Annotated in this window: 57 protein-coding genes, 6 tRNA genes and 1 pseudogene (1 of these 64 running past the window's edge); 41 read left to right on the top strand and 23 right to left on the bottom strand. The window is 63.0% G+C overall.

Going from position 1 to position 56,000, the window contains the following annotated elements; translation table 11 throughout:
• From hemE to M1L53_RS29575, 7 genes are all read left to right on the top strand, one after another.
• A protein-coding gene (hemE, locus tag M1L53_RS29605; protein ID WP_030536874.1) for a uroporphyrinogen decarboxylase crosses the window boundary here: on the top strand, window positions 1-18 show its final stretch. The gene continues 1,080 nt to the left of window position 1, outside the view; only the last 18 of its 1,098 coding nucleotides appear in the window; its start codon lies off the left edge, out of view; its stop codon occupies window positions 16-18.
• Window positions 15-1,376, top strand: a complete 1,362-nt coding sequence (locus M1L53_RS29600) for a protoporphyrinogen oxidase (protein WP_007732889.1) — start codon at window positions 15-17, stop codon at window positions 1,374-1,376. The genes hemE and M1L53_RS29600 overlap by 4 nt, the downstream gene beginning before the upstream one ends.
• Window positions 1,377-1,380: 4 nt before the next feature.
• A complete protein-coding gene (gene hemQ / locus M1L53_RS29595; RefSeq protein WP_054188506.1) occupies window positions 1,381-2,076 on the top strand; it encodes a hydrogen peroxide-dependent heme synthase in 696 nt (231 codons plus the stop codon).
• Between the two features lie 54 nt (window positions 2,077-2,130).
• Window positions 2,131-4,407: a molybdopterin guanine dinucleotide-containing S/N-oxide reductase gene (locus M1L53_RS29590; protein ID WP_054188505.1), complete on the top strand. Its 2,277-nt coding sequence runs from the start codon at window positions 2,131-2,133 to the stop codon at window positions 4,405-4,407.
• Between the two features lie 82 nt (window positions 4,408-4,489).
• A complete protein-coding gene (locus M1L53_RS29585; RefSeq protein WP_223304570.1) occupies window positions 4,490-4,963 on the top strand; it encodes a YbaB/EbfC family nucleoid-associated protein in 474 nt (157 codons plus the stop codon).
• Window positions 4,956-5,267 carry a hypothetical protein gene (locus M1L53_RS29580; protein ID WP_003942588.1) on the top strand — a complete coding sequence of 104 codons (312 nt, stop codon included), beginning with the start codon at window positions 4,956-4,958 and terminating at the stop codon, window positions 5,265-5,267. Before M1L53_RS29585 ends, M1L53_RS29580 begins: the two co-directional genes overlap by 8 nt.
• Window positions 5,267-6,187: a hypothetical protein gene (locus tag M1L53_RS29575; protein ID WP_007732900.1), complete on the top strand. Its 921-nt coding sequence runs from the start codon at window positions 5,267-5,269 to the stop codon at window positions 6,185-6,187. Before M1L53_RS29580 ends, M1L53_RS29575 begins: the two co-directional genes overlap by 1 nt.
• 54 nt (window positions 6,188-6,241) lie before the next feature.
• Here the strand turns inward: M1L53_RS29575 and msrB are convergent, their stop codons facing one another.
• From msrB to M1L53_RS29555, 4 genes are read right to left on the bottom strand one after another with little or no spacing between them, the layout of a single operon-like run.
• Complete coding sequence (gene msrB / locus M1L53_RS29570; protein WP_003942631.1) at window positions 6,242-6,673, bottom strand: peptide-methionine (R)-S-oxide reductase MsrB; 432 nt, start codon at window positions 6,671-6,673, stop codon at window positions 6,242-6,244.
• Between the two features lie 9 nt (window positions 6,674-6,682).
• Entirely contained in the window at window positions 6,683-7,966 is a 1,284-nt protein-coding gene (locus tag M1L53_RS29565; protein WP_007732903.1) for a glycosyltransferase family 87 protein, read from the bottom strand.
• Between the two features lie 60 nt (window positions 7,967-8,026).
• Window positions 8,027-9,580, bottom strand: coding sequence for an alpha/beta hydrolase (locus M1L53_RS29560; protein ID WP_054188504.1), 1,554 nt, complete (start codon window positions 9,578-9,580; stop codon window positions 8,027-8,029).
• A 19-nt stretch (window positions 9,581-9,599) separates the two neighbouring features.
• Window positions 9,600-10,349 (bottom strand): pyrimidine reductase family protein, encoded by a 750-nt coding sequence (locus M1L53_RS29555; RefSeq protein ID WP_007732907.1) that lies wholly within the window; start codon window positions 10,347-10,349, stop codon window positions 9,600-9,602.
• A gap of 43 nt (window positions 10,350-10,392) precedes the next feature.
• Here M1L53_RS29555 and zapE point away from each other — a divergent pair, with 43 nt between their 5' ends.
• Complete coding sequence (zapE, locus tag M1L53_RS29550) at window positions 10,393-11,409, top strand: cell division protein ZapE (protein ID WP_003942629.1); 1,017 nt, start codon at window positions 10,393-10,395, stop codon at window positions 11,407-11,409.
• A gap of 12 nt (window positions 11,410-11,421) precedes the next feature.
• Here the strand turns inward: zapE and M1L53_RS29545 are convergent, their stop codons facing one another.
• On the bottom strand, window positions 11,422-11,955 hold the full coding sequence (locus M1L53_RS29545) for an N-acetyltransferase (protein ID WP_007732909.1): 534 nt from the start codon (window positions 11,953-11,955) through the stop codon (window positions 11,422-11,424).
• Window positions 11,956-12,022: 67 nt separating this feature from the next.
• On the bottom strand, window positions 12,023-13,222 hold the full coding sequence (locus tag M1L53_RS29540; RefSeq protein WP_261949405.1) for an MFS transporter: 1,200 nt from the start codon (window positions 13,220-13,222) through the stop codon (window positions 12,023-12,025).
• A gap of 116 nt (window positions 13,223-13,338) precedes the next feature.
• Here M1L53_RS29540 and M1L53_RS29535 point away from each other — a divergent pair, with 116 nt between their 5' ends.
• Together M1L53_RS29535 and M1L53_RS29530 are read left to right on the top strand one after the other, a co-directional pair.
• Window positions 13,339-14,724, top strand: coding sequence for a GH1 family beta-glucosidase (locus tag M1L53_RS29535; RefSeq protein ID WP_030536869.1), 1,386 nt, complete (start codon window positions 13,339-13,341; stop codon window positions 14,722-14,724).
• A 174-nt stretch (window positions 14,725-14,898) separates the two neighbouring features.
• Entirely contained in the window at window positions 14,899-15,375 is a 477-nt protein-coding gene (locus M1L53_RS29530) for an alpha-isopropylmalate synthase regulatory domain-containing protein (RefSeq protein WP_003942597.1), read from the top strand.
• A 146-nt stretch (window positions 15,376-15,521) separates the two neighbouring features.
• On the opposite strand, the gene M1L53_RS29525 is transcribed toward M1L53_RS29530, so the two are convergent.
• From M1L53_RS29525 to M1L53_RS29505, 5 genes are all read right to left on the bottom strand, one after another.
• Window positions 15,522-15,596 (bottom strand) — tRNA-Val (locus M1L53_RS29525).
• 16 nt (window positions 15,597-15,612) lie between these two features.
• A tRNA-Gly gene (locus M1L53_RS29520) sits at window positions 15,613-15,688 on the bottom strand.
• Window positions 15,689-15,780: 92 nt separating this feature from the next.
• A tRNA-Val gene (locus M1L53_RS29515) sits at window positions 15,781-15,855 on the bottom strand.
• Between the two features lies 1 nt (window position 15,856).
• Window positions 15,857-15,927, bottom strand: a tRNA-Cys gene (locus tag M1L53_RS29510).
• 25 nt (window positions 15,928-15,952) lie between these two features.
• A tRNA-Gly gene (locus M1L53_RS29505) sits at window positions 15,953-16,025 on the bottom strand.
• 293 nt (window positions 16,026-16,318) lie between these two features.
• Here M1L53_RS29505 and M1L53_RS29500 point away from each other — a divergent pair.
• The 9 genes from M1L53_RS29500 to pdxS all read left to right on the top strand — a co-directional run bounded on the left by M1L53_RS29500 (window position 16,319) and on the right by pdxS (window position 24,653).
• Window positions 16,319-16,390: transfer RNA gene (locus tag M1L53_RS29500), tRNA-Val, on the top strand.
• A 187-nt stretch (window positions 16,391-16,577) separates the two neighbouring features.
• Window positions 16,578-17,030, top strand: coding sequence for a TIGR02611 family protein (locus M1L53_RS29495; RefSeq protein WP_030536868.1), 453 nt, complete (start codon window positions 16,578-16,580; stop codon window positions 17,028-17,030).
• A gap of 133 nt (window positions 17,031-17,163) precedes the next feature.
• Window positions 17,164-19,221, top strand: coding sequence for a threonine--tRNA ligase (gene thrS, locus M1L53_RS29490; RefSeq protein WP_007732914.1), 2,058 nt, complete (start codon window positions 17,164-17,166; stop codon window positions 19,219-19,221).
• Entirely contained in the window at window positions 19,218-19,772 is a 555-nt protein-coding gene (locus tag M1L53_RS29485; protein ID WP_003943307.1) for an HIT domain-containing protein, read from the top strand. Before thrS ends, M1L53_RS29485 begins: the two co-directional genes overlap by 4 nt.
• Window positions 19,773-19,853: 81 nt before the next feature.
• Complete coding sequence (gene pgsA / locus M1L53_RS29480) at window positions 19,854-20,531, top strand: phosphatidylinositol phosphate synthase (protein WP_007732918.1); 678 nt, start codon at window positions 19,854-19,856, stop codon at window positions 20,529-20,531.
• Window positions 20,528-21,430 (top strand): phosphatidylinositol mannoside acyltransferase, encoded by a 903-nt coding sequence (locus M1L53_RS29475; protein WP_042919909.1) that lies wholly within the window; start codon window positions 20,528-20,530, stop codon window positions 21,428-21,430. Before pgsA ends, M1L53_RS29475 begins: the two co-directional genes overlap by 4 nt.
• Complete coding sequence (locus M1L53_RS29470) at window positions 21,427-22,554, top strand: glycosyltransferase family 4 protein (RefSeq protein WP_054188503.1); 1,128 nt, start codon at window positions 21,427-21,429, stop codon at window positions 22,552-22,554. The genes M1L53_RS29475 and M1L53_RS29470 overlap by 4 nt, the downstream gene beginning before the upstream one ends.
• Window positions 22,551-23,573 (top strand): NUDIX domain-containing protein, encoded by a 1,023-nt coding sequence (locus M1L53_RS29465; RefSeq protein ID WP_042449941.1) that lies wholly within the window; start codon window positions 22,551-22,553, stop codon window positions 23,571-23,573. Before M1L53_RS29470 ends, M1L53_RS29465 begins: the two co-directional genes overlap by 4 nt.
• A gap of 171 nt (window positions 23,574-23,744) precedes the next feature.
• Window positions 23,745-24,653, top strand: a complete 909-nt coding sequence (pdxS, locus tag M1L53_RS29460; RefSeq protein WP_003943338.1) for a pyridoxal 5'-phosphate synthase lyase subunit PdxS — start codon at window positions 23,745-23,747, stop codon at window positions 24,651-24,653.
• A gap of 101 nt (window positions 24,654-24,754) precedes the next feature.
• Here pdxS and M1L53_RS29455 read toward each other — a convergent pair whose 3' ends face one another.
• Window positions 24,755-25,231, bottom strand: a complete 477-nt coding sequence (locus M1L53_RS29455; RefSeq protein WP_050656607.1) for a RidA family protein — start codon at window positions 25,229-25,231, stop codon at window positions 24,755-24,757.
• 162 nt (window positions 25,232-25,393) lie between these two features.
• Between M1L53_RS29455 and M1L53_RS29450 the strand changes: the two genes are divergently transcribed.
• The 3 genes from M1L53_RS29450 (at window position 25,394) to M1L53_RS29440 (ending at window position 28,392) form a co-directional block, all read left to right on the top strand.
• Window positions 25,394-25,816 (top strand): NUDIX domain-containing protein, encoded by a 423-nt coding sequence (locus tag M1L53_RS29450; RefSeq protein WP_030536863.1) that lies wholly within the window; start codon window positions 25,394-25,396, stop codon window positions 25,814-25,816.
• Between the two features lie 128 nt (window positions 25,817-25,944).
• On the top strand, window positions 25,945-27,456 hold the full coding sequence (locus M1L53_RS29445; RefSeq protein ID WP_054188502.1) for an HNH endonuclease signature motif containing protein: 1,512 nt from the start codon (window positions 25,945-25,947) through the stop codon (window positions 27,454-27,456).
• A 114-nt stretch (window positions 27,457-27,570) separates the two neighbouring features.
• On the top strand, window positions 27,571-28,392 hold the full coding sequence (locus M1L53_RS29440) for an acyl-CoA thioesterase II (protein ID WP_003943337.1): 822 nt from the start codon (window positions 27,571-27,573) through the stop codon (window positions 28,390-28,392).
• A 35-nt stretch (window positions 28,393-28,427) separates the two neighbouring features.
• Here M1L53_RS29440 and M1L53_RS29435 read toward each other — a convergent pair whose 3' ends face one another.
• On the bottom strand, window positions 28,428-29,093 hold the full coding sequence (locus M1L53_RS29435; RefSeq protein ID WP_261949404.1) for a hypothetical protein: 666 nt from the start codon (window positions 29,091-29,093) through the stop codon (window positions 28,428-28,430).
• A gap of 37 nt (window positions 29,094-29,130) precedes the next feature.
• Between M1L53_RS29435 and tesB the strand changes: the two genes are divergently transcribed.
• Window positions 29,131-30,000: an acyl-CoA thioesterase II gene (tesB, locus tag M1L53_RS29430; protein ID WP_007732935.1), complete on the top strand. Its 870-nt coding sequence runs from the start codon at window positions 29,131-29,133 to the stop codon at window positions 29,998-30,000.
• The gene (pdxT, locus tag M1L53_RS29425) at window positions 30,000-30,605 is read left to right on the top strand and encodes a pyridoxal 5'-phosphate synthase glutaminase subunit PdxT (protein ID WP_054188501.1); all 606 of its coding nucleotides are present in this window, start codon (window positions 30,000-30,002) and stop codon (window positions 30,603-30,605) included. Before tesB ends, pdxT begins: the two co-directional genes overlap by 1 nt.
• A 25-nt stretch (window positions 30,606-30,630) precedes the next feature.
• Here pdxT and M1L53_RS29420 read toward each other — a convergent pair whose 3' ends face one another.
• Together M1L53_RS29420 and M1L53_RS29415 are read right to left on the bottom strand one after the other, a co-directional pair.
• Complete coding sequence (locus M1L53_RS29420) at window positions 30,631-31,308, bottom strand: response regulator transcription factor (protein WP_046378508.1); 678 nt, start codon at window positions 31,306-31,308, stop codon at window positions 30,631-30,633.
• Window positions 31,263-32,477 carry a sensor histidine kinase gene (locus M1L53_RS29415; protein WP_232319095.1) on the bottom strand — a complete coding sequence of 405 codons (1,215 nt, stop codon included), beginning with the start codon at window positions 32,475-32,477 and terminating at the stop codon, window positions 31,263-31,265. Before M1L53_RS29415 ends, M1L53_RS29420 begins: the two co-directional genes overlap by 46 nt.
• A gap of 111 nt (window positions 32,478-32,588) precedes the next feature.
• Between M1L53_RS29415 and M1L53_RS29410 the strand changes: the two genes are divergently transcribed.
• Together M1L53_RS29410 and M1L53_RS29405 are read left to right on the top strand one after the other, a co-directional pair.
• A complete protein-coding gene (locus M1L53_RS29410) occupies window positions 32,589-32,789 on the top strand; it encodes a hypothetical protein (RefSeq protein WP_003943331.1) in 201 nt (66 codons plus the stop codon).
• 1 nt (window position 32,790) lies between these two features.
• The gene (locus M1L53_RS29405) at window positions 32,791-33,492 is read left to right on the top strand and encodes a GAP family protein (RefSeq protein ID WP_054188499.1); all 702 of its coding nucleotides are present in this window, start codon (window positions 32,791-32,793) and stop codon (window positions 33,490-33,492) included.
• A gap of 13 nt (window positions 33,493-33,505) precedes the next feature.
• On the opposite strand, the gene M1L53_RS29400 is transcribed toward M1L53_RS29405, so the two are convergent.
• On the bottom strand, window positions 33,506-34,426 hold the full coding sequence (locus M1L53_RS29400) for a hypothetical protein (RefSeq protein WP_007732948.1): 921 nt from the start codon (window positions 34,424-34,426) through the stop codon (window positions 33,506-33,508).
• Complete coding sequence (locus tag M1L53_RS29395; protein ID WP_003943322.1) at window positions 34,423-34,779, bottom strand: GntR family transcriptional regulator; 357 nt, start codon at window positions 34,777-34,779, stop codon at window positions 34,423-34,425. Before M1L53_RS29395 ends, M1L53_RS29400 begins: the two co-directional genes overlap by 4 nt.
• 145 nt (window positions 34,780-34,924) lie before the next feature.
• Here M1L53_RS29395 and M1L53_RS29390 point away from each other — a divergent pair, with 145 nt between their 5' ends.
• The 10 genes from M1L53_RS29390 (at window position 34,925) to M1L53_RS29345 (ending at window position 46,504) form a co-directional block, all read left to right on the top strand.
• Window positions 34,925-35,677 (top strand): YebC/PmpR family DNA-binding transcriptional regulator, encoded by a 753-nt coding sequence (locus M1L53_RS29390; RefSeq protein ID WP_007732951.1) that lies wholly within the window; start codon window positions 34,925-34,927, stop codon window positions 35,675-35,677.
• Between the two features lie 124 nt (window positions 35,678-35,801).
• Entirely contained in the window at window positions 35,802-36,371 is a 570-nt protein-coding gene (gene ruvC, locus M1L53_RS29385; RefSeq protein WP_003943325.1) for a crossover junction endodeoxyribonuclease RuvC, read from the top strand.
• Complete coding sequence (gene ruvA, locus M1L53_RS29380; protein ID WP_007732953.1) at window positions 36,368-36,967, top strand: Holliday junction branch migration protein RuvA; 600 nt, start codon at window positions 36,368-36,370, stop codon at window positions 36,965-36,967. The genes ruvC and ruvA overlap by 4 nt, the downstream gene beginning before the upstream one ends.
• Window positions 36,964-38,061, top strand: coding sequence for a Holliday junction branch migration DNA helicase RuvB (ruvB, locus tag M1L53_RS29375; protein WP_003943304.1), 1,098 nt, complete (start codon window positions 36,964-36,966; stop codon window positions 38,059-38,061). Before ruvA ends, ruvB begins: the two co-directional genes overlap by 4 nt.
• Window positions 38,062-38,199: 138 nt before the next feature.
• A complete protein-coding gene (gene yajC / locus M1L53_RS29370) occupies window positions 38,200-38,547 on the top strand; it encodes a preprotein translocase subunit YajC (protein WP_003943339.1) in 348 nt (115 codons plus the stop codon).
• Window positions 38,548-38,744: 197 nt separating this feature from the next.
• Entirely contained in the window at window positions 38,745-40,466 is a 1,722-nt protein-coding gene (secD, locus tag M1L53_RS29365) for a protein translocase subunit SecD (protein ID WP_007732956.1), read from the top strand.
• Window positions 40,463-41,686: a protein translocase subunit SecF gene (gene secF / locus M1L53_RS29360; RefSeq protein ID WP_007732958.1), complete on the top strand. Its 1,224-nt coding sequence runs from the start codon at window positions 40,463-40,465 to the stop codon at window positions 41,684-41,686. The genes secD and secF overlap by 4 nt, the downstream gene beginning before the upstream one ends.
• A gap of 2 nt (window positions 41,687-41,688) precedes the next feature.
• Window positions 41,689-43,419 (top strand): ABC transporter substrate-binding protein, encoded by a 1,731-nt coding sequence (locus M1L53_RS29355; protein WP_054188498.1) that lies wholly within the window; start codon window positions 41,689-41,691, stop codon window positions 43,417-43,419.
• Window positions 43,416-43,994 (top strand): adenine phosphoribosyltransferase, encoded by a 579-nt coding sequence (locus tag M1L53_RS29350; protein WP_007732962.1) that lies wholly within the window; start codon window positions 43,416-43,418, stop codon window positions 43,992-43,994. Before M1L53_RS29355 ends, M1L53_RS29350 begins: the two co-directional genes overlap by 4 nt.
• A 98-nt stretch (window positions 43,995-44,092) precedes the next feature.
• Complete coding sequence (locus M1L53_RS29345; protein WP_003943344.1) at window positions 44,093-46,504, top strand: bifunctional (p)ppGpp synthetase/guanosine-3',5'-bis(diphosphate) 3'-pyrophosphohydrolase; 2,412 nt, start codon at window positions 44,093-44,095, stop codon at window positions 46,502-46,504.
• Window positions 46,505-46,556: 52 nt separating this feature from the next.
• On the opposite strand, the gene M1L53_RS29340 is transcribed toward M1L53_RS29345, so the two are convergent.
• Together M1L53_RS29340 and M1L53_RS29335 are read right to left on the bottom strand one after the other, a co-directional pair.
• On the bottom strand, window positions 46,557-47,369 hold the full coding sequence (locus tag M1L53_RS29340) for a peptidylprolyl isomerase (RefSeq protein ID WP_371747840.1): 813 nt from the start codon (window positions 47,367-47,369) through the stop codon (window positions 46,557-46,559).
• Window positions 47,369-48,250 (bottom strand): peptidylprolyl isomerase, encoded by an 882-nt coding sequence (locus M1L53_RS29335; protein WP_003943303.1) that lies wholly within the window; start codon window positions 48,248-48,250, stop codon window positions 47,369-47,371. The genes M1L53_RS29340 and M1L53_RS29335 overlap by 1 nt, the downstream gene beginning before the upstream one ends.
• 195 nt (window positions 48,251-48,445) lie before the next feature.
• On the opposite strand from M1L53_RS29335, the gene M1L53_RS29330 reads away from it, so the two are divergent.
• The 4 genes from M1L53_RS29330 to M1L53_RS29315 all read left to right on the top strand — a co-directional run bounded on the left by M1L53_RS29330 (window position 48,446) and on the right by M1L53_RS29315 (window position 52,088).
• A complete protein-coding gene (locus tag M1L53_RS29330; RefSeq protein WP_007732970.1) occupies window positions 48,446-49,126 on the top strand; it encodes an MBL fold metallo-hydrolase in 681 nt (226 codons plus the stop codon).
• A gap of 15 nt (window positions 49,127-49,141) precedes the next feature.
• A complete protein-coding gene (hisS, locus tag M1L53_RS29325) occupies window positions 49,142-50,413 on the top strand; it encodes a histidine--tRNA ligase (RefSeq protein WP_054188496.1) in 1,272 nt (423 codons plus the stop codon).
• Window positions 50,403-51,032, top strand: coding sequence for a hypothetical protein (locus M1L53_RS29320; protein WP_007732974.1), 630 nt, complete (start codon window positions 50,403-50,405; stop codon window positions 51,030-51,032). The genes hisS and M1L53_RS29320 overlap by 11 nt, the downstream gene beginning before the upstream one ends.
• Window positions 51,033-51,098: 66 nt before the next feature.
• Entirely contained in the window at window positions 51,099-52,088 is a 990-nt protein-coding gene (locus M1L53_RS29315; protein ID WP_042452093.1) for a malate dehydrogenase, read from the top strand.
• Between the two features lie 12 nt (window positions 52,089-52,100).
• Here M1L53_RS29315 and M1L53_RS29310 read toward each other — a convergent pair whose 3' ends face one another.
• Both M1L53_RS29310 and M1L53_RS29305 read right to left on the bottom strand, forming a co-directional pair.
• Window positions 52,101-53,324, bottom strand: coding sequence for a hypothetical protein (locus tag M1L53_RS29310; RefSeq protein WP_231783339.1), 1,224 nt, complete (start codon window positions 53,322-53,324; stop codon window positions 52,101-52,103).
• Window positions 53,321-53,650: a type VII secretion target gene (locus tag M1L53_RS29305; protein ID WP_037130770.1), complete on the bottom strand. Its 330-nt coding sequence runs from the start codon at window positions 53,648-53,650 to the stop codon at window positions 53,321-53,323. The genes M1L53_RS29310 and M1L53_RS29305 overlap by 4 nt, the downstream gene beginning before the upstream one ends.
• 173 nt (window positions 53,651-53,823) lie before the next feature.
• Here M1L53_RS29305 and otsB point away from each other — a divergent pair, with 173 nt between their 5' ends.
• Window positions 53,824-54,612 carry a trehalose-phosphatase gene (gene otsB, locus M1L53_RS29300; protein ID WP_228232714.1) on the top strand — a complete coding sequence of 263 codons (789 nt, stop codon included), beginning with the start codon at window positions 53,824-53,826 and terminating at the stop codon, window positions 54,610-54,612.
• Between the two features lie 199 nt (window positions 54,613-54,811).
• Here the strand turns inward: otsB and M1L53_RS29295 are convergent, their stop codons facing one another.
• Both M1L53_RS29295 and M1L53_RS29290 read right to left on the bottom strand, forming a co-directional pair.
• The gene (locus tag M1L53_RS29295; RefSeq protein ID WP_054188495.1) at window positions 54,812-55,603 is read right to left on the bottom strand and encodes an ABC transporter permease subunit; all 792 of its coding nucleotides are present in this window, start codon (window positions 55,601-55,603) and stop codon (window positions 54,812-54,814) included.
• Window positions 55,603-56,000, bottom strand: a pseudogene (locus M1L53_RS29290) (ABC transporter ATP-binding protein); the annotation flags it as partial. The gene M1L53_RS29295 and the pseudogene M1L53_RS29290, both read right to left, overlap by 1 nt.

The following is a 56,000-nucleotide window of genomic DNA, read 5'->3' as shown; positions in this document are numbered from 1 at the left end:
CTGGTGCACTCGCTGTGACAACGACTCGGCCGTCGGTCGCGGTGATCGGAGGAGGAATCTCCGGTCTGGTTGCCGCGTACCGGCTTCGGCGCAGTCTGGGCTCCGAAGCCGACATCACGATCGTCGACGACTCACCGCGACTGGGCGGGAAGCTGCGAACGATTGATCTGGGCGGTGGCCCGATCGACATCGGTGCCGAGGCTTTCATCGCCCGTCGGCCGGAAGTTCCTGCGCTTCTCGCCGAGCTGGGACTGACCGATCAGATCGTCTATCCCGCGGGCCTGAGTCCGTTGATCTGGTCTCAGGGCTCACTGAATCGGTTGCCGACCGGAACCCTGATGGGAATCCCGGCTTCGGCGGAGTCGGTTCGAGATCTTGTCGACGAGCAGACCCTGGCGCGCATAGCGGCCGAGGCCGGCGTCCCGCTGGAGTGGACCCGCGGTTCCGATTGCAGTGTTGCCGAACTGGTTTCGCAGCGATTCGGTGATCAGGTGGTCAGCCGATCGGTGGATCCGCTTCTCGGTGGGGTGTACTCGGGGCTGGCGGAGACCATCGGCGTGCGTGCAGCTTTGCCGACACTCGCTGCGGCCCTCGATGCGGGCTCTCGGAGCCTCACGGATGCAGTCGCAGCCGCATTGCCGACGCCTGCACCGGGGCCGGTGTTCGGAGCGCTCAGAGACGGGTACGGCATCCTGCTCGATGCGCTGCAGCAGGCCGCCGACGCGACCTTCGTCCGTGGCGAGGCTTCTGGGTTGCGCAGCGACGGGGCTGGTTGGAACGTCGATCCGCTCGGAAGCGTCGACGCGGTGATTCTGGCCGTCCCGGCGCCGCGCGCGGCGGCGCTGTTGGCCGGAGTCGATGCGGATGTTGCGAGTACCGTCGCTCGGATCGAACTGGCGTCGTCCGCGGTGGTGGCGCTCCGGTTGTCCGGGCAGGTCGAACTTCCGCAGAATTCAGGGATCCTGGTAGCCACCGACGCCGACCTGACCGCCAAGGCGTTCACGCTGTCGAGCCGAAAGTGGACACACCTCGCTGATCGCGGTGAGCACCTCGTTCGGGTGTCGTTCGGTCGATTCGGTGCATCGGAGATCGTCGACCGGCCGGATGGTGAGTTGATCGACTTCGCGCGCGCCGATCTCGAGACCGTGACCGGAATCACCGAGGAGCCAGGCGCGACCTTCGTACAGCGGTGGCACGGAGGTCTTCCCCAATACGCCCCAGGTCACACGGAAATCGTGGCTGAAATCGAGTCCGGGATGACGCAGTTCGACGGCCTCGCCCTGGCCGGGTCGTGGCTGCACGGCGTCGGGGTTCCGGCGTGTGTCGCAGTCGGCACGACGGCGGCTACACGGATATTCGAGCGAGTGGCACGATAGACCCATGGCACGCCTTGATTTCGACAAACTGAACTCTGAAATCCGTTACCTCATGTTCTCCGTGTTCCAGGTGGAACCCGGTGTGCTGGGCGATGATCGGGAAGCTGCGGTCAAGGACGCCCGCTTGTTCTTCGAGGGTCTCGAAGACAAGGGCGTCGTGGTTCGCGGGATCTACGACGTCGCCGGCCTGCGCGCCGACGCGGACTTCATGATCTGGACCCACGCGGCCAGCATCGAGGAACTGCAGGCCGCGTACGCGGATTTTCGTCGCACCACCGTCCTCGGACAGGCCAGTGCTCCCATCTGGAGCAACTCGGCGGTGCACCGCCCCGCGGAGTTCAACAAGAGCCACGTGCCCTCGTTCATCGCGGGTGAGGAACCGGGCGACTACATCTGCGTTTACCCGTTCGTCCGCTCGTACGAGTGGTACCTGCTCCCCGACGAGGAGCGTCGTAAGATGCTCGCCGATCACGGTATGGCTGCTCGCTCGTACAAGGACGTTCGCGCCAACACGGTCCCGGCCTTCGCTCTGGGGGACTACGAGTGGATTCTCGCGTTCGAAGCACCCGAGCTCATTCGTATCGTCGATCTGATGCGCGATCTGCGTGCCACCGAGGCTCGCTTGCACGTTCGCGAAGAGGTGCCGTTCTTCACCGGCCCGCGCGTGGACATCGAGAAGCTGGTCCTTTCCCTTCCCTGATCTGCTTCGAAAGTGGTTCCTGTGACAACTGCACCGAACCGGCGTCGTCAACACATGTCCCATTGGGGAATGTTCACCGCCGAATCGGTCGCCGGTGAGGTGACCGCCGTGCATCCGTACGAGGGTGATGCGAATCCTTCGCCGATGCTCGGGAACCTCGCCGGTTCGGTGCGCAGTCGGGCTCGTGTTTCGGGCCCGGCGGTGCGTCGGGGTTGGCTCGAGAACGGGCCGGGTCCCAGCGACCGACGTGGAGCCGACGAATTCGTCTCGGTCTCCTGGGACGAACTGACCGAACTCCTCTCGCGTGAACTGCGTCGCGTGGTCGACGCGCACGGAAACAACGCGATCTTCGGCGGCTCGTACGGCTGGGCCAGCGCCGGCCGATTCCATCACGCGCAGAGCCAAGTTCACCGATTTCTGAATCAGCTGGGTGGATACACCAAGTCAGTTCACAGCTACTCGCTCGGTGCCACCGGTGTCATCATGCCGCGTGTGGTCGGAACGCACTGGAAGTTGTTCGCGCGCTCCACGTCGTGGGATGTCATCGCGAAGCACTCCGATCTCCTCGTCTCGTTCGGGGGAGTGCCGATCAAGAACACCGGAGTCAATGCCGGTGGTACGAGCGATCATCCGACGCGCGGGGCGCTCGACGCGTTTCGTGCCCGCGGCGGAAAGATCGTCTCCTTCAGTCCGTTGCGTGACGACGTCGAGGGTGACTGCGAGTGGATCGCACCCGTTCCGGGAACCGACGTTGCAATCATGCTTGCCCTGGCGTTTGTCCTGGCGTCGGAGGACCTGCACGATCGCGATTTCCTGGGCCGTTTCTGCGTCGGTTACGAACGCTTCGAGGATTACCTGCTCGGACGTTCCGACGGTGTACAGAAGGATCCGCGCTGGGCGCAGAAGATCTCCGGTGTGTCGGCGGAGTTCATCACCGACCTGGCTCGGAGAATGGCGTCTGGCCGGACGCTGGTGACCGTCACGTGGTCGTTGCAACGCATCAAACACGGTGAACAGGCACCGTGGATGGGCGTGACACTCGCAGCGATGCTCGGCCAATTCGGGCTTCCGGGTGGAGGTTTCGGGCACGGCTACGGTTCGATGAACGAGCCGGGTCTGGCTCCGGTGCCGTATCCCTTGCCGACCTTCTCGCAAGGTGTGAATCCGGTGACGGATTTCATTCCGGTAGCCGCGATTTCCGACCTGCTGCTTTCGCCCGGGGAGGAGTTCGATTACGACGGCCGACGCTTGACCTATCCCGACATCCGGTTGGTCTACTGGGCCGGTGGCAATCCGTTTCACCACCATCAGGATCTCCCGAGGCTGCGACGGGCATTTGCGCGTCCGGACACGATCGTCGTTCACGATCCGTACTGGACGCCGATGGCCCGCAACGCCGACATCGTGGTCCCGTCGACCACCTCGCTCGAACGAAATGACCTGAGCTGCACTCGAAACGACCCGCTTCTGGTCGCGATGCAGCAGGTCGTTCCACCTTTCGAGAACTCGCGTGACGACTACGACACGTTTGCCGCTCTGGCTTCTGCGCTCGGATTCGGGGAACAGTTCACAGAGGGGCGATCCTCACAGGAGTGGATCGAGCATCTCTACGCTCAATGGCGGCCGTTCGTCGATGCAGACGGCGGCAACACACCGACGTTCGAGGACTTCTGGGCAGAAGGGCACTACCGGATGCGAACCGAAGACAACCTCGTGCTCTTCGGTGACTTCCGTGAGAATCCCGAGAAATATCCGCTCTCGACTCCGAGTGGGAAGATCGAGATCTTCTCCGAGACCATCGAGTCCTTCGGCTACGACGACTGCGCCGGCCATCCGCGCTGGTACGAGCCCGACGAGTGGCTGGGTGGACCGCGAGCCTCGCAATTCCCGCTTCACTTGATCGCCAATCAGCCCAAGACGCGTCTGCACAGCCAACTCGATCACGGCGCTGCGAGCCAGGCGTCGAAGATTCAGGGACGCGAGCCGATTCGTATGCACCCCGATGCAGCGGCCGCGCGCGGCGTCTCGGCAGGAGACGTGGTGCGGGTGTTCAACGATCGCGGAGCGTGCCTTGCTGGTGTGATCGTCGACTCGGACTTGCGGAGCGACGTCGTCCAACTTTCCACCGGTGCCTGGTACGACCCGCTCGATCCTGCAGATCCCGACTCTCTGTGCGTGCACGGCAATCCCAACGTTCTGACACCGGACATCGGTACGTCGTCACTCTCGCACGGGTGCACCGGCCAGCACGTTCTGGTGCAGATCGAGAAATTCGACGGGGCCCTGCCGCCGGTCAAGGCGTTCGATCCGCCCGTGCTTCGTTCACGCTGACGGAACCGATCGGCCACCTCTCGCGTCGAACCTCGTGAGCGCCTGAATCAGGTGTCACGATCTATCGAAGGTGGGGGCCATCGTGAGTGCAGCGGATGTTGGTTCGATGCGGGGGCAAGTCGAAGTACTTCGGGCCCAGATCGATTCGATGCAGCACGTTCTGTTGGAGCGGACTCGATCGCTGGCGGACTTGCAGGAGAGGATCGCTCGAGCGACGGCGAGCGCGCGTTCGAGTGACGGCAGCGTGGAAATCGTCGTCGACGCCTCGGGGGCGGTGGTGGGAGTCGATCTCTCGGGGAGTTCTTACGCCAAGCATTCGCCGGCAGCGTTGGGGAATCTGATCCTGGCTACGGCCGCGTCTGCGGCAGAAGACATACGCCGACAGGTTGCCGAGATGACGAAGCCGCTCACGGAGGCGGCCGGAATCGACTTGCCGGACCTGGTTCCGGGCGTGCTCGGATTGCGCGAGATTCTCGAACCTCGTCCGAGCTCCACACCGGCTTCCTGCGACGAGAACTGGGACCGCACCGTTCTGAGGAGCTCCGGCAATGTCTGAACTGGGCGTGAATGTGGCCGCGATGAAAAGTGCTGCACCAGCCTTCGCGGTGGTCGCTGCCGATCTCGACGAGGCGCGGAGCGCTCTCGACGCAGTGGTCGCCGCCGAAGAGGGTTGCTGGGGCACTGACCAGTTCGGATCCGCATTCTCAGGCGCATATGTTCCCGGTGCTGAGTCAGCGGTCGGTGGGATGACGCTGGTCGCGGGCGCGCTGCGCGAATTGACCGCCACGCTGATCGAGATCACCGATCGTTTCGAATCGATCGACACCTCGCTTGCCGACGACATGGCGGGTGGGCTCTGATGGGACTCGAGATTCCAGGCTGGTTACAGGCGGTTGCGTCGGTCGCGGTGGGCAGTGACTGGCCGCAAGGAGACGAAACGGCACTGTGGAGGTTGGGTGATGCCTGGTCAGGCGCGGCTGATCGGATCGAGGCTTCGGCCGCTGCCGGTGGTTACGGATTGCAGGCAGTACTTGCATCGATCGACGGTCGAGCCGGCGACTCGTTGTCTCGGTATTGGTCCGAGGCCGGGGGAGTTGCGGAGGTCTTCGAGCGGTTGTCCTCTGCCGCGGCCGAACTGGGTCAGTCATGCACCGATACCGGCACGGACATCGAGTACACCAAACTGTCGATCCTCGCGGCGCTGGGCGCACTGGCGCTCGAGATTGCCGCCATGGTGGCGGCTGCTGTCCCGACACTGGGTGTCAGTACCGCCGGGGTCGTGGCGGCTGAGGTCGCAACAACACTCACGGTCCGAATGTTGTTGCAGCAATTGTTGATACGAGTGATCGAGGCTGCGGCAGTGGAAGCTGCCGCTGCCGTCTTCTCCGGCCTCGCCATTCAACTCGGGCAGATGACGATGGATCATCGCCAGTCGATCGACGGTGGCAAGGTCGTGACCGAGGGGCGCGACGGTTTCATCAAGGGACTTGCGAACGGAGGGTTGAAGACGACGCCGGATCGTGTCGGCCCTGACCCGAACCCGCTTCCGACCGGTTCGAGGTTGCAGGAGATCGCGCGAGGTGCCTTCGACGACGCGGTCTCGGGAGCGTCCGCTGCGATCGTGACGAAGGAAGTCACGGGCGGCGACGCCGCGTTGACGGACATCACTTCCGGCGCGATCGGTGGCGGGATCGGTTCCGTCAAAGACGGACTTGTCGCTCGCAACGAGGACCTGAATGCGGCCGGTCTGAGCCCGACTGCGCTGAACTGGGACTTCTGAGTGGAAAGTCTCGAATCGTGGGCTACCAGTGATACGGGGTAGCCCACGACCTGGCTACTGAGCGGGCTTGAGGACCAGCGAGATCGAGTTGATGCAGTACCGCTGATCGGTCGGCGTCGGGTATCCCTCGCCCTCGAAGACGTGACCGAGGTGGCTGTGGCACTTCTTGCAGATGACCTCGACGCGGCGCATCCCGAGTGAGCTGTCTTCTTTCAGGATCACGGCATCCGAATCCGCCGGATCGAAGAAGGACGGCCACCCGCAGTGCGATTCGAACTTCTCGGTGCTGCGGAACAGTTCGGCTCCGCAGGCCCGGCAGGAGTAGACACCTTCCGTGGTGGTGTCGGTGTACTCGCCGACGAAGGGGCGTTCGGTGCCGGCTTGGCGCAGGACGGCGAACTCCTCCGGCGTCAGTTTTTCGCGCCACTCGCTCTCGGTGTACGTGACCTCAGGTGTGCTGTCGATGCCATCGTGTGAAGAACTCATGCCTCCACGCTAATGCTTTGTCGCCGTTTCGGCTTCGTCGGCAGGTGAGACGGTATCGAGTGGGGGATCGAGGAGGTACGCGGGATCGATTCCCCGATCCAAGCGGCCCTCTCGACGCGCGACCAGATACCGGTATCCGAGGACACAGAAGATCACGATCAGCAGAAGGCTCCAGCCGAGGGTGCTCTTGGTGTATTCGGCCGCCCGGCCGAAGGTCGGCCAGCGGTTCGACCACCAGCTGTCGAACGTCATGAAGCCGTAGACGGCGAGCCAGGCCGGCCAGTTCCGCATGACCGAGTTCTTGAGCACCACGGACATCAGGAGCGGGAGCAGCATCATCGAGTAGTACATCTGGCCGAGCGAGGGCAGCAGGAACGACGCGGTCATGATCACACCGGTCGCGGTGGTGAGGAAGAACAGTTCGTCGTTGCGGTAGTAGCGGTACAGAAGCCACAGAGAAACGACGACCATGGCGGCCAACACGACGCGCAAGAGCAGGATCAACCATTCGGGCAGACCGAAGTAAGCGCCGTTTCCGACAATCGAACTGTTGAAGTAGTCACGAGATTCGAGCAGGTACGGCACGGTGCGGCGGACGAAGTCCATCGGATCCGACGCCAGCGGCCATGCCACGACCGTGAGAATGAACGGGATGCCCAGGGCGGTGACGAACACCTTCCACTGACCGCGAACGAGTGGCAGCAGGAGCAGCGGCGCGAGAGTGGGTTTCACTGCGATGGTGAGACCGATCGCGGCGCCGGCCCACAGGTCCTTCTTGCGCATCAGCAACAGGAGGAAGGCAACTTCGCCGAGCAGGACGAGGCCGTTGATGTTGGTGAACACCAACGTGTTGGTGACCGTCTCCGACATGAACGCGCCGAGCACCAGAATCGGCGCCGCGATGGAACTGATCGTCAGGTCGAACAAGCGCAACAGCAGGTAGAGAGCCACGAGAATGGCGACGGCATTGACACCGATGAACAGCCACCGTGAGCGCTCGGGATCGAGGATCGCCAGGGGGGCCATCAACAAGGAACCCGATGGTGGGTACAGGTAATGGGGGTCTACGGAGTTGAAATCTGCGGTGTAGACGTCGCGCCCGTTCCAGAACGCCAGCGCGGCGTTGTAGACCGGTCGGAAGTCATCGGTGATGGCGCCGTTGACTGCTGTGACGATGACACGATTGAGCACTGTCATCACGGCGATCGGCCACAAAACGAAGTTGACGACTTGTTGGGTTGTCCGCCCGGTACGCGGCTCGAGCTGTCGAAGGAACACTTCGGCACGGTACACCGGAGCAGGGTGTGATCGGGGGATGCACCCCTTTTCGGTCGTGGTGGACGAGCGCCCGAGTCAGGCCGGGCACACGCTTCCGTTACTGGGCAGGGAGGCGTCGCTGAGGTAGAGGCGCATCGCCTGTTGAGCGCAGGTGGATTGTGCCGCGGGGTGACCCGCACCTTGCCAGTCCAGAGTTGCGAAGCGCGATCCTGCATTGGTCACGACGCCGGTGACGGTCGAGAGTCCGGAGTTCCCGACGGCCGGGTCACCCTGACCGCTCAGCACGAGGACTGGGGGCTTCAACTGATTCGGCAGGGGGGAGTTGGCGGTCGACGGCCAGCTGGCGCACGCCAGCAACCCGAGCGCGGCTTCTCGCCCGAACACCGGATAGTTGGTGCCCCAGGTGTCCGCAAGCTCGCGCGCACGCCCGATGCCCGGCCATTGCATGCCGTCGGTGCACCGTCCGATGAACTGGCCGTCGCCGTCCACCTCGTTCTCCGCCCGGGCGGCGCGCTCTCGAATCGGCGAAGCGTTGCCGGTACCGAGCGCGGACAGAGCGTCGGACAGTGAGCGGGTCTCCTGCTCACGGTTGGTTCCGGCAGTCCACAGGCTGGCCGAAATCGCGTTCGACACCGCAGCGGCGGACAGCGGCTGGAATTCATCGGCGCGAGCGCGCTCCATCAAGTCCGTGACCGATTTCTTCGGATCAGGTCCGAGCGAGCACCCCAGCGCCACACATCGCTGAGCGAATGCCGCCAATGCCGCTTCCTCGCCCTGCACGCGGCTTTCGGCCTCGGTCGCAGCGTCGGTGGCCACCGGAGCGGGAGAATCGAGGATCAATCTCGCGAGGTTGTTCGGGTGGGCTGCCGCATAGCTCAGCGCGATGTCCGAGCCGGACCCTGCAGACCACAGAGCGATGGTCTCGACGCCCCACCGTGTACGTAGAGCGTCGATGTCCTCGGCTGCGGAGTCGGCGCCGAACTTCAGTTCTTGAGGGTCGAGGTAGTCCGTGCAGGCAATGGTGGCGTCGTGACCGAGAGCCGCGACCGCATCGGCGGCGTCACCGGTGGAATCCGCGTCGAACTGGCCCAGATCGTGAAGGCCACGCCGAATTTCCGGCGTCATGCAGTCGATTGCGGTGGACCTGTCGATTCCGCGTCGATCGAGGGCAACCACGGGATGTTCGGTGAGAACCGTGTTCAAGCCGGATGCGGCGAGCATGGCCAGAGAGTTTCCCGACGAACGATCGGTGCCCGATGTGAACACGATCGGATACGCGTCGGCAGGCGTCGACGAGGTCCGAGCGCGGGTCAAGCCGGCAGTGAAGTTGCCGTCGATGGCGCCGGTCACGTCGATGGGGGCATTGAATTCCGCGCATTCGAGAATGACGCCGGCGCTCGACGCCGCGAGAGCCTGGTCGGCGAGTGACGTGCCGGTGCAGTCTCGCCACGGTATGTCATCGGTCGGGACGCCAGGGTCAACCGGCGGCGCATCGGGCGACGGTCCCTCGCTCTGGGCAGGGCTGCCGTCGGTGCGGCCTTCGACCGCGACGGCGGGCCGAAGCGACGGACCGGCGCCGCACGCACAACACGTCGCGAGGACGACGGCCATCAAAGCAACTCTGCGCATGCCGACCAGAGTGCCAGGTTCACCGACGTGGCTGCTGACGAACCCATCGAGTGAGGATCGTGCCGTCCGTATCACCGAGAATGTGCGCGGGACGCATGGCTGTGGGCATTGCGTTGGGGGAGAGTGAGATTCGGCCGACTTTGCTCCCCACCAGTTGAGGTGACGTGGTGATGCAGAGTTCGTCGACGGCATTGTCCTCGATCAACTGCCCGAAAAGTGACGGTCCGCCCTCGCACAGCACGTGACGGAGCTTGCGAGCCGACAAGGCCCTGTCGATGTCGCCGCTGGTGACGTTCGGTGAGTCCGTCACCTCCACCTGCGCTCCGGCAGATCTCAGCGCCGAAATTGCCGCGGAGTCCGCGTCGCGACCGACAACAAGGATCGGTGGAACTTCAGTATCGCGAAGGAGTCGGCTTTCGGGGTCGATCGACGCGTGCGCCGAGACGACGAGGATCGGTGGGACCGGAGCGAGGCCGTCGGCAGTGCGACGCGCCCGGGCTTCGTCCGAGACCTGCACACCCCCGTAGTTCTCGGCTCGCGCTGTGCCTGCGCCGACCACGACGACGTCACAAAGTTCGCGCAAGATCCCGAATACCGACTTGTCTGCCGGTGTGCCCAGTCCACCGCTCACTCCGTCGACGGCGACGCACCCGTCGATGCTGGAAACGAAGTTCACGCGCATCCAGGGTTGCGAGAGGTTCTCCGGATAGGCGTACAAGCCGCGGAGTTCGTCGTCGTGGCCTGGTGTGAAGTAGGTCGCAATATCCATACGGTGCACATGAGAGATCACATCACGTAGATACCCTTGACGGATGCATGAACGTCTTGTCGATCGCAGCCCGGTGGTACCCGCCGATCAACTGGTAGCTCAAATGGTGCCTCCCGCAATGTTCGACGAGGTGAGTTTTGCGTCCTACATTCCTGATCCGAAGGAACCGAGCCAGGCAGCTGCTGTCGCCAAGGCCGAGGAATTCTCCAAGCGCGTCACCAAGATCCGTAGTGGTGGACGCCGCGGACTGTTCGGCAAGAAGACCCAGGCGACCGGCGCCGGCCTGTACCTCGACGGCGGGTTCGGTGTCGGTAAGACTCACTTGCTGGCGTCGATCTTCCACAGCGTTCCGTCGCCGAAGGCTTTCGGAACCTTCGTCGAGCTGACACACGTCGTCGGCGCTCTCGGCTTCAACAAGGCGGTCGAAGCGCTCGCCGACCACAGCGTTCTCTGCATCGACGAGTTCGAGCTCGACGATCCGGGCGACACCATGCTCGTATCCCGCCTCCTTTCGGAGCTTTCCGCGCGCGGCGTGTCCATCGTCGCGACGTCGAACACGCTTCCCGGCCAGCTCGGGGAGGGTCGCTTCGCCGCCCAGGACTTCCTGCGCGAGATCAAGAAGCTCGGCTCGATCTTCGAGACGATTCGCGTCGACGGCCCCGACTACCGTCACCGCGATCTCCCGCCCGCACCCGAGCCCATCTCCTCGGAGGAGTTGGTCTCTCGGGCCGACGCCATCGACGGCGCCACGCTCGACAACTTCGACGAGCTGTGCAAGCACCTCAGCACCCTGCACCCGTCGCGGTACAACAAGCTGGTCGAGGGTGTGAAGGCCGTGTTCATCGACGGTGTCCACCCGGCAACGGATCAGTCCGTTGCACTGCGCATCGTGGTTCTCGCCGACCGCCTGTACGACGCGAGCATCCCGGTCACCGTTTCCGGCGCACGCCTCGACGAGATCTTCACTCCCGAGATGCTCGCCGGTGGGTACAAGAAGAAGTACTTGCGCGCGACCTCGCGCCTGCTCGCACTTTCTCGTTTCGAGGTCGCGGCCGGCTAGTCTGCACGCCTGTCAGCTGACGGGGCGCTCCATCACGAAATCGTGGTGGAGTTGTGCGCCCACGAGGAAAGTCTTCGTGCCGACCTGGGTGAAACCGTGCTTTGCGTAGAACTTCTGGGCGCGCAGGTTCTCCTGATTGACGCCCAGCCAGATGCCGGCACTTCCGCTGCGTCGTGCGTGGTCGACAACCGCGTCCATCAAGGATGCTGCCGCGCCGGTTCCGTGGTTACCCGGAAGCACGTACAACTTGCTCAGTTCCGTTGTCGGGCGAAGTGTCACAGCAGCTTTGACGTCCGGGTCGGAGGGCTCGTCGTCGACAAGCATCGCGTAGCCGACGATCGAACCGTCGCGAATGACCTTGAGAACGGTTCGCGTCGGATCGGTCAGGTACTCGGAGAACTTGTCGACGGAGAGAACGTTGTCGATGAAGGCACTGATGTCGTCGTCCGACGCGTCGGGCGGACACGCCAGTGGAAATGTCACCGCTGCCACGTCGGCGATTGCTTCGGAATCCCAGATCCCGGCCCGGTCAACGGTGATCGTCACGTCAGTTTCTGCCTCTCGCGCACACAATTCGGTCGATCAAGTACACCACTTTCCTCGGGCGCAATGCTCAAGCGGCGTTCTCGGCGACCGGAGTTGTGGCTCGTTTCGGTGCGAACGCGGGAGCAAGAACTATCAAGATCGCGCAGAACGCCAGCGGAATCAGGAACCCGATTCGAAGGTCACTGAAGGCAGCGACCGCGCCGACGATGCCGCCGCCGACGACTGTGCCGACGTAGTTGAAGAGGTTGATGCGTGCGATCACCGCATCGACCTGATCCGGGGGAGCCATCCTGCCGGCAGCGCTGAAGCAGATCGGAGCGATCACCGGTACCCCGAGCCCGACGATGAGGAACCCGGCGATGGCAACGGCGGGAGATTGCGCGAGGACGACAACTGTCATACCGACGACTACACCGATGAGAGAGCCGATCCGCACGACGGTGGTCTCACCGAATTTCCCGACCCAGTAGTCCCCGGTCAGTCGTGCGACAAGTGCCGCGATCTGATACGCCGCCACGGAAAGGGCAGCGGTCCCGGCGTCGGCGAGCAGTTCGTCCTTGACGTACAGAGTCGACCAGTTTCCGACGCTGAAGTCGACCGCGTAGAACAATGCCATCGCGACGCCGAGGAGGACGAAGGCGCGGGTGGGTACCGCGAATTTCGCGGTGCTCGTGATGTTTGCCTCGGCAACCGGAGACTCGGACCGATCGAGCAGTTGCGGGCCGAAGGCCAGAAGCATCAGTCCGACAACAACTCCCGCGATCACCTGCGTGACGCGGATCGAAATGTCGAGGCCTGCGGTAGCAGAGATGAACAGGGCGCCGACAATCGCTCCGACGCTCCAGGAAGCATGGAACGAGGAGAGGATGAAGCGGCCCTTGGCGTGTTGGATCGAGACTGCCTGCATGTTGGCGGCCGCGTCGACCATGCCGAGTCCGATGCCGTAGATCGCCAGGAAGACGAAGAACATCGCTGCGTTGGGCGCAATTCCGGTTGCCCCGCCGAAGACTGCGATGACGGCGAGCCCAGTTCGCAGGGTCATCTTGCTCGACGTTCTCACGGCCAGCATCTCGGCGAGCACGCTGCCGAGCCCGGCGATGACGGACACGGTGACAACCGCAACCACAACCAGTGTCTCGCTCAGCTCGAACAAGTCCTTGTACTGCGGCAGCTGCGTCAGAATGGCGGCGAGCAGAAATCCTTGAAGTCCGAAGGCCACCGAAGTGGCGATCCGAGCCCTCGTCAGGGTGCGGGTGTTATCCGTCATCAAGCAGGGCCTTTGTCTCGTTCGTTCGGTTAGGCCGAACGGTACTGGATCTTGATACTGGTCGAGTGTCCAACAAAGCTGCGTGTTTTGCACGGTTCTTTGATTAACTGACCGACATGACTCGGCAGCCGACACCAGAATTTCCGTCTTCCTTCGTCTGGGGAACCGCCACTGCGGCCTATCAAATCGAAGGAGCTGTGGCCGAAGACGGTCGCGGACCGTCGATTTGGGACGAGTTCTGTGACCGTCCCGGTGTTGTCGTCGGGGGCGACACCGGGACGGTCGCTGCCGATCATTATCACCGCTGGGAGTCGGACATCGAGCTGATGAATCAGCTCGGGCTCGACGCTTATCGGCTGTCTCTGTCGTGGTCGCGCATTCTGCCCACCGGATCGGGGGCAGTGAATGCGAAGGGGCTCGACTTCTACGACCGCCTGATCGACCGACTGTGTTCGGCGGGAATTACTGCCGCCGTCACGCTCTTTCACTGGGATCTGCCCCTTGCCTTGCAGGAGCAGGGCGGCTGGATGAACCGCGACACCTCGTATCGGCTGGGGGAGTATGCGCAGGTCGTCGGCGAGCGGCTGTCGGATCGGGTCGGAATGTGGATGCCGCTCAACGAACCAGTTGTGCACACGCTTTACGGGCATGCCCTCGGAGTTCACGCCCCCGGACTGGCCTTGGGGTTCGAGGCTTTCCAAGCCGCACATCACCAGCTGCTCGGGCATGGCCTCGCTGTCGAAGCGCTTCGGGCAACCGGATGCACGAACATCGGAATCGCCTCGAACCATGCTCCGGTGCGTGCCGCTTCGGATTCGCCGGAAGACGTGATGGCTGCCGACATCTACGACCACGTCGTCAATTGGATGTTCGCCGACCCGGTTCTGGTCGGGAAGTACCCGGCCGACGAATTCGCTCAGCTGCTCAGCGGTCCTGTCGACGAGGACTTGAAAATCATCGGGGCGCCGCTCGACTGGTACGGGATCAACTACTACGAGCCGACGATGATTGCTGCTCCGGTGGAAGGCCAGGGGACCGAAGGTGTGCTCGAAGTCGACCTGCCCCCGGGCCTGCCCTTTGCCCCTGTCGCGATTACCGGTTATCCCACAACCGATTTCGGTTGGCCGATCGTTCCCGAGGGGCTGGGCGAGATCTTGCGGACGTTCCACGCCCGCTTCGGTGACGCACTGCCGCCGATCTACATCACCGAAAGCGGATGTTCATTCCACGACGCCCCGGATGCCGCAGGCGTCGTCGACGACGAAGCACGAATCGACTACCACGATGCGCACCTTCGCGCCCTCCGATCGGCAATGGACGACGGTGTCGACGTCCGCGGTTATTTTGTGTGGTCACTTCTCGACAACTTCGAATGGGCTGCGGGATACAAAGAGCGATTCGGCCTGGTGCACGTCGATTTCGACACCCAGAAGCGCACACCGAAGACCTCATTCGAGTGGTATCGCGCCCTGATCGCCGAGCACAAAGCGGCTCAGGTCTGACCTGTGCGGCGGCGGTCTGGGTTGCATTCTCGAACCGGGCCGCCTAGCCTCGTCTCTCATGAAGCGAATTCTCGTAGTAAGCCGCCGTAGCGGGGTCTGAATCGGACCGACCCCTCGCTGCGGGTCGTCTTGCTACCAGTTGGTCCTCCACTTCATTCCAGGAAGACCACGATCATGACTTACAACTTCGCTTTCGCTTCTGATTCTTCTTCTGCTGCTGATCCCTTCGCGGCGCGTCACGGCAAATCTCTGCCCGCCGGCTTGCGTGCCGAATGCTCAGCGATGTCGTGGACCGAGTTCGAGTCCACGTATGCGGCTATGAGCGGCCCGATCCGTCTGGGTGCGTGGTCCTCCGAGAAGATTGCGCCGGGTCGTTGGACCTTCGAAGCGACTCTCGGTCTGGGGGAGCGTATCCAGAAAGCGTCCGCCACCTCGACCGGCGCGATCTCGGCCATGACGTCGATGCTGCACGACGCGGGAATCTCGCTCGAGATCCTGTCTTTCCATCAGCACCAGATCGGCCACCGCACTGCGACGTTCATCTTCACCGAGTGCGACGGCCGTCGGAGCTGGGCGATGGGTATTGCGGAGTCGTCGACGGAGTCCTCGCTGCGCGCGATGACTTCGGCAGCGAACCGCTTCTCTCACTGAGCAGTTACAACAATCTGATCAGCTACATCAACCGCAGTACTGACGTGGATTCCCGAGGGGGCTCGCGTCAGTACTGCGGCCCGTGTGTTCGGCGCTCGAACGCAAAAAGCCGGAACCCTGAGGTTCCGGCTTCTTGCATTCTCAAATGGTGCGCGATACTGGGATTGAACCAGTGACCTCTTCCGTGTCAGGGAAGCGCTCTCCCGCTGAGCTAATCGCGCGGGTTCTGGAGAAAAATGGAGCGGACGACGGGATTCGAACCCGCGACCCCAACCTTGGCAAGGTTGTGCGCTACCAGCTGCGCCACGTCCGCATGAGCAATGAACTCCGTTACCGGAACTCAGTACTTTTCTAACTTATCAGACCTGCAAGCAGGTCTTGACCATCAGGCCCGAGGGCCTGACGTGGTGCGCGATACTGGGATTGAACCAGTGACCTCTTCCGTGTCAGGGAAGCGCTCTCCCGCTGAGCTAATCGCGCGAGGTGGAGACGGGAATCGAACCCGTGTGCACGGCTTTGCAGGCCGTTGCCTCACCACTCGGCCACTCCACCGTAAAAGGTTGAGTCACACCTCTCGAGCGGACGACGGGATTCGAACCCGCGACCCCAACCTTGGCAAGGTTGTGCGCTACCAGCTGCGCCACGTCCGCATCGCACCGTGTTGCTTGGGGAGCTGCTCGCTCTCCTCGGTGCGTTGGAAACATTAGCCGACCGTGTCGGATACACACAAATCACCAGCTCAGTGGCGTGTTCGGAGTGGAATCGGCCCGTTGCGCGCGTTGCAACTGTCCGTCTTGGCGATGAATACGGTCTGAAATCAGCTCGAATTCGTAGATTTCGGGGTCGCCTGGAGCAAAACGAATGCCAACCTGGTGATTCGTATTCATCGCGCAGCCGTGTTAATGTTCCAACTCGTTCGAGCGCATGCGTTCGGATGACTTACGGTCCCGTGGCTCAGTGGGAGAGCGTCCGCTTCACACGCGGAAGGTCGCTGGTTCGATCCCAGCCGGGACCACAGAAAAACACTGAAGGCGTTCCCGATCATCGGGGACGCCTTCAGTCGTTCGAGAGCACAGCTGGTCGAGGGCACAGCTGTTCGAGGGCACGGTTATTTCGGGATGCAGACCGTCGTCGCAGGTCGCCGGGCGACGATTTCGGTAGCCTGGTCGAAGAGACATTTCGCGACCGAAAAGGTGACTGCTTTGAGTACCGAAAAGGTCGATTCTTCCGTCGACGATTCAGACCTGTCCGTCTTCCAGGACGCAGAGTCCCGCTGGGAGCGGTGGCGCGCGGGAATCGCCGCGCGGCCCACCCTCAATCTTGCGTACCGCATCGGCGTCGGAGTCGTGGGCACGATCGTGTTCGCCGCCGGCATCGTGGCTATTCCGTACCCCGGGCCCGGTTGGCTCATCGTTTTCGCCGGCCTCGGCATCCTGGCGTCGGAGTTCGCGTGGGCACATCGACTCCTTCATTTCGCGAAGGCTCGATACGACCGGTTCATGGAATGGTTCGGCAAGCAGTCGCTGTTCGTCAAAGGGTTGGGCGTTCTGTTCACCACAGTGATCGTCCTGGCGACTTTGTGGGTGCTCGGCACTTTCGGCCTGATCGGGACATGGGTGGGCCTGGACTACTCGTGGCTCGAGTCGCCGCTGTGAGTTGAACGCGGCCCGGTTTCCTTCACTCGGTTGTCTCACCATGTCGGTAGGGCCGATAACATGATCGTGCGCGTGCTCGCAGTGGGTACGACGCCTGTCTAACTTGTCGCAATACCTTTAGGAGCACATCGCCGTGACCAGTCCCGCGCCAGAGCACTCAGCCGCCCCACTTCGGGTGCCCGCGGGGACGACCGCCGGGACTGCAGTGCGCGAAGCCGGTTACCCCACGAAGGGGCCCGACGTGATCGTCGTTGTCCGCGATGGCGAGGGAACGCTCAAGGATCTGTCGTGGACACCTGAGGTCGATGTCGACGTCGAGCCGGTGGCAGCATCCACCGAGGACGGCCGCAGCGTCATCCGGCACTCCGCGGCCCACGTCCTCGCGCAGGCGGTTCAGAAAGAATTCCCCGACGCGAAGCTCGGCATCGGTCCGCCGATCAAGGACGGCTTCTACTACGACTTCGCGGTGGACCGCCCGTTCACTCCGGAGGATCTGGCCAAGCTCGAAAAGCGTATGAAGCAGATCATCAAGGGATCACAGCGCTTTTCGCGTCGAGTCGTCGATTCGATCGAGGACGCTCGGGTCGAGTTGGCCGACGAGCCCTTCAAGCTCGAATTGATCGACGACAAGTCCGGTATCGACGATCCCGAGATCATGGAGGTGGGCGGCAACGAGCTGACCATCTACGACAATCTCGATCCTCGTACCGGCGACAAGATCTGGTCCGATCTGTGCCGCGGCCCGCACATTCCGACCACCAAGCACATCCCGGCCTTCAAGTTGACCCGAAGCTCCGCCGCCTACTGGCGTGGCAACCAGGACAACGCCGATCTTCAGCGTGTCTACGGCACCGCGTGGGAGTCCACCGAGGCTCAGGACGAATACCTCGAACTGCTCGCCGAGGCCGAGCGTCGTGATCACCGCAAGCTCGGTACCGAACTGGACCTCTTCAGCTTCCCCGACGAGCTCGGTTCGGGTCTGCCGGTGTTCCATCCCAAGGGCGGCATCATCCGCACCGAGATGGAGAACTACTCGCGCAGCCGCCACATCGAGGCGGGCTACGAGTTCGTCAACACTCCGCACATCACCAAGGGGCATCTGTACGAGGTTTCCGGTCACCTCGACTGGTACCGCGACGGCATGTTCCCGGCGATGCACGTCGACGAGGAACTGAACGAGGACGGCACCGTGCGCAAGCCGGGCCAGGACTACTACCTCAAGCCGATGAACTGCCCGATGCACAACCTGATCTTCCGTGCTCGCGGACGCTCGTACCGTGAATTGCCGTTGCGGCTCTTCGAATTCGGCTCGGTCTACCGCTACGAGAAGTCCGGCGTCATCCACGGCCTGACCCGCGTGCGCGGCATGACCCAGGACGACGCTCACATCTACTGCACCCGTGAGCAGATGCGCGACGAGCTGACCACCACGCTGCAGTTCGTGCTGAACCTGCTCAAGGATTACGGCCTCGACGACTTCTACCTCGAGCTGTCCACCAAGAACCCGGACAAATTCGTCGGTAGCGACGACGTCTGGGAAGAGGCAACTGCAACGCTCGCCGAGGTCGGCGAAGCTTCCGGCCTGACTCTGGTGCCGGATCCGGGCGGAGCCGCGTTCTACGGTCCCAAGATCTCCGTTCAGGTCAAGGACGCACTCGGCCGCACCTGGCAGATGTCGACCATCCAGCTCGACTTCAACCTGCCCGAGCGGTTCGAGCTCGAATACACCGGAAACGACGGCGTCAAGACTCGTCCGGTCATGATCCACCGCGCGCTGTTCGGCTCGATCGAGCGGTTCTTCGGTGTCCTGACCGAGCACTACGCGGGCGCGTTCCCGGCGTGGCTGGCGCCGGTGCAGGTCGTCGGAATCCCGGTGGCCGAGGCGTTCGCCGATCACCTGTTCGACGTCACGAAGAAGCTCAAGGCAGCCGGTGTTCGCGCCGAGGTCGACTTCAGTGACGACCGTATGCAGAAGAAGATCCGTAACCACACCACGCAAAAGGTCCCGTTCATGCTCCTCGCGGGCGAGCGTGACGTGGAGGCCGGCGCGGTCAGCTTCCGTTTCCGTGACGGCACGCAGATCAACGGCATTCCCGTCGACGACGCCGTCCGGATCATCACCGAGTGGATCGGCCGCCGCGAGAACGCCTCGCCGACAGCCGAACTGGTGCAGCCAAGCGTGGCGCAGTGAGCGCCCCCGGTGACGACGGTCCGGGTTCGCTGATCGACCACGGCGTCGGTGACCCTGACCATTTGCAGCGCATTTGGTCGCCGCATCGGATGTCGTACATCACCGAGGCGCCCAACACCCCGGGCACGACAGGTGAACCGTTCATCGACATTCCGAAGATGTCGGACGAAGAAGGACTGATCGTTGCCCGCGGTGAGCATGTCTATGCGGTTCTGAACCTGTATCCGTACAACCCGGGGCACCTGATGGTGGTTCCGTACCGCAAGGTCGCGGCACTCGAAGACCTGACGCCGGAGGAGAGCGCCGAGTTGATGGCGTTCACCCAGCAGGCGTTGCGGGTGATCAAGAGCGTGTCGAATCCTCACGGATTCAACGTCGGCCTGAATCTCGGTGCCGCTGCGGGCGGTTCGCTGTCCGAGCACCTTCACCAACACGTAGTGCCACGTTGGGGCGGCGACGCCAACTTCATCACCGTGCTCGGTGGGGTCAAGGTGATGCCGCAATTGCTGCGGGAGACCAGGGGACTACTCGCCGGTGCCTGGCAACAATAGGTTGACGCATCCGGCTTCATGGCAGGATGCATTGCTGCAACGAGTTCCGAACCGGAACTCACGACGGGGAGGGTTCCTGCGGTGTTGAGCTTCTTCGGGCGCGCATCGGTGTCCAAGGTGACGGCACCTATGGGGAAGGCGCTGGTCAAGACCGGTCTGACGCCGGACTCGGTGACGGTGATCGGCACGGTGGCAAGCGTCGCCGGTGCGGTGACGCTGTTTCCGTCCGGACATCTGTTCTGGGGAACCATGTTCATCTGGTTCTTCGTCATGTTCGACATGCTCGACGGCGCAATGGCTCGTGCTCGCGGCGGCGGAACGCGGTACGGGGCGGTACTGGACGCGACCTGCGACCGCGTAGCCGACGGCGCGATTTTTGCCGGCCTGGCCTGGTGGGCGGTCTACCACGAGAACAGCAAGTGGCTGCTCGTCGCGACGCTCATCTGCCTCGTCACCTCGCAGGTCATCTCGTACGCGAAGGCGCGTGCGGAGGCGAGCGGGCTGACTGCGGACGGCGGGTGGATCGAGCGCCCGGACCGACTGATCATCGTGTTGGTCGGATCCGGCCTGACGGGTATGGGTCTTCCGTGGGCAATCCACATCGCGATGTGGGTACTTGCCGCCGGAAGCATCGTGACGGTCTTCCAGCGAGTGCTCGCGGTGCGCAATTCCCCTGGCGCTCGGGAACTTCTGCCGATCGCCCCGGCCGCATCGACGGTCGAAGGTGCGCCGGACACGGACGGCGAGGCAGAGAAATGAGCTTTGCCGAGCGTGCAACCGACCTGGGATACGCCGCGGGTTGGCGTCTGGTGCGAAGCCTGCCGGAATCGGTGGCGGTCAAGCTGTTCGACGCCGGAGCGGATTTCGCGGTACGCAAGGGCGGACCCGAACAACTCAGGAAGAACCTCGCGAGAGTTCTGGGCACGACGCCGGAGGAAGTTCCGGATCAGTTGATCAAGGATTCTATGCGCTCGTACGCCCGGTACTGGCGTGAGGCATTCCGTCTACCGTCGATGGACCTGGTCGCGACAGGTAAGGCGTTGCATGCGCTGGTCGAGGGCCAGGAACATCTGGAAAAAGCAATGGCAGCAGGTCATGGCGCGGTATTGGCGCTGCCCCACAGCGGTAATTGGGACATGGCCGGCGTGTGGTGTGTTCAGCAATGGGGTGGGTTGACCTCCGTTGCCGAGCGGCTCAAGCCCGAATCCCTGTACGAACGGTTTGTCGAATACCGCGAGAGTCTCGGTTTCGAGATCTTTCCGCTCAGCGGCGGGGAGCATCCTCCGTTCGTCGAACTGTCCAAGCATCTGCGCGAGAACAAGATCGTGTGCTTGCTGGGGGAGCGCGATCTGGCGAAGAAGGGTGTGCCCGTCACCTTCTTCGGAGAACCCACTCGCATGCCCGCCGGCCCGGCGAAGCTCGCGATCGACACCGGCGCGCCGCTACTTCCGGTCCACTGCTGGTTCACTCCCGACGGTTGGGGTTTCAAGATCGACCCGCCGATCGACGTATCCGGCGGAGTCGGCCCGGCCACGCAGGCACTTGCCGACCGTTTCGCGGTCAACATCGCAGCGCACCCCGCTGACTGGCACATGCTTCAGCCGCTGTGGCGCTCCGACCTCTCCGAATCGCGGCTCGCCCGCATGGAGGGTGAATGAAGATCGGCATGATCTGCCCGTACTCCTTCGACGTCCCCGGTGGTGTGCAGGCGCACGTGGTGGATCTGGCAGAGGTGCTGATCGAACGTGGTCACAAAGTGAGTGTGCTTGCGCCGTCGTCCGATGACGACGAGTTGCCGGATTTTGTGGTTTCCGCAGGTAAAGCCGTCGCGATTCCCTACAACGGTTCTGTTGCACGGTTGTCTTTCGGCCCGACGGCGAACAACCGCCTCCGCAAGTTCATCGCGGAAGGTGACTTCGACGTTCTACATATCCACGAACCCAATGCGCCGAGTCTGTCCATGCTCGCGTTGCGTATCGCGGAAGGCCCGATCGTCGCCACCTTCCACACGTCGACCACGAAGTCGTTGGTGCTGAGCACTTTTCAGGGTGTCTTGGCTCCGTATCTCGAGAAGATCAGTGGCCGGATCGCAGTCTCGGAGTTGGCGCGTCGTTGGCAGGTCGAGTCCCTCGGATCCGACGCGGTCGAAATTCCCAACGGCGTCGATGTCGCAGCGTTTGCCGAGGCCGACATGTTGCCCGGCTATCCGCGCGAGGGTGGAACCATTCTGTTCCTCGGGCGCTACGACGAACCGCGCAAGGGGATGGCCGTCCTCCTCGGTGCACTGCCGGAGTTGGTCGAGCGTCACCCGGATCTCGAGGTGATCGTGGTCGGACGCGGCGACGAGGAGAAACTCCGCAAAGAGGCGGGCAAGTACTTCAAGCATCTCCGCCTGCTCGGGCAGGTCAGTGACGAGGAGAAAGCGTCGGCGCTTCGCAGTGCGGACGTCTACTGCGCGCCCAATCTCGGCGGTGAGAGCTTCGGGATCGTGCTGGTCGAGGCCATGGCGGCTGGCACTGCCGTCGTGGCCAGTGAGTTGGACGCTTTTCGCCGTGTTCTTCGCGACGGTCAGGCCGGCTTGCTGGTCCCCATCGGGAACTCCGATGCCTTGGCAGAGGCAATCGATTCCGTTCTCGGTGACCCGGATCGACGACGCGCGCTGGTCAACACCGCGACAAGTGTTGTTGCCGAATACGACTGGCCGGTGGTGGCCGAACAGATCCTGCGTGTCTACGAGACCGTCACGGTTGGCGGCACCGGCGTACGCGTGGTGGGTTCATGACCTTCTCCGCTCTGACGATCTTCATTCTCGGGCTCGTCGCTGCCGTCGTCCTGGTCGTCGGACTGTGGGCGTACGGGACGGCGAACCGACTCGATCGACTGCATGTGCGTTCGGATCAGTCGTGGTTGGCGCTCGATGCGGCTCTGTCCCGTCGTGCCGCGGTTGTCCGCGCGGCGGCTGTGGACATGAGCGCCGACGACGCCCGCAGATTCGTCACCTTGGCGGACGCCGCCGAACGTGCGGATCGTCAGGATCGTGAGCTTGCCGAGAACCGGCTGTCCAATGCTCTCGCTGCCTACGGCACGACGTCGCTGCGACCTCAACTGGTGGCCGAGTTGGCCGATGCCGAGGCGAGGGTCCTGATCGCTCGGCGGTTCCACAACGACGCGGTGCGCGACACTCTCGCGTTGCGTACGCGTCGACTTGTTCGCTGGCTGCACCTCGGGGGAACGGCACCGCTACCTCAGTACTTCGAGATATCGGAGCGCACCACCGCGGCGGCGGTGCCCGAGGGCATCACCGTGGATACGTCACGGACCTCTGCCCGCGTGGTGATGCTGGACGAAGAAGATCGGGTGCTGCTGTTGCGCGGGCACGATCCCAAGATCCCGAACACTTACTTCTGGTTCACCGTCGGCGGCGGGCTCGAACGCGGCGAACATCTGCGAGCGGCCGCGGTTCGTGAGATCGAGGAGGAGACCGGATTCGTCGTGGCTCCGGAGAATCTGCGAGGTCCACTCTGGCGTCGTGTGGCGATTTTCCCGTTCGACGGTGAGCTGATCCGTTCGGAAGAGCTGTTCTTCGCTACGCGCACTCACGGCTTCGAGCCGGTCTTCCAAGGCCACACGGAATTGGAGCAGCGTGCCATCACCGGCCATCGCTGGTGCAGCGCCGACGAGATCCGCCAATTGGCCAAGTCCGGTGAGCCGGTCTACCCGTTGGATCTGGCAAACCTCCTGGTGGAAGCGGCGACGATCGCGGACGGTACCGAGGATCCGGAAGTGCGTTCCATCCGCTGATCTTTCGGTCGTTCAGTGCTCGCGGGCAGTCTAAGGCCAGCAATGGCAAATTGGATACGGAATCGAAGGCCGGTTAGTCCTAGAGTTCTGGCCAGAGGCCTCCGAGCGAATGAACTCGTGTGTTCGCCGTGCCTCGTTTCTTTTGTCACGCCACTACTGCAGGAGTTTGCTGTGAGCACCCCCGACTCTGCCCCCACCACCGCCATCGGCACCGCCCGCGTCAAGCGCGGCATGGCTGAAATGCTCAAGGGCGGTGTGATCATGGACGTGGTCACCGCTGAGCAGGCCAAGATCGCCGAAGACGCAGGCGCCGTCGCCGTCATGGCACTCGAGCGGGTCCCCGCAGACATTCGCGCACAGGGCGGCGTCTCGCGCATGAGCGACCCGGACATGATCGACAGCATCATCTCCACCGTCAGCATCCCCGTCATGGCCAAGGCACGCATCGGTCACTTCGTCGAAGCGCAGATCCTGCAGAGCCTCGGCGTCGACTACATCGACGAGTCCGAGGTCCTGACCCCGGCCGACTACGCCAACCACATCGACAAGTGGAAGTTCACCGCTCCCTTCGTCTGTGGCGCCACCAACCTCGGCGAAGCGCTCCGTCGCATCAACGAAGGCGCGGCCATGATCCGCTCGAAGGGTGAAGCAGGCACCGGAGACGTCTCCAACGCCACCACCCACATGCGCACCATCCGCGGCGAGATCCGCCGGTTGACCTCGCTGAGCGAGGACGAACTGTACGTAGCCGCCAAGGAACTGCAGGCCCCGTACGAACTGGTCGTCGAGGTCGCCAAGGCCGGCAAGCTGCCTGTCACCATGTTCACCGCCGGCGGCATCGCCACCCCGGCAGACGCTGCGATGATGATGCAGCTCGGCGCCGAGGGCGTGTTCGTCGGATCGGGCATCTTCAAGTCCGGCAACCCGAAGCAGCGCGCCGAGGCCATCGTCAAGGCCACCACGTTCTACGACGACCCGGACGTGCTCGCCAAGGTCTCGCGCGGACTCGGCGAGGCAATGGTCGGTATCAACGTCGACGACCTGCCCGTCGGACACCGCCTCGCAGAGCGCGGTTGGTGACAGCAGGTTCGACGACTGGGCTCAGTGCCTGAAAGTCCTCACAGACGAAGGGGCGGCGGTTGCGTTGGCAACCGCCGCCCCTTCGGGGTGTGGCAGACCGATCAGATGCTGTCCGATACCTCGAACACGAACTCGACCTCGACGGCACTGTTTCGGGGTAGTTCGGCGACGCCGATCGCAGAGCGGGCGTGTTGTCCAGCCGAACCGAAGATCTCGGCCAGCAGGTCGGACGCACCGTTGATCACCTGGGGTTGCTGCGAAAATCCGGATCCGGAAGCAACAAATCCAACGACCTTGACGACCCGAACGATGCGATCGAGCCCGACTAAGGCATCGACTGCCGCGAGTCCGTTGAGAGTGCACAACCGCGCCGCCTGGGCGGCGTCTTCGACGGAGACGCCCTCGCCCAACTTGCCGATGCACGTCGTAGTGCCGTCGACGAGCGGCAATTGCCCCGACGTGTAGACGTATGACCCCGTCTGAACGGCGGGGAGGTATGAGCCTGCGGGGGTGGCAACAGGCGGGAGCGTCAGGTCGAGTGCGGCGAGTCGTGCGGTCCAGGTACTTGCGTCGTTCATCGGTTCCTCAATGGGTTCTTTTGTCCGGGAATGGTGTTCGAGTCTGTCATCGGGAGTCTCGGCAAGTCCAAGTCGTATTTGCGCCCACCCCATCACTTTTGGTGATATTCGCCGTCGTCGGATTCAAAATGGTGTTCGAGTTGGCCACCTAAACTGTGTCGTATGTCGTCAATTCGTAACATCTCACTGGGGATACCTGTCCGTTCCGGTCACATACTCATACTCGACGGCACGGACTCTGTCACGGGGGAGAACTTTCATCGATTGATCGGTGGCGGTATCGAGTTCGGTGAGACGGCCGAGGCAGCGCTGCGGCGCGAGTTCGCGGAGGAACTCGGCGTCACGTTGGGAAGCGTCGAGTTGCTCGAGGTCGTAGAGAACATCTTCGAGTTCGAGGGGCGACCTGGGCATGAGATTGTCCATGTCTTTGGAGTCGACTCGGCTGACATCGATGCGTTTCCGCTCGACGTGCAACTCCGAGTCCTAGACGAAGGTAGTCCAGTCCACTGGGTATTGAGTGGTGGGTCCGACCGCCCTATCTACCCGGCCGAAGCTGCCCGCATTATCAACGCCCTGGTTCAGTAGGGGAATCCGTTGCCGGAACACGAGTGGCCGCAAAGGTTGCTCCGCAACAATTTTCGGTCAATCGGGATTGTTCGGACTGATTCCTGGAAATCATGGATATCGAACGTATATTCGAATAATGTTGAGGAATGTTCGATGACGGAGTAGGAAGTTCGGGTACCGCAGCGCAGCTGTCCGGTGCTGAATCCGACTGCGCCCTCATCGATCTCATCGCCGATCTGCATGCGCGCGAATCGATGCTCGTGGAACGGAAACTGGCTGCCATTGCCGAGTTTTTCGAGCGTCGCAGCGCTGACCACACTGATAACGGTGCTTGGTCGTCTACCGCTCACGAACTGGCTGAGGCCGAGCTCGGCGCGGCATTGACCATGGGCCGTGCCGCAGCGGGAAAGTTGATCGGTCTCGGCTTTTCTCTCAAGATTCGCCTCCATCGCACGCGTGCTGCCATGGCGCGCGGAGAACTGGATCTGTATCGAGTCGGATTGATCGACTCCGCTACGGCCAACGTAGCCGACGATTTGATCGACGAGGTGGAACGGCAACTCCTCGAAAAGATCTCGGCGCCACCGATGCCTGGCGGTACCGGCTTGACGGGTCGCCGATTGACAGCGGCTATCGACCGGATCGTCGCCGTGGTGGATCCCGAGGGGATACGCGAACGTCGACGCCGCGCCCTGGCTGATCGGTTCGTGGGTGTGAGCGCTGCCGAGGACGGAATGGCGCGGATATTGGGGAGTATTCCGGCGGAGGAAGCACGGGCTTTCGACCGTCGGTTGCGGGAGTTGGCAATGTCGGTGTGTCGACACGATTCCCGTAAGTACGAGCAACGACGAGCTGACGCATTGGGAGCGTTGGTATCCGGGTCGACGATTCTGCCGTGCGATTGCGGCCGGGACGAGTGCCCACAAGATCGAAGCGGGATTGTGGTGGTGCGTCGGCCGTTGGTTCACGTGGTCATGCTGGAATCAACGCTTCAGGGCGGTGACGCACCAGGTGCAGACGAACCCGCTCACCTCGACGGTTATGGAGTGATCAGTGCAGAGCATGCGCGTGACATCGCCGCGGGTGCGCTGATTCGGAAGGTGAAGGCACCAGCCGATGCCGCGCTCGAGTCTTCCGGTGAGGGCGAGCCAGTACCTCCGCCCGTTGTTCCTTCGGCGTCGGTCTACCGCCCCGGCGCTGTCCTCGACACCTGGGTGCGGGTGATCGCAGGAAGCTGCCAGTGGTTGCACTGCGATGTCGCTGCATGGAATTCAGATCTTGATCACACTGAGCCCTTTGATCATCGCGATCCCACTTGTGGTGGAAAGACCGTGGCGTCGAATCTGAGTGCGTATTGTCGAAACCATCACCGCCTCAAGCATTCCGGTCAGTGGTTGCATATCTCGAACCCGGACCGGAGTGTCATGCTGACCTCGCCGACCGGACATTGCTACCGAACGAGGCCGTCAGGTCTGCTGGCGGGAATGCTCGAGCCTGTGCTGCCCGAGGGTGGTCGGCGTCGGCGCACACGTCTGGAGAACAAGGCCGCTCGTGTGTGGGGGGAACGCCGGCGGCAGCGGTTACGAATGCACCTCCGAATGAAGAAGAAGGCCCGGAGGAGGACCTTCGACGGCGGAGACGATCCACCGCCATTCTGAGTCGATGCGCCCCGTCGCTCAGTGTTTTCGGATGCCCACTTTGGTGGCCGGGGGTGCGTCAGGCATTGTGTGAAGGTCGGTAGACGTCGGTACACGGGAAGATGTGGAGCATCGATGGCGAGGATCGAAGAAATTCTGGAGTTGGAACGCCTCGAGCGGGACATCTTTCGAGGAATCATCGCGGAGACCACCCTGACCCGCACTTTCGGCGGCCAGGTCGCCGGACAGGCATTGGTGTCGGCGGTACGCACGGTCGATCCGGCCTACTCGGTTCATTCGTTGCACGGATATTTCCTGCGTCCGGGAAATCCGATGGAGCCGACGGTTTTTCTGGTTGATCGTGTTCGGGACGGTCGATCGTTCGCGACCCGCTTGGTCACCGGAATTCAAGACGGGCAAGCCATTTTCACGATGTCGGCGTCCTTCCACGTCCAAGACGAAGGCATCGAGCACCAGGACGAGATGCCACCCGTTCCTGACCCCGAGACCTTGGCCATCGCCCAGGATTCGGAGGATCCCGAGACTGCGTGGCTGGCGCGTGAGTGGTCCGATTGGGACCTTCGAATGGTGCCGAAGGCCGACATCGACAAACGTCCGGGCGCTGCCGCGCAGCAGCAAGTGTGGTTCCGTTCCCGCGAGGCACTCCCGGACGACCCGGTATTTCACGTGTGCACGCTTGCCTACATGAGCGACATGACGCTGCTCGGATCTTCCCGCGGCCCCCACATGGACGTCGCCATGCAAAGCGCTTCGCTCGATCACGCCATGTGGTTCCTGCGGCCGTTCCGCGCCGACGAGTGGCTGTTGTACGACCAGACGTCGCCGTCAGCGGGCTTCGGTCGCGCCCTGACGCAGGGACGAATCTTCGACAGCCGAGGAAATATGGTTGCTGCAGTCGTCCAGGAGGGTCTGACCAGGCTGTATCGCCCGAAGTGAGGTCGGCCGACGTGAGATCAATCGCAGTGAGACCTTCACTGGCGAGACCGCACCGCAGGCCGGGCCGGATGGTCGTATCTGACCTCGAAATCGACCTCCTCGGACACTTCTGATCGGTGTTCGAGGAGTGCCTCGACGGTCCACAGATCTGCCTCCGGTGTGTGCCGCCGCATGGCAGGTTCGCTCATGTCCAGGCGGACGCTGACGTCGAACTCCAGCCCGCGCCCGAGCAACATCGGACCGGCGATCACGATGACCGCGCGCTCATGGACGGGGATACGGGTCGAACGAGCCGATCGATCGGTGGGTTCGTCCCAGAGTTTCGGCAAGAACGCCCGTTTGGTGCGGGCTGCGGTGATCACTTCACGATCGAGTGCCGGATAGTCGAACCAGATAGTGCGGTAACTCAGCGCATCCTCGTGGCCGAACTCGTATCGCAGCGAAGCCGGCCGTACGTAGTCGTGCAGTGACACAACAGCACTCGGCCTGTCGCGCGACTCGACGGCGGTGCCAACCAGATCCGCGAGCCGAGACGGCTGTGCACAATCAGGTCCGTCGATCGCTACTACCGCCACCGACGGAAACGATCCGCTCAGCGTTGCAATCTGCTCGGCCAGGGCGAGGGGACTGGACGGGATGAATGTACTCACGCCCACCATGGTGCCGTGCCCGCTCGCCGAGGCGATATTGTGAACCGTCATCGCGCCCAGTGCGGCGGTCTATGTTTTCGGAGGACTCATGGTTGGTATCGAGGAGATCCTCGCGCTCGAACACCTGGAGAAGGACATCTTCCGTGGTGCGGTCCATCCCACCGCACTTCAACGGACGTTCGGCGGGCAGGTTGCCGGGCAGTCGTTGGTTTCTGCCGTGAGCACCGTTGACGAGAGCTACCACGTGCACTCGTTGCACGGATATTTCCTGCGCCCGGGCAATCCGAAGATTCCGACGGTCTACCTGGTGGACCGCATCCGCGACGGGCGCTCGTTCTGCACCCGCCGGGTGAATGCAGTTCAGGACGGCAAGACGATCTTCACGATGTCGGCCTCGTTCCACGTCGACGACGAAGGTATCGAGCACCAGGACCGGATGCCCTCCGTTCCGGCGCCGGAGGACTTGCCGGACGCGCAGACCGTTCCGAAGTTGGCTGAATCGCAGTTCTATCAGGAGTGGAAGAACTGGGACATCAGAATTGTGCCCGCTGAGCAGAGCGCGTCAGCGCCGGATCTCGCCGCGCAACAACGCGTGTGGATGCGCTACCGCGAGGCTCTGCCGGATCGTCCGCTGCTGCACATCTGCACGCTTGCGTATCTCAGTGACATGACCCTGCTCGGAACTTCGAAAGTCCCGCACCGCGGCGTGAAGACGCAGACTGCTTCGCTCGATCACGCGATGTGGTTCCTGCGTCCGTTCCGGGCCGACGAGTGGTTGCTCTACGACCAGACGTCTCCGTCGGCAGGTTTCGGTCGCGCGCTCACTCAGGGGCGTATCTACGATCGCGATGGCAACATGGTGGCAGCGGTGGTTCAGGAGGGTTTGACGCGTCTCGAACGCGAACCCGACAGCCATGAGAGCAAGAACAGCCGTGAGAACAAGACAGGAACTGTGTGATGACGCGTCCGTTGATCGGTGTACTCGCCCTCCAAGGTGATGTTCGCGAACACCTTGCCGCACTCGATGATTCGGGAGCGGACGCAGTCGGTATCCGGCGCCCGGAGGAACTCGACAAGGTCGACGGCATCGTGATCCCCGGTGGCGAATCCACCACGATGAGCCGGCTTCTGCAGGTATTCGAGCTGCTGGAACCGCTTCGTGAGCGACTCCGCGGCGGGCTGCCGGCTTACGGATCGTGTGCGGGCATGATTCTGCTCGCCAGCGAGGTACTAGACACCCGGCCGGACGCCGAGCGTCTCGGCGCCATCGACATGACGGTGCGCCGCAACGCTTTCGGTCGGCAGGTCGATTCTTTCGAGTCCGACCTGGAGTTCGAGGGCATCATCGGTGATCCCATTCGCGCTGTCTTCATCCGCGCGCCGTGGGTGGAGCGAGTTGGGCCGGGCGTGGAGGTCCTTGCGCAGGTTCCCGCCGCCGCGGGGGAGGCCGCAGGCCGGATCGTCGCGGTTCGGCAGGGCTCGGTGATCGCCACGTCGTTCCATCCCGAGGTTACCGGGGACCGTCGAGTGCACGAGATGTTCGTCGATCTGGTGCGCGGATAGCGCGAGTATTCAGCCTCGGCCGAACCTACAGCTCCAGTTCGCGGGCAAGGATCGCCGCCTGGACGCGTGAGGTGAGGTGCAACTTCGACAGAACTCGCGACACGTGCGACTTCACCGTCGGAGCACCGACTCCGAGTTCACGCGACAGTTCGGCGTTGGACATACCCGTCCCCAACAGCGCGAGGACCTCGCGTTCACGGTCGGTGAGCTCGCTCAATCCCAGCGGTTCGGTGGGTTTGGGTGCGCGCTGCACGAACTCGCCGATCAGTGCACGCGCCGCACGAGGAGCGAGCACTGCATCTCCGGCCGCGACGTTGCGGATAGCGCTGGTCAGCTCGTCCGCGGTCGCAGTCTTGAGCAGGAATCCCGAAGCACCGGCGCGCAGGGCCGCGAAGACGTATTCGTCGAGGTCGAAGGTGGTCAACACCAGAACCCGGCTGCGGGTCGTCCCGATGATCTGACGCGTCGCCTCGATGCCGTCGGTGCCTGGCATCCGGACGTCCATGAGTACGACGTCGGGTTGATGCGTGCGGGTGACGGTGATCGCCGACGCTCCGTCACCGGCTTCTGCAACGACATCGATGTCGTCGTGCTGCCGCAGGATCATCGCCAGGCCGGAGCGGATCGCGGCGTGGTCGTCGACCAGGGCGACGGTGATCACCGATCCGTTCCGTTCGGTGCGGGGACCGGTAGCTGTGCGCATACCGTCCATTCTCCGTCGACTGGAAGTGCGTCGAGTGAACCGCCCAGCAGCTCGGCGCGGTGACGCATGTTTGCAAGTCCGTGCGTTCCCGCCCGAAAACTGGATGTGTCGCGACCGACGGGGTTTCGGATCTCGATCTGTAATGCATTGTGCTGGAGAGAGATCGACATCGAGATCGGCGCGCCGGGCGCATGCTTGAGTGCGTTGGTCAAGGCTTCTTGGGTGATCCGATACGCCGTGTGATCGACCACGCTCGGCAGGTTGGCAGCATCGACGTCGATCGCAACGTGCACAGTGCCGCCGGCTGCCCGAACTGCGTCCAGGACGACGGGCAACTCGGTCAGCCGCGGCGGAGAGGAACGCGGGTCCGGGGTCTCGTCGTCCCCGGCGTGGAGCAGTTCGATCATCGACCGCATCTCGGAAAGGCCCGCGAGACTGCTCGATCTGATCGCTCCGATCATCTCCCTCAATCCGTCGTCTGGTTGGCCCCGTTCACCGGAGAGAGCTGAGGTGGACAGTGCCGCCTCCGAATGGATTGCGATGGCGGAGAGGTGGCTTGCGATGACGTCGTGCAGATCGCGCGCCATGGTTGCTCGTTCGTGAGCGACTGCGGCCTCGCGGTCCAGAGTGGCGAGTGCTTCGTGGACTCTGGAACGCTCGCGTTCGGCCTCGGTCAGTTCGACTTGTCGACGGATGACCAGTGCCCACCACACCGGTGTACCGAAGAACAGAGCGGTCACCACGCCTGCCCCAGCCGCAGCGCGGACGTCCTGGGTGGACAGGTAGACGAGTGCGGTGAGCGCGGCAACCGTCACCGCGGTCAGAGAACACACCACTCGGCCCAGCCGCGCCGTCCCGTACAGAACTGCGGCGTAGGTGAGATCCGAGAGGACCAGCCACATCGGCAGAGTGGGTCCCAGGGCAGCGTCGACCGCGACGATGACGGCCCCCGCCGCCAAAGCTGTTGCCGGACGCACCCGCCGGAACGAGTCGATCGCACACAGCAGAGCCAGCATCCCGATCCGAACCCCGGCGGGAACGTCGGCGATACCTCCGACATCGGTCCACATTTGGTACAGGCCGACCAGGTAGAGGAGTACCCCGATCGCGAACAGGCCGAAGGCGATGAGCGGATCGTTCCACTTGCCGACACTCCGACTTCTGGTCACCACAGACTTATCAGAGCACATCGGGGCGCCTGACTTGTCATACCAAATGATGAGGTCGGCGTTGTTCCGATGGCTGATGTGCGGATTCGATAGAGAAGACAGGCTCGACGTATGAAAATTCGCTTCGAGTTGATGATCGGCATTCTCTTGGTCGTCGGTGGCGGCTGTCTGTGGCTGTTCGCGCGTGACGCCGAGTTCTTCTGGTTTCGCGGCGGACCACTCGGCGTGATCCTCGCGATCATCGGTGCCTTCGACATCGTGAATGCAGTCCGAACGAGGGAGACAGCGATACCCGAGCGCCGAAACGACTGACGTGGAACTCGTCCTGCTCACCACGCTGGGCGGGCTCGCCCTGCTGGACAGTACGAGCATCGGAACATTGGTCGTCCCGGTCTGGATGTTGTTGATGCCGGGACGACCGCAGGTTCGCAGGCTGCTGACATATCTGGTGGTCATCACGACGTTCTATTTTGTTGTCGGGGTGGTCGTCTGGACGACGGCACGGGTAGGCATGCCAGTCGTCGCCCCGCTACTCGACACCCCCGCCGCCCGCGTTGCGCAGTTGATTCTCGGTATCGCGTTGTTCGCGTGGAGCTTTCGATTCGATTCCGAGAAGAGACGCACATCCGGTCAGGCCGATCGAACCCATGTTTGGCGAGAGCGGGTGCTCGGCTCGGCCAGTTCCGCGAGAAGTGTTGTACTTCTGGCGATTGCTGCCGGAACCGCCGAATTGGTGACGATGCTGCCCTACTTGGCGGCGATCGCGATGATCACCGCTGCTGGGCTGTCCGCAGTCACGTCTGCGTCGATACTTGCCGGATACTGCCTGATCATGGCCGTGCCCGCAGTGCTTCTGTTGTGCGGGCGGGTCGTGGCCGGCAACCGCCTCGACAAGCCGCTGCGCCGAGTGGACTCGCTGATGTCTCGCTACGGCGACAGCGCAATGGGTTGGGTGTTCGGCATTGCCGGCTTCTACCTCGCCGGCAATGCCGCTGCCGTGTTGTTCGTGAATTGACGTTGGTCGTGAATCAACCAGCCTGAACCAACGAATTGATCAGCTTCACACCGTCTTCCGGGTGATCGACGGTCACGGCGAACAGTCGTCCGTTCTCGAGAGTGACCACGATGGCCTCACCCGAGCGGAGAGTGACGGCTGTTCCGCGCGGTGTAATTCGGTAACCCCATCCGCCCCATTCGGCCGGACGTATCGCGTCGACTGATGCGGACTTCACCTTCGAGATGGGGATCTTCTTCCATTGAACGCCCCAGGAACTGATGCCGACACCGTGACGGTCGACGCGCACGGTAACCGACGCGAATGCTGTGACGGCGAGGGTGGACACACCCAGGATCACGGCAACCCACCAATCCGAGTACGCGGCAGTCGCGATCACGAGAACTACGAGGCCGGCGGTAACGATCCACGGCCAGACGCTGCGGACCTGCCCGACCCACACTGCACGTTCGGAGGCCGTCAGCGGAGTGTCGAGCGTCGGGGTCGGCAGTGGCGACTCCGGGCCGCTTCGTTGCTGGTCAGGCAGCGCGTATGCCAGAACTCCTACGAGTACCGCCGCGATCGGCGCAAGAATCCACCAGCCGATACGCGCGGCTTCCGGCGACCCGGCGTCGATCGTCAGGGCGACGCTCAGAATCCAGATCGTCGCCAGTGTCGCACTCGAGATCGAGGTTACGGCGAGAAACAAGGGCGCGTTGTCGCTCGAACGGGCCGCGACGACACAGGCGCAAACGACAGCCACCAGAGAAATCACCAGCGCGATGGCGAAAAACGTCGTCGTGGTGCTGAAGCCGTCCGGGGTCGATCCGGACCAATGGCTCGCGACGGTCTCGGGTAGGCGGTCACCCCACGCGAAGCGTGCGAGAACCAGGATCAGGGTCGGGATCAGAGTCAGCGAAGCTGCTGTCCAGAGTCGGATCTTGCTGGTCGTCATTGTGTGCTGGTCTCCTTGATGAGGTCGAGCATGTGCGCAGTGTCGAGTCCGAGATTTCGGGCCTGCCGTACGAACTCGCGCGCAGATTCGTTGAGAGCTGTCCTTCCCGAGTCGAATTCGGCGCGAATGACGGCGCCACGTCCGCGTCGGAGGTCGATCAGGCCTTCGTCGCGGAGTGTTGCGTACGCACGAAGAACCGTGTGGAGATTGACGTCGATCGACTCGGCGAGAGCGCGAGCGGACGGCAGGCGGTCACCTGGTCCGATCTCACCGCGGATGACCGAGCCACGAACCCCGGCTGCAATCTGCTCCGCGAGTGGAGTTGTGGAGGCGTGATCTATTCGGACCAACATGTTTGAATTCTATGCAAACAATGCGCGGTTTGACTAATTCGTGTCGGGGGATGCAGCGAGTTGTGACGTGGGACGGGTAACATCGGCAGAGCTGAAAGACGCGCATTCGGCGTGCGCAACGCAGCAGGAAAGGGGCTTGAATCGCATGAGCGGCCACTCAAAATGGGCCACCACCAAGCACAAGAAGGCTGTGATCGACGCACGTCGTGGCAAATCCTTCGCGAAGCTGATCAAGAACATCGAGGTGGCGGCACGAACCGGCGGTGGCGATCCCACGGGCAACCCCACCTTGTACGACGCCATCCAGAAGGCGAAGAAGACGTCTGTTCCCAATGACAACATCGAGCGTGCGCGCAAGCGCGGCGCCGGTGAAGAAGCGGGCGGCGCAGACTGGCAGACCATCATGTACGAGGGCTACGGACCCAACGGCGTCGCCGTTCTGATCGAGTGCCTCACCGACAACCGCAACCGCGCAGCCGGTGAAGTTCGCACCGCGATGACCCGTAACGGTGGCAACCTCGCTGACCCGGGTTCCGTCTCCTACCTGTTTGCTCGCAAGGGTGTCGTCACGCTCGAGAAGAACGGCCAGTCGGAGGACGACGTGCTGATGGCTGTGCTCGACGCCGGTGCCGAGGAAGTCACCGATCTCGGTGAAACCTTCGAAATCGTCAGTGAGCCACAGGATCTGGTTGCCGTACGGTCGGCACTTCAGGAAGCCGGCATCGACTACGACTCTGCTGAAGCCGATTTCCGCGCTTCCGTCGAGGTTCCCTTGGATGTCGACGGCGCACGCAAGATCTTCAAGCTCGTCGACGCGCTCGAAGATTCTGACGACGTGCAGAACGTCTACACCAACATCGATCTTTCCGACGAGGTTCTCGCGGCTCTCGAAGACTGATTGTTTTTCAACTCAACCCGGTCCTGACGTCCGCGTCCGGGCCGGGTTGCGTGTTGATGCGGGGTAGTAGTCCCGCGCACCGCTAAGCTATCGAACAGCTGTTCGGTATGGAGAGGTGTGACAAGTGCGCGTGCTCGGAGTGGACCCAGGCTTGACTCGCTGCGGGTTGGGAGTGGTCGACGGGAGCAACGGCAGGAAAGTGCGCCCCATTGCGGTCGACGTGGTGCGGACTCCGGCCGAGATGGACCTCGGTTCTCGGCTTCTGCGGATCTCCGATGCGGCTGAACTGTGGATCGAGCAGTACAAGCCGGAGGTGGTCGCGATCGAGCGCGTGTTCGCGCAGCACAACGTCAGTACCGCGATGGGGACGGCGCAAGCAGGCGGAGTTGTCGCGCTCGCTGCCGCCAGACGCGGCATTCCGGTGTGTTTCCACACGCCCAGCGAGGTGAAGGCCGCCGTCACCGGCAGCGGTAACGCCGACAAGGCGCAGGTCACTGCGATGGTGACGCGAATTCTGAATTTGAAGACGGCGCCGAAACCGGCTGACGCTGCCGACGCTCTGGCGCTGGCGATCTGTCACTGCTGGCGAGCACCGATGATCGAGCGGATGGCCCGCGCCGAGGCGATGGCCGCTGAACAAATGCGTAAGTATCAGGCAAAATTGGCCGAGACGAAGAAGGCAGGTTCACGATGATCGCGTCGGTACGCGGCGAGGTACTCGATATTGCGCTCGATCACGCGGTCATCGAAGCGTCAGGTGTCGGCTATCGGGTCAATGCCACCCCGGTGACTCTCGGTGCGCTGCACCGGGGAAGCGAAGCGCGACTGTTCACGACGATGATCGTTCGCGAAGACTCGATGACGCTGTACGGTTTTTCCGATACCGAGTCGAAGGACCTGTTCAGCCTCCTGCAGACGGTTTCCGGAGTCGGACCGCGCCTGGCGATGGCAACTCTTGCAGTTCTCGAACCGGACGCGCTGCGGCGGGCGCTCTCGGAAGGCAACCTGACGGCGTTGACGAGGGTCCCCGGTATCGGAAAACGCGGCGCCGAGCGCATGGTTGTCGAACTGCGCGACAAGGTCGACGCCGTCGCGACGACGGCCGGCGCGGCGTCCGGTGTCGTCGTCGGCAGTTCGATCCGTGATCAGATCGTCGAGGCTCTCGAAGGTCTGGGCTTCCCGATCAAGCAGGCTGAGCAGGCCACGGATTCGGTTCTGGCGGAATCGCCCGAGGCCACCACGTCGGTCGCACTGCGTTCTGCTCTGTCGCTGCTCGGTAAGACTCGATGAACTTCGACCCGATCGACGATTTCGACGACGAGTCGCAGGTCTCTGCCGAATTGGTGGCGGGAGACGGTGATGTCGAAGCGAGTCTGCGCCCCAAGAGTCTCGACGACTTCATCGGTCAACCTCGTGTTCGCGAACAACTGCAGCTCGTGCTCACCGGAGCAAAACTTCGTGGCAGCACGCCTGATCACATCCTGATGTCCGGTCCCCCCGGGCTCGGCAAGACGTCGATGGCGATGATCATCGCGGGGGAGTTGGGCTCTTCTCTGCGGTTGACGTCCGGACCGGCGCTCGAACGCGCCGGAGACCTGGCTGCGATGCTGAGCAACCTCGTCGAGGGCGACGTGTTGTTCATCGACGAGATTCACCGAATCGCTCGTCCGGCCGAGGAGATGTTGTACCTGGCCATGGAAGACTTCCGTGTCGACGTCGTCGTCGGTAAGGGGCCGGGCGCCACGTCGATTCCTCTGGAGGTTGCACCGTTCACGCTGGTCGGTGCGACTACGCGGTCGGGTGCGCTGACCGGTCCGTTACGCGACCGCTTCGGGTTCACCGCTCACATGGATTTCTACGAACCCGAAGAGCTGCAACAGATTCTGATGCGTTCGGCCGGAATTCTGGGCGTCGATCTCGAAGTTGACGCCGGTGCCGAAATCGCACGACGCTCGCGGGGGACACCGCGTATCGCGAACCGATTGCTGCGCCGGGTTCGCGACTTCGCCGAGGTGCGCGCCGACGGAATCGTCACCATGGACGTCGCTCAGGCGGCCTTGGCCGTCTACGACGTGGACCAGTTGGGCTTGGACCGTCTCGACCGTTCGGTACTGAGTGCTTTGGTGCGTTCGTTCGGCGGCGGGCCCGTCGGCGTGTCGACGCTTGCGGTGGCCGTCGGCGAGGAACCGTCGACGGTGGAAGAAGTGTGCGAGCCGTTCCTGGTCCGGGCCGGAATGATCGCCCGGACGCCGCGAGGACGTGTGGCTACCGCCGCTGCCTGGACTCAACTCGGAATGACACCGCCGCCGGATGCCGCAGCGGGCGGTATCGAGGTTCGTGTCAACGAACCGCAGGCCACGTTGTTCGATCCGAACGGCGAGTGAATTTCGACTGGAAAGGCCTACTTGAACGGCCGATCTGTCAGGAATCCTCAGCAACTAATGGCACACTGGTGTATTGCGTAGGTCCATCCGGGACCATCGCGGCGTAAAACGTGCAACACAACCGAGGTTGATCAACACATGTCGAGTTTGCTTTTCCCCCTCTTGATCCTCGCACTGCTGGTGCCCATGTTCCTGGGCATGCGCAAGCAGAAGAAGGCCTTGGCCGCGACTTCCGAGATGCAGGACTCGCTGCAGGTCGGCGATCGGGTGCAGACCACGGCCGGGCTCTACGCCACGATCGCTTCCCTGGACGACGACACCGTGGACCTCGAGATCGCGGACGGTGTCATCACCACCTGGTCGCGTCTGGTCATCCGTGAGCGCGTCGTCGAGACGACCGAGACCGACGAGTATGACGACGACTCGATTTCCGAGATCGAAGAGTCTGCTGCCGACACCGAAATCCGGCTCACCAAGGAGTCCTGACTTCGTCGAACTGGTACGTGTTCTAGAGTTGTGAACTCGGACACACGTCCAGATCGGTTTGTCCGCTCTTACACCAGCAGCTCAGTTCACCCCGTTGATCAATCGTTGCAGTTCGAACGCCGCAGCTCGGGTGGTCGTCGACCACCCGAGCCGTGCACTTACTGAAGCTCTGCACCTACCGAGGAGACTTAAAGATCGTGGCACCTTCCACCGGAACGGTGCATCCGGTCCGCTACCTGGCCCTTTTCGGGGTCCTGGTAGTGGCACTGTATGCCCTGGTGTTCTTCACTGGAGACAAGTCGGCCACGCCGAAACTCGGCATCGACCTGCAGGGTGGAACGCGCGTCACGTTGACCGCTCGTACCCCGGACGGCAGCGCTCCCAGTCAGGACAGTCTCAAGCAGGCTCAGGAAATCATCGAGACCCGCGTCAACGGTCTCGGCGTTTCCGGTTCCGAGGTCGTTGTCGACGGTGACAACCTCGTCATCACCGTTCCCGGCGACGACAGTGCGCAGGCTCGCTCGCTCGGCCAGACCGCTCGTCTGTACATCCGCCCGGTGACGGGTTCGATCGACGTCGCCACCCGTGACGCGAATCGGACAGCTACGCCCGAGGCGCCGGCGGCCGAAACTCCGGCCACTGATGCACCGGCCCCCGAAGCACCCGCTGACGGGACGCAGACGCCGCAGAACCGTCCGTTCCTGGCTCAGGACCCGACTACTCCCGAGGCAACGCCCGCGCCGCAGACAACGACTCCGGCCCCCACCGGGGACGCGCCGAGCGACGGCACCGACGAAGGCGACGCAGCAGCAGCGGAAATCGCCGCAGCGCGCGCCCTCCGACAGAGCAGCGATCCGACAGTGCAGCAGCAAGCAGTGGCGAACCTCGACTGCTCCGTCGCGGATCCGCTCCGTGGAAACGACGACCCGACCCTGCCGCTGGTCGCCTGCTCGCAAGACGGACTGAACATCTATCTCCTCGGTCCTTCGATCATCGACGGACAGGAGATTGCCGACGCGTCTTCGGTCTTCAACTCGCAGCAGTCGCGCCACGAGATCAGCCTCTCGTTCAAGACGACCGGCAGCAACACCTGGGCCGAGTTCACCTCAGCCAACATCGGCAAGCAGGCAGCGTTCACGCTCGACTCGAAGGTCGTCAGCGCTCCCACGATTCAAGGTGCAACGCCTGCGGGTAGCGCCACCTCGATCACGGGCAGTTTCACTGCCGAGAGTGCCAAAGAACTTGCCAACACACTGAAGTACGGTTCGCTTCCGCTCTCGTTCGCAGCCTCTGAGGCCGAGACGGTCTCGGCCACGCTCGGCCTGGCCTCACTGCAGGCGGCATTGATCGCCGGCGCGGTCGGTCTCGTTCTCGTTCTGCTGTACTGCCTCGTCTACTACCGCATGCTCGGCGTCCTGACGGCGTTGTCGCTGATTCTCTCGGGAGTCATGGTCTACGCGATCATGGTTCTGCTCGGCAGATACATCGGCTTCACGCTCGACCTGGCCGGCATGGCTGGTCTGATCATCGGTATCGGTATGACCGCCGACTCGTTCGTCGTGTTCTTCGAACGCATCAAGGACGAAATGCGTGAGGGCCGTAGCTTCCGCTCGGCGGTGCCACGCGGTTGGGCAAGAGCACGCCGAACAATTCTTTCCGGCAACGCGGTGAGCTTCATCGCCGCTGCAGTTCTGTACGTGCTGGCGGTCGGACAGGTGCGAGGCTTCGCCTTCACCTTGGGTCTGACGACCATTCTCGACGTGATTGTCGTGTTCCTCGTGACGTGGCCACTGGTCAGCATGGCGTCCCGTTCGGCGTTCTGGTCCAAGCCCAGCGTCAACGGTCTCGGCGCAGTGCAAGAGGTTGCCCGCGAACGTAAGGTTGCCGCCGCTGCGTCGGCTAAGGAGACACGAGCATGAGCGAGTCCAACAACTCCCCGGTGGGGTCCACCAACAGTTCCGCCGCCGAGTCCGCCGATGCGGCGGCCCGGTCGGAGATCACCGACTCAGGCGTCGATCAGGGCGCGATGCCCAAGCACAGCTGGCTCTCGCGGTTGTACACCGGAACGGGTGCGTTCGAGGTCGTCGGCAAGCGTCGCTTCTACTACGGACTGACCGGCGCTCTGGTCGCCATTGCGCTGCTGAGCATCATCCTGCGCGGCTTCACCTTCGGTATCGATTTCGAAGGCGGATCACGCATTCAGTTCCCTGCCGAGGGCGGAGTCGAGACGTCGGCGGTGGAAACCGTCTACTCCGACACACTCGGGTTCGAACCGGTCAGCGTGCAGACAGTCGGCTCGGGTGCCAGCGCAACCGTGCAGATCCGGTCGGAGACGTTGAACGCGACGCAGATCAACGATCTTCAGTCGGCTCTCTTCGACGAGTTCCAGCCCAAGGACAAGAACGGGAACCCGTCGGCGCAAGCCATCAGTTTTGCGGACGTGAGTGAAACCTGGGGCGGCCAGATCACCAAGAAGGCGCTGATCGCGCTGATTGTGTTCCTGGTGATCGTGAGTATCTACATCGCCATCCGCTTCGAGCGGGACATGGCGGTAGCTGCGATCGTTGCGTTGTTCTTCGACATCATCGTCACTGCCGGCGTCTACTCGCTCGTCGGTTTCGAGGTGACGCCCGCGACGGTGATCGGTTTGCTCACCATTCTCGGCTTCTCGCTGTACGACACCGTGGTGGTGTTCGACAAGGTCGAAGAGAACACCCGCGGTGTTCTGCATCTGACGCGCCGGACGTACGGCGAGCAGGCCAACCTCGCGGTGAATCAGACCTTGATGCGATCGATCAACACGACGGTCATCAGCGTGCTCCCGGTGATCGCTCTGATGGTTGTCGCGGTCTGGATGCTCGGCGTCGGCACACTCAAGGACCTTGCGCTCGTTCAGCTCGTCGGCATCATCGTGGGTGCGTACTCCTCGATCTTCTTCGCGACGCCGCTCCTGGTGTCGATGAAGGAACGCTGGGGACCCGTTGCCGCGCACACTCGTAAGGTGCTCTCGCGCCGGGCTACGCTGGCCGAGAAAGGTACGCAGACGGTTGCCGTCGGCGCACCAGTTGCACGCCGTGCGCCGGTTGCTCCGCAGCCGGGTGCGCGGCCGACCGGAAAGCGAAACAAGAAGGGGCACTGAACATGCTCCCAAGAACACGCACACTGGTTCGATCGATGACGTTCGTTGCGGCCACCGCTGTGGCTGCGGGTTCGTTGGTGGCCTGCTCGGAAAGCGCCGAGCAGGTTCCGTCCATCGGATATGCCATCGACAACTCCATCTCCACGTACAACGCCAACACGACAGCTGGATCGGTGTCCGGGGCGATGGCCGCGTTCGGCCGGGTGCTTCCCGGCTTCACGTTCACCGGCCCGGCCGGAGCACCTGTCTCCGACACCGACATCGGAACGGCGTCTGAGTTGCCCGGTGACGTGCTCACGGTCTCGTACAAGCTCAATCCGGCGTCCGTGTACTCCGACGGGATTCCGATGTCCTGTGACGATCTCGTCCTCACCTGGGCGGCGTCGAGTGGCAAGTTCACCGAAGACGTCGATGGTGCCGTGAAGCCCATGTTCGACACGGCGAACAATCTCGGATACGCGGACATCGACCGGATCGACTGCCAGAGCGGGGCGAAGGACGCGACGGTGTTCTTCAAACCCGGGCGATCGTTCACCGATTGGCGGTCGTTGTTCGGTGCGACTGCGTTGATGCCTTCACACGTCGTGACGCAGCGCACGGGTGTCAGCGACGTGGTGAGCGCGGTGAATGCCGGTGACACCGAAGCGTTGTCGAAGATCGCGGACTTCTGGAACACCGGGTGGAACCTGACTCCAGGTCAGGTGGACACCTCCGTACTGCCCTCCGCTGGTCCGTATCGAATCGACTCGTACAGTACCGACGACGGCCTGGTGCTGGTCGCGAACGAGCGGTGGTGGGGCAACAAGCCTGCGACCGATCGCATCGTCGTCTGGCCACGTGGTGTGAATCTGACCGAGGATCTCGACAAGAACTCGATCGAGGTAGTCGACGTCGCTTCCGGCTCGGCTGGCGAACTCGGTACTCCGTCCGGGTTCGACGTCCAACAGATTCCGTCGCGGTCGATCGAGCAGTTCGTTCTCGCGACCTCTGGTTCGCTGGGCGACGAAGCCGCCCGTCGAGCGTTCGCGCATTGTGTTCCGCGTACGACTCTGTTCGAGAAGTTCGGGCAGACGGAGAATGCGCCGCAGGCGGGTTTGGGTTCCGGCGTGGTCGATTCGCGACTGATGGCGCCGGATTCACTCGTTTACAGCGACGCCGCTGCGGTCGACGGTGATCGGTACGCCAATGCCGACATCGAGGCTGCGAAGACGTCGTTGTCGGAAGCCGACCTCGACCAGTTGACCGTCCGGGTCGGGTACCTCGCACCGGACCCGGTGCGGGCGCAGATCGTCTCCGAAGCGAAAGCCGCGTGTGCTCCGGCGGGAATCACGGTCGAGGACGCAAGTAGCGACAGCTTCGATCCTGCGAGTCTGCAGACTGGGGGAGTCGACGCCGTGCTTTCCGGCATGGCAGGCAAAGTCGGCGCAGGCGGAACAGCGAGCATGATCGACGCGCGTGGAGCGCTGCGATCGGGCAACGGCGCAAACCTCGGTACGTACGGAAATGCCAGGATCGATCAGATCATCGATCAGTTGAACGTGGATGCGAGCACGAGTGCGCAATTGGGACTCTCGGTGGAGGCGGAGAACATCCTGTGGACCCAGGTGCCTACGATTCCACTGTTCAATCAACTACGAACTGTCGCTGTAGCTCCAGGCATGTCGGCAGTGTTGGTCAATCCGACTCGGGCCGCTACCGGCTGGAACATGGACAGATGGGTACTACGCAGATGAGCGTCTCGAATGGTGTTGCCTTGCACACGACTGAAGAATTGATCGCAATCCACCGGGCTGCCGGTGACGCCGTTGTTCGGCTGACCCGCTGGGCGGACAACTTTCCCGGTCCCGGTGTTCGGTTCGCCGATCTGACTCCGGTGTTCGCCGACGCCGAGGGGTTCGGGGCCGTGCTCGATGCCCTTGTCGCCTGTGCTCCGGACGCCGACACGATCGCCGCCGTCGATGCTCGCGGTTTCCTGCTCGGTGCCGGTGCGGCCGCGAAGATGGGTGCGGGAGTCGTTGCCGTGCGGAAGGTCGGCAAACTGCCGCCGCCGGTGCTCTCTCGTTCGTACAGCCTCGAGTACGGATCCTCGACTCTCGAGATCCCCGCAAACGGCTTCGATCTCACCGGGCGGAATGTTCTGGTGATCGACGACGTTCTGGCTACCGGAGGGACACTCGAGGCGGCTGTACAGTTGGTCGAGTTGGGTGGAGCGAACGTCGTCGGCGTCGCAGTGGTGCTCGAGATCGAGGAACTGCGCGGTCGAGATCGCTTCTTGAAGTACCCACTGACATCACTGGTGAAGGTCTGAGTATTAAAGTTGTCTCCTGGGGGTCGAGTTAGACCTCCAGGGCAATTACCCGATGCAGGGCGGTTGCCTCAACCAACTCGGTGGTAGGAGGTGGCGACATGACGTCGAATCTTGATCGATCACAGAACTCGGGTGCAGTGTCGCAGGAGACGGGTGCAGTTCCGGCTCCGGAGACGACACCATCGAAGTCCGCGGTGCCCGACGATTCGGGATCTGCGCAAACTACCGGCAATCGGGGTGGGCAGAATCTGGCCGTGCCCGCTTCCGCCTCCCGTAGGGTGCGCGCTCGGCTTGCTCGACGCATCACCGGTCAGCGCAACGCCACCATCCGCCCGGTGCTCGAGCCGTTGGTCAGCCTCCACCGTGAGCTGTATCCGAAGGCCGACCTCGCGCTGCTCCAGCGTGCGTACGACGTCGCCGAGGACAGACATTCGAGCCAGCGGCGCAAGTCCGGCGATCCGTACATCACGCATCCGTTGGCCGTCGCAAGCATTCTGGCCGAGTTGGGTATGGACACCACCACCCTCGTCGCAGCCCTGCTGCACGACACCGTCGAGGACACCGGGTACTCACTCGAAGAGTTGACCAAGGACTTCGGTGACGAGGTCGCTCACCTCGTCGACGGCGTCACCAAACTCGACAAGGTCGTTCTGGGCACCGCCGCCGAGGGCGAAACCATCCGCAAGATGATCATCGCGATGGCGCGGGACCCGCGCGTGCTCGTGATCAAGGTCGCGGATCGTCTGCACAACATGCGCACGATGCGATTCCTGCCGCCAGAAAAGCAGGCACGTAAGGCGCGAGAGACTCTCGAAGTCATTGCGCCACTTGCACATCGACTTGGAATGGCGACCGTCAAGTGGGAACTCGAGGACCTCTCATTCGCCATCTTGCACCCGAAGAAGTATGACGAGATCGTTCGACTGGTCGCCGATCGCGCGCCTTCTCGTGACACCTATCTGGCCAAGGTTCGCGCCGAGATCAACTCGACCCTGTCCGCCTCGCGGATCAACGCCATCGTCGAAGGCAGGCCCAAGCATTACTGGTCGATCTATCAGAAGATGATCGTCAAGGGCCGCGATTTCGACGACATCCACGATCTGGTCGGCGTCCGCATCCTGTGTGAAGAAGTGCGTGACTGTTACGCCGCGGTCGGCGTTGTCCACTCACTGTGGCAGCCGATGGCCGGACGCTTCAAGGACTACATCGCACAGCCGCGCTACGGCGTCTACCAGTCGCTGCACACCACCGTCGTGGGACCGGAAGGCAAGCCCCTGGAGGTCCAGATCCGGACCCAGGACATGCACCGGACCGCGGAGTTCGGTATCGCCGCGCACTGGCGGTACAAGGAGACCAAGGGCAAGCACGCGGGCGACATCGCCGAGGTCGACGACATGGCGTGGATGCGTCAGCTACTCGACTGGCAACGTGAAGCGGCCGATCCGGGGGAGTTCCTCGAATCTTTGCGTTACGACCTCGCGGTCAAGGAGATCTTCGTCTTCACGCCGAAGGGTGACGTGATCACGTTGCCTGCCGGATCGACTCCCGTCGATTTCGCGTATGCGGTGCACACCGAGGTCGGGCACCGATGCATCGGTGCCAGGGTCAACGGTCGGTTGGTCGCGCTGGAACGAACTCTCGAAAACGGCGAAGTGGTGGAGGTCTTCACGTCGAAGGCTGCCACCGCCGGGCCGAGCCGAGATTGGCAGACGTTTGTCGTCTCGCCGCGTGCCAAGGCGAAGATCCGGCAGTGGTTCGCGAAGGAACGCCGCGAAGAGGCGCTCGAGTCCGGCAAGGATCAGATCGCGAAGGAAGTCCGCCGCGTGGGACTTCCGTTGCAGCGGTTGATGAATGCCGAATCGATGAGCACGATCGCGCACGAACTTCGCTATCCCGACGTCTCGGCGTTGTACACGGCCGTAGGCGAGAGTCAGGTGTCGGCGCACCACGTCGTGCAGCGACTGGTTGCTCATCTGGGCGGCGTCGGCGCCGTCGAGGAGGAACTGGCCGAGCGTTCGACGCCGTCGACCATGCCGGTGCGCACCCGCAGTACGGGTGACTCCGGAATTCTGGTTCCCGGAGCACCCGGCACGGTGGCAAAACTCGCGAAGTGTTGCACGCCGGTACCGGGCGATTCGATTCTGGGCTTCGTCACGCGTGGCGGCGCGGTCAGCGTGCACCGTACCGACTGCACCAACGCCAACTCGCTCCACGATCAGTCGGAGCGAATCATCGACGTCGAATGGGCACCGTCAGCGACATCGGTGTTCCTGGTCGCGATCCAGATCGAGGCACTCGATCGTCATCGGTTGCTTTCCGACGTCACCAAGGCGTTGGCCGACGAGAAGGTGAACATCCTGTCGGCCTCGGTCACCACCTCAGGTGACCGAGTGGCGATCAGCAAGTTCACCTTCGAGATGGGTGACCCGAAGCACTTGGGTCATGTTCTCAACGTGGTTCGTAACGTGGAAGGCGTCTACGACGTCTACCGCGTGACCTCTGCCTCGTAAACTGCTGTGCGCCTTTATTAACCGCGGGCGGTTAATAAAGGCGCACAGGGGGTCAGGCGACTATTGCAGTCTCGATGGTGATCGGGGTGTTGGGTGCACCGCCGCCGGTTGCTCCCATGCCACCGTCGTCGCCGTCGGCCGCGATCTTCTCGATCGTCGCCAGGCCGGCGTCGTCGATCTTTCCGAAGACCGTGTAGTTGGGCGGCAAGACCGAATCCTCGTAGACGAGGAAGAACTGACTGCCGTTGCTGCCCGGTTTACCCGAGTTGGCCATTGCCAGCGTGCCGCGGGGGTAGACGGCAGGCAAGGAGAGTGCCGGATCGTTAGCCGGGTAGGCAGTGGTCGGGTACTCGTTGTCGAAGCCGTAGCCCGGTCCGCCCGTGCCCTTGCCCGAGGGATCGCCGCACTGCAGGATCTGTAGACCGGGTGTGGTGACGAGTCGATGGCACGGGGTGTCGTCGAAGTACTTCTGCTCGGTCAAGCTCACGATGCTGTTGACCGTGCAGGGGGCTTCCGCCCGGTTCAGTTCCATCCCGATCGGGCCGGCCGTAGTCGTGAGCGCGACGTTGACGGTTCCCTCGGTGGACACACCCGTGGAGTTCGGCGGATTGACGGTTTTTGCTGCACCCGCCGCGCTCGGGTACGAGCAGTCGACGGTCGCCGAGGCCGGAGTCGGGACAGGCGGGAGTGCGTCGAACTGTGACATGTCGAGCGGCGGCATGGCAGCCGTTGTCGTCTTCGCCTTGGAGGTGCTGGACGGCGAGTCCGAGCTACCGGAATCACTGGAACAACCAGCCAGAAGCAGCGCCGCGGCGCTTGCGGCGGCAATGACTACAGGAAAGCGCATCACAGGATTACGTCGCATCAGTCGAGCCTTACTGTCTTGATGTCGGTGGTCAGATTCGGCTTGCCGTCACCCTCTGGCGTCGATCCGCCGGCCGCGACCTTGTCCAAAGTGGCGAGCCCGGTTTCGTCGATCGTGCCGAAAACCGTGTACTGCGGGGGGAGTTGTGAGTCGCCGTAGACGAGGAAGAACTGGCTGCCGTTGCTACCGGGTGCCCCGGTGTTGGCCATCGCAACCGTGCCGCGCGCGTAGGTGACGGGCTCCTGCGCTGCCGGGTCGGTGGTGGAATACGCCGTGGTGGGGAATTCGTTGTCGAAGCCGTAGCCCGGTCCGCCGGTGCCGGTGCCCGACGGGTCACCGCACTGCAGCACCTGGAGCGAGGGGCTCGTCGTCATGCGGTGGCAGGTGGTGTCGTTGAAGTAGTCCTGCTGCGCCAAGCTCACGAAGCTGTTGACGGTGCACGGAGACTTCGTTCCGTCCAGTGTGAGCCCGATGTTTCCCTGCGAGGTCTCGACGCTGATGCTCGGCGTCGCGTCCGGCGCGGTGGTGGGAATCCCGTCGGTACGAGGAGGGTTGTTGGCCTTGGACGCGGTAGCGCCGTCGGCTGGATACGAGCAGGAGACCGTGTCGGCCAGTGGCGTCGACAGACCGGCCGGCATTGCACCCGCGGTCTGTGGCGTGAGGCTCGAGTCGTCGGCAGCAGTGTTGGTGGTGTTCGCGTCGTCGTCACTGCGATTGCTCAGCCAGATGAGTCCACCGACGACGCCGACTACGACGACCACGCCGAGCGCAGTTCCGGCTATCGTCATCTGCTTGCGCTTGCGGGCACGTTCTGCGCGACGTTCGAGCTGACGCTCGAGCTTGCGTTTCGCCGCCTCGCGGCGTTGCTCGTTACTCGGCACTGCTGTAGTCCTCCGTATCGCGGGTGGATCGTGGTCGGCCGGCCGAGCGACACCCTGGGGGTCGGCTTCGGCAAGCGGCTCTACTCGTCGTCAGAGTCTCCCATTGCAACCTGAGAACTTACTGGCGGGGCAGCAGCTTAGGCTGTAACCGACAGCGTGTTGTTTGTTTCCACCCTTCGAAGAGGAGTTGCCCCCGTGCTCGTCACTGGTTTTCCGGCCGGGATGTTCCAAACCAACTGCTACATACTCGCTCAGGACGACGCGTGCGAGTGCGTAGTCGTAGATCCGGGTCAGGATGCAGCTGAGCCGCTCTTCGAATATCTGGACTCCAAGGACATGTCGGTCACGGCGGTCCTCCTGACGCACGGTCATCTCGATCACGTGTGGTCGGCCCGCGAGGTCTGTGAGCGGTATTCCGTACCCGCGTACATCCATCCCGAGGATCGCTACATGCTCAGCGATCCGGCACGGGGGATCGGCCCGACGATGAAGGAATTCATTCAAGGCATGACGTTCGTGGAGCCGGACGAGGTGATCGAACTGGCCGACGGAGACAAGATCACCGAGGCCGGAATGACGTTCGTCGTGGACCACACACCCGGGCACACGCAGGGATCGGTGGTGTTCCGCACCCAGGCGAACACCGAGAGCGGGCCCGTGGATTTGGCGTTCACCGGTGACACCCTGTTCCAGGGTTCCATCGGGCGCAGCGACCTGCCCGGCGGAAATCACGAGCAGTTGCTCGCTTCGATCGCCCGCAAGCTATTGGTACTCGGTGACGAGACAGTGGTCCTGCCCGGGCACGGCGGCAACAGTTCGATCGGCGCCGAGCGAAGCTCGAATCCGTTTCTCGTTGGACTCAGCGCACAAGAATAAGGAAAAGTACCTCTCGTGAGTAAAGCCAGCACCTTCTCTGCACCCAAGGGCATTCCGGACTACGTTCCGCCGCAGTCAGCCGAATTCGTCGCCGTTCGTGACGGTTTGACGCGCGCCGCGAGGTTGGCCGGATACGGCCACATCGAATTGCCGATCTTCGAGGACACCGGCCTGTTCGCTCGCGGTGTCGGTGAGTCGACCGACGTCGTCAGCAAAGAGATGTACACATTCGCCGACCGCGGTGACCGTTCGGTGACGTTGCGTCCCGAGGGAACCGCCGGAGTCATGCGTGCGGTCATCGAGCACAGCCTCGATCGTGGACAGTTGCCGGTCAAGGTCAGTTACGCGGGCCCGTTCTTCCGCTACGAGCGCCCGCAGGCCGGTCGCTACCGCCAGTTGCAGCAGGTCGGCGTAGAAGCCATCGGGATCGACGACCCCGCGCTCGACGCGGAGGTCATCGCGATCGCCGACGCCGGATTCCGGTCGTTGGGGCTCGACGGCTTCCGCCTCGAAATCACCTCTCTCGGTGACGACACCTGCCGGCCGCAGTATCGCGAACTGCTGCAGGAGTTTCTCTTTGCACTCCCGCTCGACGAAGACACGCGTCGACGCGCCGAGATCAACCCGCTCCGCGTGCTCGACGACAAGCGCCCGGATGTACGCGAGATGACGGCCGGCGCACCGCTGATGCTCGATCACCTGTCCGAGAGCTGCAAGGCGCACTTCGACGAGGTGCTAGCGCACCTGGACGCATTGGGCGTTCCGTACGTCGTCAACCCGCGCATGGTCCGCGGCCTCGACTACTACACCAAGACAACCTTCGAATTCGTGCACGACGGACTGGGTGCGCAGTCCGGAATCGGTGGTGGTGGTCGTTACGACGGTCTGATGGAACAGCTGGGTGGACAGCCGCTCTCGGGCATCGGGTTCGGAATCGGCGTCGACCGCACGGTTCTCGCGCTCGAGGCCGAGGGCAAGTCCGTTGCGCCAGCGGCGCGTGTCGACGTCTTCTGTGTACCGATGGGTGCCGAGGCGAAGGCTGCACTGGTGAAGATCGCACATCAGTTGCGTGCCAATGGGATTCGCGTCGACCTGGCGTACGGAAACCGTGGCGTGAAGGGCTCGATGAAGGCAGCTGATCGTTCGGGTGCCGCGATCGCTTTGGTTCTCGGCGAGCGTGAACTCGAAGAGGGCGTTGTCGTTGTCAAACAGTTGGCAACAGGTGAGCAGGAGACAGTGGCGCTCGACCAGGTTGTCGACAAGCTCGGGGAACTCGTTGAGCACTGAGGCCGAACCGGTTTCGCTCGATCTGGTTCCCGTGGCGTTGATCGCGCCGCGGTTGAAGAAATTCGCCGTTGTTGTCGTTGTGTTCGGTGTGGTCGTCGGGTTGATCGTCAGTGTGTTCTCGACGGCGACCGTTGGAGTGATCGTCGGTGCCGTCATCGCGGTGCCGACGTCACTTGCGATCCTGATGACGCTGCGCCGGCACATCACGTTGTACGGCAACAGAGTTCGTGCGCAAGCTGGTTTTCGAACCAACGTCGTCGACGTGGCCGAGGTACTCACGGCGGCATTGACGGTGAGATCCGGCCGGATCAGCGAAGTCAGCTTGACGCTCGGCGACGGACGGTCCACCGTGCGGATCCCGCTCGCGCTGTATACCGCGGGGGGTGGGCGCGAGTTGGAGATCCTTGCACTCCGCAAGCTCGCCGACGCGCTGGCAGCCAGCGAGTTGGTACCGGCTGCCGCGTTGTCCTCGGTGCTGATCGAACAGTTGCGTGCCGAAGCCCGCGGCGCCGGACTCGCCGAGCGTCCGCTCTACCGCGCCGTCGAACTCGTGACGGCGGAGGGACGAGTGCCGAGAACCACACTGACAGACCACGAAGTGGCCGGTTTACTCGACTAGCGTGGAAACCGTTCTTACAGCGTTGTAGAACGGACAGTCGTGAAAACGGCAGGTGAGGAGTCGGCAATGAGTATTGCGCCCGTAACCGTCACGGTAACCGGAGCGTCGGGTCAGATCGCATACGGAATGCTTTTCCGCATAGCTGCGGGGGAGATGCTCGGCGCTGACGTCCCGATCAAACTTCGACTGCTCGAGATTCCTGCCGCCGTGTCCGCTGCCGAAGGCGTTGCGATGGAACTCGAAGACGGCGCATTTCCGTTGCTGAGTTCCATCGACATCACTGACGATCCCGATGTCGCCTTCTCCGGCGCGAACGTCGGGATGCTGGTCGGCGCACGTCCGCGGAGCAAGGGGATGGAGCGTGCCGATTTGCTGAGCGCGAACGGCGCGATTTTCACAGCCCACGGGAAGGCGATCAACAACAACGCAGCCTCGGACGTCAAGGTGCTGGTCGTGGGAAACCCGGCCAACACCAACGCGCTCATCGCGATGAACAATGCACCGGACGTGCCCGATACTCGGTTCAGTGCGCTGACACGTCTCGACCACAACCGAGCGATCGCGCAGGTGGTGAAGAAGACCGGGGTTCGTGCGTCGTCGGTGCGCAAGGTGTCCGTCTGGGGAAACCATTCGGCGACGCAGTACCCGGACCTGTCCCACGCGACTGTCGCAGGTGAGCCTGCACTCGCGGTGATCGACGACCGCGACTGGGTGGAGAACGATTTCATCCCGACTGTGCAGGTGCGAGGCACCGCCATCATCGCTGCGCGGGGATCGTCCTCTGCGGCGAGTGCGGCCAGCGCGTCGATCGACCACGTCCGCGACTGGGTGATCGGTACCGCCGAGGACGACTGGGTATCCATGGCCGTCTGTTCGGACGGTTCCTACGGAGTGCCCGAAGGTTTGATCTCTTCCTTCCCTGTGACCTGTGCCGATGGCGAGTTCGCTATCGTGCCCGACCTCGCGATCGACGACTTCTCACGCGAACGGATCGACCTGTCCGTCAGCGAACTGGAGCAGGAGCGTGCGGCGGTGCGGGAGTTGGGCTTCGTCTGAGGTTTGTCTTGATCAGAGATCTCGGAACAGGTACTGATCGGGATCGTCAGCCCCGAGCACGGGCGGCGACACCATCGGCAGATCGTCGACCATCGAATTCTCGTCGCCGGCAGTGACGAGATACCTCGGGGTAGTGCGTGACGACTCGTCGTCCCGAGATCCGCGGGGTCCACCGCCCGGCGACATGCCGCTACTGCCGACTGCCGACGATGGTGCACCCAGGCCGGGCGTTGTTACCGGAACCGGTTGAACTGCAGCAACTCCCGCTGCACCCCTCACCATTCCGCCGGTAGTGCCACCGCTTCCGCTCACCCATGCTCCGCCAGAGCTTGCCGTCGCACTGGGTGACGGCGACGCGCCGGCTGCGAGTGACGTCGACGGATTGCCTGCGCCCCACAGCTTGTCGACGCCGGTCGGAAGCCCGGCGCCGGCCTGTGCAGCCGAGGTTCGAACAGCCTCGGTGCCTGGCTGAGTGGAGTCCGGGTGGGTGGAGTACGGCGCATCACCGGCATCGGTTGAGGCAGACAGAGGTTGGGCGATCTGACGGGCGGCGTTGTTGATTGCCTCCGCAGTGATCAGGTTGGAGAGTGCCTCACTGGTCGGTGGGGTCGGCACGGGGATCGGTCCGGCAAGGGCGTTCATGGCTGCGGTGTGCCCGAGCATCTCCCCGCGCGTCCGAGTCACCGCCGCGACGGCTGCCTGCATGTGTTCAGCTGCCGAGGCAAGCAACATCGCCTGTCCTGGTGGTGTCCACGCGATGGGCGCGGCAGCTGCAACCGTGGTGGCGAAGGACTGCGCGATTGCCGCGAGATTCGCGTTGCCTCGCTGCACCGATTCCGCGGCGGCAGCAGCAGTTTTCGATATCGCGGTTCCGCGTTCGCTCAATTCTGCGCCGCTGTTCTGGGCGGATCGCGACAGTTCGGTCGCGGCGTCACTGCCGGTGCTGTTCCAGGTCTGGCTTACCTCGGCGACCGCGCTTCGGGACAGTCCCATGGCGTGGTCGATGAGAGTGGACGCCTGATCGAAGATGCCGACGGGATCGATGCCCGCAAAAGTGCCTGTGCCGAGACTCTTCCCGAGTTCGATCAAGGGCGCGAACAGATCTTCGATTCCGGGGAGTGCCGGTACCGGTATGCCGGCGAGCATCGATTCGACCACATTGTTCGGCAGTACCGGGGCAGGAGCGCCACCGTGAAGGAATTCGATGACGGTCGTCGAGTCGTCTTCGGTGCTCACGCGGTCGCGCCCGTCGATCCGGCCGCAGCGGTCAGATCTGTTGCGATTGCATGATCTGTGGTGTCGTAGGCCTGCGCGGCTGCACCGGCCGTCGCGGCGTTGCCGGCGTAGAACGTGGCGAGTGCTGCAACATCTTTGGTGTGTGTGGCCTGAGCGCGCGCGAATGCTTCGAGAAATTCGATCCCGACGGGGCCCACGGCCGGTGCGACTGCTGCGATGTTTGCACCCAGATCGACGGCGGCGGCCTGCGCGATGCGTCCTGCCGCTTCGGTCGACGTCGAGCCGTACTTTCGGATGCCGTCAGTGGCGACAGTCAATTCGCTCATCATTACCCCCCAGTTGGTAAGCGTCGTGAGAACTTTAGCGGACCACTGTGGGCCCTTACAGGGAGACGACGCGACCTACTCAGCGGCTCCGGACAACCTGGACGAAGTGGCAGAGATTACATTCGGCTCCGGTGTTGGTATTGCGAGTGCGATCGATTTGGCACACTCGAACCATGCGAACCGCTTCGGACGTCATCCTCCGACTCACGTCCGATCCAGCTCGCTGTGGACTGGTGATGGATTTCGACGGCGTGCTTGCACCCATCGTCGACGATCCGTCGGCGAGTGCGCTACTGCCCGGCGCCGAAGACGTGCTTGCGACCCTGGCCGAGCATCTCGGTGTTGTCGGCTTGCTCTCGGGACGGCCTGTGTCGTTCTTGCGAGAGCGGCTCAGCTTGAATTCCGTTGTGCTCATGGGTTCCTACGGCGTCGAGACCTGGACGGACGATGGAATCCACGTGCTTCCGGCCGTCGCGGCGTTCAGTGATGCTGTCGCCGAAGCAGAAGCCGAATTGCGACGCTTGTTCGACTCTCCGGCAGTTCCTGGCATCCATGTCGAGAGCAAAGGCCTTGCGGTGGCCGTGCATTGGCGTCGGGCCGCGGATCGTGCGGTCGCGCAGCGCCTGGTGGAAGCAGCGACGACAGAAATCGCGAGCCGGACCGGGTTGCGGCGTGAGCCCGGCAAGTTGGTCGAGGAATTGCGCCCACCAGTTGAGGAGGACAAGGGGACAGGCCTCCTTCGCGCGATCGCGGCCGCAGGGGTCGACGTCGTCGCGTACGCGGGCGACGACCGGGGTGACCTACCGGCCTTTGCCGCTGTCCTTGCCTCGGGTGGAGAAGCGTTGGTGGTCAAGGGCGACGACATCGCACCGGAAGTGGCTGCTGTCGACGGCGTCCAGTTCGACGGCCCGCAGGCATTCCTCGATTGGATGAAAGAGCTTGCCGCGCAACTGGAACGCTGACGCGTAAGGTCAGTCTGCCAGGAACTCGACCAGGTCTTATTTCGAGGTGCCGCGTCCGCGGGGCAGAGTGACGCGAACCCGCGCGTGCCCTGTTCCTTGGCGTGATCGACAAGCGCTGCGGGTTCTGTCAACGCGAAACTGGCCGCACCGGAAGGGCTCCGGTGCGGCCAGTTTCGGTCTTGGTCGGTTTGCGACTCGGTCAGGCGTCGCGCTTGTTGACGACGGCGATGCTGATTCCGAATATCACCAGCACAAACGCTGCGAAGTAGAACAAGCTTCCCCAAGGGCCCCAATGGAAATTGGTGCTCGAACCCGAAGAGAGGAAGTGGTCGGCGTTGGCGAACGGGAGGAACGGTGTGACGTTTCTGCCGAAGGATCCGAACATGCCGAACAGGCTCTCGATGAGCAGTGGCCACAGCAGCAGTAGTGCAATGGCGCCGGCGGACTGACGAAGGAGTGCTCCGACGGCGATGGCAAGGGCAACGCAGAGGAACGCGAAGATCGGTACGCCGTAAACGGCGCGCCAGGCGTCGGCGTTGTCCAGTGCCAGATTGGTGGAACCTTCAGAGTCTGCCGCAGCTTTGGTGATGAATACCGCGCCGAGCATGAGAACGAAGGACAGCACCGCGCCGAAAGCCCCGATCAGGCCGGCTTTGGCGATCAGAACCGAAGCCCGACTCGGGATGGCCTGGAAGGTGGTACGGATGATGCCGAAGCGGTACTCGCTGGTGATCGCGAGCGCCGCCATGATCATCAGGACCATGACGCCGAATCCGGATACTCCTAGCCCCGCGTCGTTGAACGTGGGGAGGAATTTCTCGAAATCAGGAGTTCCTGATGCGGCTTCGTCGTTGTACGCCTGAATGCTCGAACTCGACGAACGCCCGATCATCCAGGCGACGCCCAACCCTAGGACGATGATTGTGATCGTGCACCACAGCGGCGACTTGGTCGTGGTGATCTTGATACGTTCAGCACTGAGAACAGCCATTACAGTGCACCTCCCATAGCGTGCTGTGTGTTTGCGTGGTGGGCTCCGGCGCCCGGATCGATACCGGATGCGTGGTACTGGACATCGTCCCCGGTCAACTTCATGAACGCATCCTCGAGCGATCCCTGCACAGAAGCCAACTCGTGCAACACGATTCCCTGCGAACCAGCCAAACCACCGATCACATCGGTGGTCGAATCCACGACCACCAACACCGGCTCCGATCCTGAATGTTCCTCGCGGACAGTCAGTCCCTGGGCAGTCAATGCGGCATGGAGAGCGTCCAATTGTGGGCTGCGCACGCGCACCGTCGACTCCGACGAACGATCCACGAACTCCGCGACCGTCGAATCCGAAATCAACCGACCCCGACCGATCACCACCAACTGCTCCGCCG

The organism is Rhodococcus sp. T9N (assembly GCF_024436645.1).
In the GTDB taxonomy this organism is placed as follows: Bacteria; Actinomycetota; Actinomycetes; order Mycobacteriales; family Mycobacteriaceae; genus Rhodococcus_F; species Rhodococcus_F qingshengii.
This window is presented reverse-complemented; position numbering and strand designations above follow the sequence as displayed.

Bases quoted from the DNA above. Each gene is read 5' to 3' on its own strand.
- M1L53_RS29395 (WP_003943322.1), bottom strand. From the start codon at position 34,779: ATGTTGGTCCGAATAGATCACGCCTCCACAACTCCACTCGCGGAGCAG.
- M1L53_RS29295 (WP_054188495.1), bottom strand. From the start codon at position 55,603: ATGGCTGTTCTCAGTGCTGAACGTATCAAGATCACCACGACCAAGTCG.
- M1L53_RS29575 (WP_007732900.1), top strand. From the start codon at position 5,267: ATGGGACTCGAGATTCCAGGCTGGTTACAGGCGGTTGCGTCGGTCGCG.
- M1L53_RS29350 (WP_007732962.1), top strand. From the start codon at position 43,416: ATGAGCGTCTCGAATGGTGTTGCCTTGCACACGACTGAAGAATTGATC.
- M1L53_RS29410 (WP_003943331.1), top strand. From the start codon at position 32,589: ATGAAAATTCGCTTCGAGTTGATGATCGGCATTCTCTTGGTCGTCGGT.
- M1L53_RS29340 (WP_371747840.1), bottom strand. From the start codon at position 47,369: ATGCGACGTAATCCTGTGATGCGCTTTCCTGTAGTCATTGCCGCCGCA.
- M1L53_RS29435 (WP_261949404.1), bottom strand. From the start codon at position 29,093: ATGACGGTTCACAATATCGCCTCGGCGAGCGGGCACGGCACCATGGTG.
- M1L53_RS29390 (WP_007732951.1), top strand. From the start codon at position 34,925: ATGAGCGGCCACTCAAAATGGGCCACCACCAAGCACAAGAAGGCTGTG.
- M1L53_RS29470 (WP_054188503.1), top strand. From the start codon at position 21,427: ATGAAGATCGGCATGATCTGCCCGTACTCCTTCGACGTCCCCGGTGGT.
- M1L53_RS29400 (WP_007732948.1), bottom strand. From the start codon at position 34,426: ATGACGACCAGCAAGATCCGACTCTGGACAGCAGCTTCGCTGACTCTG.
- M1L53_RS29345 (WP_003943344.1), top strand. From the start codon at position 44,093: ATGACGTCGAATCTTGATCGATCACAGAACTCGGGTGCAGTGTCGCAG.
- secF (WP_007732958.1), top strand. From the start codon at position 40,463: ATGAGCGAGTCCAACAACTCCCCGGTGGGGTCCACCAACAGTTCCGCC.
- yajC (WP_003943339.1), top strand. From the start codon at position 38,200: ATGTCGAGTTTGCTTTTCCCCCTCTTGATCCTCGCACTGCTGGTGCCC.
- M1L53_RS29530 (WP_003942597.1), top strand. From the start codon at position 14,899: ATGACTTACAACTTCGCTTTCGCTTCTGATTCTTCTTCTGCTGCTGAT.
- tesB (WP_007732935.1), top strand. From the start codon at position 29,131: ATGGTTGGTATCGAGGAGATCCTCGCGCTCGAACACCTGGAGAAGGAC.
- otsB (WP_228232714.1), top strand. From the start codon at position 53,824: ATGCGAACCGCTTCGGACGTCATCCTCCGACTCACGTCCGATCCAGCT.
- M1L53_RS29440 (WP_003943337.1), top strand. From the start codon at position 27,571: ATGGCGAGGATCGAAGAAATTCTGGAGTTGGAACGCCTCGAGCGGGAC.
- M1L53_RS29560 (WP_054188504.1), bottom strand. From the start codon at position 9,580: ATGCGCAGAGTTGCTTTGATGGCCGTCGTCCTCGCGACGTGTTGTGCG.
- ruvB (WP_003943304.1), top strand. From the start codon at position 36,964: ATGAACTTCGACCCGATCGACGATTTCGACGACGAGTCGCAGGTCTCT.
- hemQ (WP_054188506.1), top strand. From the start codon at position 1,381: ATGGCACGCCTTGATTTCGACAAACTGAACTCTGAAATCCGTTACCTC.
- msrB (WP_003942631.1), bottom strand. From the start codon at position 6,673: ATGAGTTCTTCACACGATGGCATCGACAGCACACCTGAGGTCACGTAC.
- M1L53_RS29555 (WP_007732907.1), bottom strand. From the start codon at position 10,349: ATGGATATTGCGACCTACTTCACACCAGGCCACGACGACGAACTCCGC.
- M1L53_RS29355 (WP_054188498.1), top strand. From the start codon at position 41,689: ATGCTCCCAAGAACACGCACACTGGTTCGATCGATGACGTTCGTTGCG.
- M1L53_RS29305 (WP_037130770.1), bottom strand. From the start codon at position 53,650: ATGAGCGAATTGACTGTCGCCACTGACGGCATCCGAAAGTACGGCTCG.
- M1L53_RS29580 (WP_003942588.1), top strand. From the start codon at position 4,956: ATGTCTGAACTGGGCGTGAATGTGGCCGCGATGAAAAGTGCTGCACCA.
- ruvA (WP_007732953.1), top strand. From the start codon at position 36,368: ATGATCGCGTCGGTACGCGGCGAGGTACTCGATATTGCGCTCGATCAC.
- zapE (WP_003942629.1), top strand. From the start codon at position 10,393: ATGCATGAACGTCTTGTCGATCGCAGCCCGGTGGTACCCGCCGATCAA.
- M1L53_RS29535 (WP_030536869.1), top strand. From the start codon at position 13,339: ATGACTCGGCAGCCGACACCAGAATTTCCGTCTTCCTTCGTCTGGGGA.
- M1L53_RS29590 (WP_054188505.1), top strand. From the start codon at position 2,131: ATGTCCCATTGGGGAATGTTCACCGCCGAATCGGTCGCCGGTGAGGTG.
- M1L53_RS29450 (WP_030536863.1), top strand. From the start codon at position 25,394: ATGTCGTCAATTCGTAACATCTCACTGGGGATACCTGTCCGTTCCGGT.
- M1L53_RS29455 (WP_050656607.1), bottom strand. From the start codon at position 25,231: ATGAACGACGCAAGTACCTGGACCGCACGACTCGCCGCACTCGACCTG.
- M1L53_RS29420 (WP_046378508.1), bottom strand. From the start codon at position 31,308: ATGCGCACAGCTACCGGTCCCCGCACCGAACGGAACGGATCGGTGATC.
- M1L53_RS29465 (WP_042449941.1), top strand. From the start codon at position 22,551: ATGACCTTCTCCGCTCTGACGATCTTCATTCTCGGGCTCGTCGCTGCC.
- M1L53_RS29445 (WP_054188502.1), top strand. From the start codon at position 25,945: ATGTTCGATGACGGAGTAGGAAGTTCGGGTACCGCAGCGCAGCTGTCC.
- M1L53_RS29540 (WP_261949405.1), bottom strand. From the start codon at position 13,222: ATGACGGATAACACCCGCACCCTGACGAGGGCTCGGATCGCCACTTCG.
- M1L53_RS29315 (WP_042452093.1), top strand. From the start codon at position 51,099: ATGAGTATTGCGCCCGTAACCGTCACGGTAACCGGAGCGTCGGGTCAG.
- M1L53_RS29475 (WP_042919909.1), top strand. From the start codon at position 20,528: ATGAGCTTTGCCGAGCGTGCAACCGACCTGGGATACGCCGCGGGTTGG.
- pdxT (WP_054188501.1), top strand. From the start codon at position 30,000: ATGACGCGTCCGTTGATCGGTGTACTCGCCCTCCAAGGTGATGTTCGC.